This is a genomic window from Pseudomonas sp. Leaf15 (assembly GCF_001421425.1).
Taxonomy (GTDB): domain Bacteria; phylum Pseudomonadota; class Gammaproteobacteria; order Pseudomonadales; family Pseudomonadaceae; genus Aquipseudomonas; species Aquipseudomonas salomonii.
In genome coordinates, this window is record NZ_LMKI01000012.1 from 346029 (window position 1) to 403699 (window position 57671).

A 57671-nucleotide genomic window follows, 5' to 3' on the forward strand; every position below is an offset into this window, starting at 1 on the left:
GAACGCACGGGTCGACGTCGACCATGAAAGCCCGTCCGCCGTGGCCGCAGATTTCCTGCGCCAACATCCGATCAACTAAGAGGAGAAGACATGGAATTCCTGAACGCCTTTTCCCATCTTGATTGGGCCCAAGTCCTGCACCTGACCTGGCAGCACATCACGCTGGTAGGCATTGCGGTCATCCTGGCAATCGTCGTGGGTGTGCCCCTCGGCGTGCTGATGACGCGCTTCCCGACCCTGGCCGGCCCACTGCAAGCCAGCGCCACGGTGCTGCTGACCGTGCCGTCCATCGCGCTGTTCGGCCTGCTGCTGCCGTTCTACTCCAAGTTCGGCCAGGGCCTGGGGCCGATGCCGGCGATCACCGCCGTGTTCCTCTACTCGCTGCTGCCGATCATGCGTAACACCTACCTGGCATTGACCGGCGTTGAGCCGGGCATTCGCGAAGCCGCCAAAGGCATCGGTATGACCTTCGGCCAGCGCCTGCGCATGGTCGAACTGCCGATCGCCGTGCCGGTGATCCTCGCCGGTGTGCGCACCGCCGTGGTGATGAACATTGGCGTCATGACCATCGCCGCCACCATCGGCGCCGGTGGCCTGGGTGTACTTATTCTGGCTTCCATCAGCCGCAGCGACATGTCGATGCTGATCGTTGGCGCCGTACTGGTCAGTCTCCTGGCCATCTTCGCCGACCTGCTTCTGCAATGGCTGCAACGCTCGCTGACTCCAAAAGGACTGCTCAAATGATCGAACTTCAAAACCTGACCAAGACTTTTCAAAGCAACGGCAAAACCGTATCTGCCGTGAACGACGTAAGCCTGACCGTCAACGAAGGCGAGATTTGCGTATTCCTCGGCCCGTCGGGCTGCGGCAAGAGCACCACGCTGAAAATGATCAACCGCTTGATCAAGCCCACTTCGGGCAAGATTTTGATCAATGGCGAAGACACCACCGACCTCGACGAAGTGACCCTGCGCCGCAACATCGGCTATGTGATCCAGCAGATCGGCTTGTTCCCGAACATGACCATCGAAGAAAACATCGTGGTGGTGCCCAAGCTGCTGGGCTGGGACAAGCAGAAATGCCATGACCGTGCTCGCGAATTGATGAGCATGATCAAGCTCGAACCCAAGCAGTACCTGCATCGCTACCCGCGCGAATTGTCGGGCGGCCAGCAGCAGCGCATCGGCGTGATCCGCGCGCTGGCGGCGGATGCGCCGCTGCTGCTGATGGACGAGCCGTTCGGCGCGGTCGACCCGATCAACCGCGAAATGATCCAGAACGAGTTTTTCGAGATGCAACGGGCGCTGAACAAGACCGTGATCATGGTCAGCCACGACATCGACGAAGCCATCAAGCTGGGCGACAAGATTGCAATCTTCCGCGCCGGCAAGCTGCTGCAGATCGACCACCCGGACACGCTGCTGGCGCACCCGGCTGACGAGTTCGTGAGTAACTTTGTCGGCCAGGACAGCACCCTCAAGCGCCTGCTCCTGGTGAAAGCCGAAGACGCGGCGGACAACGCCCCGTCGGTAAGCCCGGAAACCCCGGTGGCCGAAGCGCTGGAGTTGATGGACGAGACGGACCGCCGTTATGTGGTGGTCACCTGCGCCGAGAACAAGGCACTGGGGTATGTACGACGCCGCGACCTGCACCGTCAGACCGGTACGTGCGGCCAGTACCTGCGCGAGTTCAACGCCACGGCGGCGTACGACGAGCATTTGCGCATTTTGCTGTCGCGTATGTATGAGTTCAACCGTTCGTGGTTGCCGGTGATGGACGCTGAGCGGGTGTTCCTCGGTGAAGTGACCCAGGAATCGATTGCCGAGTATCTGAGTTCCGGTAAGTCGCGTGGGGGCAAGACCAGTATTGTGTCGCCTGCTGAAACAGCCTTGGCTTGATGCGCGATGTCGCCGCCGTTTGACACTCGGCGGCGACAATTTACAACCTACGTATTTTTACTGTTTGGGTTGCACTTATTATCCCCTTGCAGCTTCATGATTACATCATGGGCGACATACGGACGACGCGGTTCCAGACTCCAGGTCGGCTTATTCTGAGCGATGTCCGGAGAATCGAGATGGCAGGCCAATTGGCGACGCATACTGCTGCCCAAATGGTCAAAGTTCCACTCCTTGCTCATATCATTAGCCGCCAGATTGGCCAATTCTGCATACACCACGTCGGTTTTGCCCACCCCCGCTTTCCTGCCGCAGTCAGTAGGTGTCACCTTGAGTGATGAAATAGTCCCCAGGACGGGTTCCTGATAGTTGTCAGTCCATTCGACCTTTTCGATGTACTTTTCGCAAGATCGTTGGTCGACCGGCTCCAGCGCATCAGCGGCCTGATCATTTTTGATATAGGTGAAGATGGCGTCTTCCCCGGTGTTTCGAGGCAACTCCATATGAATCACCGGCTTCCAGGTATTGCCTTGTTTGAGCCACCGGCTTTGATCATCCTGAGCCAGGTCTCGCGCACGAAAAACCCGGTCATCCGAGTGAATGACGCCCACGTTACTGACATAGACAAATGCCATTATAGGCAGCTGTTTATAGGTTTTTTTCACCTCCAGTGACGGGTCCAGCGGTGCATCAAACTGCGGCCTAGGTGCATTCCAATCCCTGTTCCAGTACTTATTATCCGGCCAAGTCAACAGGCGTAGCTCCGTTTGGGTGATTTGTGCGTCTACTTTGTCGGCAGGGTCACTGGCCAACAACTTTCTAGCCTCAACAAATGTATTAAACGCATCGGCCTTATTGTAAGTACCAAAGTAATCAGCGGTCGTGTCAAAGCCACACTCAAACTTATGTGATTTCAAGCCAGGATTAGTCGGCTGACGATGAAAATGATCCAACCACGCCTTGGCATTGCTGACACTCAATTTCTGGCAATAATCTTCAGTCACGCCGAGAGTATTATTATTTTCCAGATAATCGCCACACCCTTTGTTATTGCGATTCCCCGTCCATGAGTCAATTGGAAAGGCACACAGCACCGTTATCTTGAACTGTGTCTGATTGTCGATGAGGTCATTGGGTGTCAGGGCGAATCCGTTGAATTTGTTCAAGCCAAGCCCGTCGTAGCTGGTGTCGGTCCTGAGATAGGACACCGATGTGCCGCCATTGGACTGCGCTGGGGTACCGCCAGCTTCCAGAGTGTGCGAATAGGGGCTGGGATCCCATGGCAAGTAACTTTGTTTACTGTCAATGCCACGTAAAATGATACCGGAGCAGTCAGAAGCCAACCGCCCGCTACCGCAATCACGCGCTGTAAAATTATACAAATACTTCATCATTGTCGCCGCATCCGTGCCCGGACTCGCGTACAGCCCCATCGAACTAAATGCCCCTCCCAAGACTACCAACACCTTCAGAGCCTTCTTTGTATTTTTCGTATACATGAGCGATCCCTCACCATCTGTCAGTTGTAATATCCACCGCAAAACACTTGAACTACCAACCTCACGCGCAAGGCATCGCCCCACCGATAAAACGGCAGCTCTCACACTTCAGGCCATTCATGACTGCGGAGTTTTATATGTACAAAGCAACACTAAAATTATTTATCAACTGCTGCAGACTGACTACTGTCATAAATTACAGGTCAGGATATATTTTTATATTTTTTGTGCATAACCAGCGCCGCCTGGTGCGCCTAGAATGGCTAACGAATTTCAGGGCCGAGCAGGCCCATTGGCGGGCAACATTGCGAACGGTCTCGCCATCAGCCGAAAAACGAGGGGGAACATCTGCCTGTCACGCAGGTCGGTTAAAACGTACCTCAGCACCGCGCCACGACGAACGCGTGCAAAAACGCGACATTTTTAGTTGATCTATGGCCCCTCACGTCCTAAAGTTCGCGCCGAACGTCCATGCTGGAAACGATCCATCCGGCTCAAGTACTGACGACGAGACAGCAAGGCCAAGGGAAGCGGGTATTCCCATGGCCTTTTTGCTTTCGGCGACATGCCTTGGGAAGTAGGCGAACCAAAGTGGGGATACGGAGGACGTTCAGTTGCACCCATTGATTACTACAGTTTGCCCTTAGGAGTCCCCAGCATGTCGATCAACGTCGAAGATTATTTCGCGCGCGCCACTTTTGACAAAATGAAGGCGTTCGCCGACAAGCAAGAAACCCCGTTCGTGGTGATCGACACCGCGATGATCAGCCAGGCCTACGATGACCTGCGCGCCGGTTTCGAATTCGCCAAAGTCTATTACGCGGTCAAGGCCAACCCGGCCGTCGAGATCATCGACCTGTTGAAAGACAAGGGTTCGAGCTTCGACATCGCGTCTATCTACGAGCTGGATAAAGTGATGGACCGTGGCGTCAGCCCGGACCGTATCAGCTACGGCAACACCATCAAGAAATCCAAGGACATTCGTTACTTCTTTGATAAGGGCGTGCGTCTGTTCTCCACCGACTCCGAAGCCGACCTGCGCAACATCGCCAAGGCCGCACCGGGTTCGAAAGTGTATGTGCGTATCCTCACCGAAGGCTCGACCACGGCCGACTGGCCGTTGTCGCGCAAATTCGGCTGCCAGACCGACATGGCCATGGACCTGCTGATCCTCGCCCGTGACCTGGGCCTGGTGCCTTACGGCATCTCCTTCCACGTCGGCTCGCAACAGCGCGACATCAGCGTGTGGGACGCGGCAATCGCCAAGGTCAAAGTGATCTTCGAGCGCCTGAAGGAAGAAGACGGCATTCATCTCAAGCTGATCAACATGGGCGGCGGCTTCCCGGCCAACTACATCACCCGCACCAACAGCCTGGAAACCTACGCCGAAGAAATCATCCGCTTCCTCAAGGAAGATTTCGGCGACGACCTGCCGGAAATCATCCTGGAGCCAGGCCGTTCGTTGATCGCCAACGCCGGTATCCTGGTCAGCGAAGTGGTATTGGTTGCACGTAAATCGCGCACCGCCGTCGAGCGTTGGGTGTACACGGATGTGGGCAAGTTCTCCGGCCTGATCGAAACCATGGACGAAGCCATCAAGTTCCCGATCTGGACCGAGAAGAAAGGCGAGATGGAAGAAGTGGTCATCGCCGGCCCAACCTGCGACAGCGCCGACATCATGTACGAAAACTACAAGTACGGCCTGCCGCTGAACCTGGCGATTGGTGATCGTTTGTACTGGCTGTCGACTGGTGCATACACCACCAGCTACAGCGCGGTTGAGTTCAACGGCTTTCCGCCGCTGAAGTCTTTCTACGTGTAAGAACTGCGCACACAAAAAACCCATGACATGTCATGGGTTTTTTTATGGGGGCTACGTTGATGATCATTCCCACGCAGAGCGCGGGAATGATCATAAGGTCGCGGCGCGCTCTTGGTAGGCGTCGGCCATGGCGCGAATCTGTGGGTCGTTGGCCGCTGCCAGTGCCTTGTGCGCCGTACACAAAAACTTGAGATTCCCGCCTGCCAGCGCCTGACGCAGCCAACCCAGCGCCTCCTCGATCTGGCCCCTATCAGCCAGCACCGCCGCATAGCTGAACTGCCCGCGAAAATCCCCGCCTTCGGCTGAGCGCCGATACCACGCTACGGCCGCCTCCAGATCCTGAGGGCAATACTGGCCGTCTTCCAGATACCGCCCCAGCAGGTTCATCGACTTGGCATGGCCCTGCTCTGCGGCCAGCCGGTAAAACGCCAGCGCTTGCGGCCGGTCTTCAACAACACCTCGGCCGGTGGCCAGCAGATTCGCGTAGTTGTACTGGCCCCAATCCAGCCCAGCGTCTGCCGCCAGACGATAATTGCGCGCCGCCGCTGCTTCATCGACGGCGCAACCCCAGCCATGCTCCAGGCAACGCCCGGCCATATTGCGCGCCATCGTATGCCCGGCATGGGCCGCGATCTGGAACCAGCGCAGTGCCAGCGCTTCATCGCGTGCAATGCCGCGCCCTTCCAGCAGGATCTGCCCGAGCAATGCTTGAGCGTCGACCACGCCTTCCTTGGCCGCCATCAAAATCGCCTGGGCGGCGCGCACCGGGGAGTCGTCGAGCATGCTTTGCAGTTGCTCGACGTTGAGCACTTCTTCGCGGCGCAATAAAAAACCCATGCTCACACCTCAACCCAGCGGCGCAGCAGGTTGTGGTAGGTGCCGGTGAGCTGGATCAGCGCCGGGTGGTCGGGCACGTCACGGGTCAATTGCTGGATAGCGCCGTCCATCTCGAACAGCAACGTGCGCTGGCTGTCTTCGCGCACCAGGCTTTGGGTCCAGAAGAATGAAGCGTAGCGCGCGCCGCGAGTCACGGCGTTGACTTTGTGCAGGCTGGAACCGGGGTACAAGACCATATCGCCCGCCGGCAGTTTTACCCGTTGCAGACCGAAGGTGTCCTGAATCTCCAGCTCACCGCCGTCGTATTCCTCGGGGTCGCTGAAGAACAGCGTGGACGACAAATCCGTGCGCACCCGCTCATGACTGCCGCGCGCCTGGCGCACGGCGTTGTCGATATGGAAGTCAAAACTGCCACCGGCCGTGTAGCAGTTGAGCAACGGCGGGAAGACTTTGTGCGGTAATGCCGCCGACATAAACAACGGGTTGTTCCACAAACGCTCGAGCATCGCCGCGCCGATTTCCTTGGCCAGCGGGTGGCCTTCGGGCAACTGCAGGTTGTGCTTGGCCTTGGCGGATTGGTGCCCGGCGGTGATTTTACCGTCGGCCCACTCAGTGTTTTCCAGGGCTTGGCGAATGCGCAGCACCTCCTCGCGAGAGAACAGGCCGGGAATATGCAGCAACATGAGGCAATACCTGAAAACAGAGAGGCGCTAATGGTATTGATTCTTATCCGCCCTGTAAAACGCGGTGGACGAATGAGTGAGTAAAAACCGTAAGGCAAAAGTGTAAAGAATGTAAATTCAGTGCGAATAGTAATGTATCGCAATTGATAGAAAGTCTTGTTGACCCTATATTCCGCGGCCTCACCTCCTTGGGGAAAGGACTTGTTATGTCGCGCACTACGCAAAAAACATCTGCCAGTTCACCGCGCATGCTGGCTTCGGCCATCGGCGTTGCACTCAGTGCCAGCTCTGCCGCCCAACTGGCGCAAGCGGCCGAAAGCACCGAACCAAAAGGCGAGCGCAACAGCATCTCCCTCGGCGCCACCAGCATTACCGGCCAGGAACAGGACAACACCTCCTACCAGGTCGAAAAAGCCTCGTCGCAAAAGTACACCGCGCCACTGGTGGACACCCCGCGCTCGGTCACCGTGGTGCCGCAGCAAGTGCTCAAAGACACCGCCGCCACCTCGCTGCAGGATGCCTTGCGCACCGTGCCGGGCATCACCTTTGGCGCCGGCGAAGGCGGCAACCCCCAGGGCGATCGCCCGTTCATCCGTGGCTTTGACGCCCAGGGCGACACCTACCTGGATGGCGTGCGCGACACTGGCGGCCAGAGCCGCGAGATCTTCGACATCGAATCGATCGAAGTCAGCAAAGGCCCCAACTCCTCGTTCGGCGGTCGTGGCTCGGCCGGCGGCAGCATCAACCTGGTGAGCAAGACGCCACAGGCGCGTGACTTCACCAACGGCGGTTTCACTTACGGCTCCGACCAGACCCGCCGCTACGTACTCGACGTGAACCGTCAGTTCCTCGACAACGCCGCGTTCCGTTTGAACCTGATGAGCCACGAGCAGAATGTGGCCGGCCGCGACACCATCAACTACGACCGCTGGGGCGTGGCACCGTCGCTGACTTTCGGCCTGGGCACATCGACCCGCGTCAACTTCAGCTACTACCACATGGAAAGCAACGACCTCCCGGACTCGGGCATTCCGTATGGCTACAGCTCGCCGACCGCCACTGCCCACGGGCATGACAAGCCCACCGACGGCGGCGACAGCAACAACTTCTACGGCTTGAAAGATCGCGATTTCCGCAAGACCCGCGCCGATATCAGCACGTTCTCCATCGAGCACGACCTGAACGACAACATGACGCTGAAAAACACCCTGCGCCATGGCAGCACCGGCCAGGACTACGTACTCACTCAGCCGGATGACAGCCAGCGCAACGTCAGCCGTTTCGGCACCGTATGGCGCCGCGCCAACACCCGCGTGTCGACCACCGACACCACCACCAACCAGACCGATCTATTCGGCAACTTCCAACTGGCGGGCATGAAGCACTCGTACTCCACCGGCCTGGAACTCACCGGTGAAGAAACCCGCGTCAGCGGCTACACCGTCAGCCCGAACAGCAACCCGACCTGCACCGTGGCCAAAGGCAGCCTCGGCGGCCAATGCACCTCGCTGAGCAACCCGACACCGGATGACGCCTGGACCGGCAGCGTAGCCCGCAACTACCTGGGCACCAACACCAAGGCCACCAGCCGCGCCGCCTATGTGTTCGACACCATCGAGCTGGACCCCAAATGGCTGCTGAACGTCGGCTTGCGTTACGACACCTTTGATACAGAAGCCAACACCAACGCCGCTGCTGGCCGCAGCAAGCTCAAGGACGACAGCCAATTCTTCAACTGGCAGGCGGGTCTGGTCTGGAAGCCACTGGAAAACGGCAGCATCTACACCTCCTATGCCACCTCGGCACAGCCGGTCGGCGGCCTGGTGGGTGAAGGGCAAGAAACCAATGGCTTCGTCACCGGCATCAACACCAGCGACCTGAAACCCGAAGAAACCGTCAACTACGAGCTGGGCACCAAGTGGGACCTGTTCCACAACCGCCTGTCGTTGACGGCAGCCGTGTTCCGTACCGAGAAGAAAAACACGCGAATCCTGGTGGACTCCAACACCTTCGAAAACGGCGGCGAATCCCGTGTTGATGGCCTGGAATTGTCGGCCAGCGGCAAGCTCACCGATCAATGGCAAGTGTTTGCCGGCTACAGCTACCTGAAAAGCGAACTGGTCGACCCAGGCAAGATCGGCAACCGTCAAAACGTAGTGTCTGCCGGCTCCAACAAAGGCAACCAAATGCCCAACACGCCGAAGAACACCTTCAGCCTGTGGACCACTTACGACATCACGCCAAAACTGACCATCGGCGGCGGCGCGTTCTACGTCGATCAGGTGTACGGCGACCCGGCCAACACCGTCTACGTACCGGCGTACACCCGCTACGACGCGATGGCCAGCTACAAGCTGACCAAGAACGTCGACCTGCAATTGAACGTGCAAAACCTGACCGACAAGACCTACTACGACAAAGCCTACGCGGCGCACTTTGCCAACCAGGCCGCCGGGCGTACGGCGCTGTTGACCACCAGTTTCCACTTCTAAACCCGGTCAACGTTCAGCCAAAAGCCCCACGCATCGGATGCGTGGGGCTTTTGCGTGTAAAACAGAATTTTTCTCGTTAACCCACGGCATAATGCGCGCCGTGGCAACGACATCCAGATGAGCGAGGCGGTCCGACGTGTTGAAAAAAACCCTGTTCCAATTGCACTGGTTCTTCGGCATCACTGCCGGGCTGGTGCTGGCGTTGATGGGGATGACCGGGGCTGCGGTCTCGTTTCAGGATGAAATCCTGCGGGCGCTGAACCCCACAGTCTTGAAGGTCGAAAAACGCGAAGCCGGTGTGCTGCCGCCTGCCGAACTGGTGCGCAAACTTGAGGCCACCGAAGGCAAGACCGTGTCGATGCTGTGGGTGGAAAGCGACAGCGGCAACGCCGCGCGCGTGTTCTTCACCGCCCCGCCGGGCGAACGGCGTGGCCTGATGCGCTACTTCGACCCCTACACCGGCGACTACAGGGGCGACGCCGTCGGCCAGGATGTGCTGGGCTTTATCTTGCAGTTGCACCGCTTCCTCGCCATGGGTGAAACCGGGCGAAACATCACCGGCGCCTGCACCCTGCTCCTGGTGTTCTTCTGCCTCTCGGGCCTGTACCTGCGCTGGCCGCGCCAGGTGGCGAGCTGGCGCGCCTGGCTGACGCTGGACTGGCGCAAGAAAGGCCGCAGTTTCAACTGGGACCTGCACTCGGTATTCGGCACCTGGTGCCTGCTGTTCTACCTGTTCTCGGCGCTCACCGGCCTGTATTGGTCCTATGACTGGTACAGCCAGGGCCTGAACAAACTGCTGTCCGACGCACCGCAAAACGAGCGCCTGCGCAAACGCGGCCCGCCGCCCGAAGGCGCGGCGCCGGTGGCCAACTACGACGCCATATGGAGCAGCATCTACGCCAACGCCGGCCCCGGTTTGATCGCCTACAACATTCGCATGCCGGCCGTCGCCGGGCAGCCGGCCATCGTGTATTACCTGCTCAACTCATCGCCCCACGACCGCGCGCTGAACCAGATCAACCTGGACCCGGGCACCGGCGAGGTCAAATCCCACGACCAATACGCCAGCAAGACGCTCAAGTCCCAATTGCTCACCAGCATTTATGCACTGCACACCGGCAGCTATTTCGGCTGGACCGGGCGGATCATCCTCACCCTCAGCTCGCTGATGATGCCGTTGTTCTTTATTACCGGCTGGCTGCTGTACCTGGACCGTCGCCGCAAAAAACGCCAGGTGCGCGACGCCCGCAAAGGCCTCGGCGCCAACCACAGCGACGCGCCGGCCTGGCTGATCGGCTTTGCCAGCCAGAGCGGTTTCGCCGAACAGTTGGCCTGGCAAACCGCCGGGCAATTGCAGGCCGCCGGTTTGCCGGTGAAGGTGCAGCCGCTGGGCAGTGTCAGTCAGGACGACTTGAGCCAATCACAGCACGCGCTGTTCGTGGTCAGCACCTTCGGCGATGGCGAAGCGCCTGACAGTGCGCGGGGGTTTGAGCGCAGCGTGCTGGGCCAGAACTTGTCGCTCAAAGGCCTCAACTACTCGGTGCTGGCCCTGGGTGATCGCCAATATGAACACTTCTGCGGCTTTGCCCGGCGCCTGCATTTCTGGCTGACCCACCAGGGCGGCACGCCGTTGTTCGCGCCGGTGGAAGTCGACAGCGGCGACAGCGAAGCACTGCTGATATGGCAACAGCAACTGGGCCAACTCACCGGCCACGCACCGGCAGCGGCCTGGCAGGCGCCTCAGTTTGAAAACTGGACCCTTAGCCATCGCACCCTGCTTAACCGTGACAGCGCAGGCTCAGACATCTACCTGCTGGGCCTCACACCGCCTGCGCCGCAAAGCTGGCTGGCCGGTGACCTGGTGGAAGTGCTGCCGCGCAATTGCCCGTGGGCCATCGAGCATTTCCTCGCCGGCCTGGGCCTGGTCGGCAGCGATGGTGTGTTGATCGACGGCCTGGCGCAAACCCTCAACCAGGCTTTGGCCACCCGCCAACTGCCGGACAACCGCGCGCACCTGGTCGGCCTGCACGCACAAGCGCTGGTCAACGCACTGGTGCCCTTGGGCATGCGCGAATACTCCATCGCCTCGATCGCCAGCGACGGCGTGCTGGAGTTGATCGTACGCCAGGAACGCCACCCCGACGGCAGCCTGGGCCTGGGCTCCGGCTGGCTGACCGAATACGCCGCCATCGGCTCCGGCATCAGCCTGCGCCTGCGCCGCAACAGTGGCTTCCACTTGCCCGAAGCGCCGGTGCCGCTGATCCTGCTGGGCAACGGCACCGGCCTGGCCGGCCTGCGCAGTTTGCTTAAAGCGCGCATCGCCGATGGCCAGCAGCGCAACTGGCTGCTGTTCGGCGAACGCAATATCGCCCACGACTACCTCTGCCAGGACGAGCTGCAAGGCTGGCTGGCCAGCGGAGACCTGGCCCTGCTGGACCTGGCGTTTTCCCGCGACCAGACAGAGAAAATCTACGTACAGGACCGCCTGCGCGAATCGGCAGACGTATTGCGTCGATGGCTGGCCGAAGGCGCCGCGATTTATGTGTGCGGCAGCTTGCAGGGCATGGCCACGGGTGTGGATCAAGTGCTGCACGAGGTGCTGGGCAGCGAAGCGGTGGAGCGCTTGATTGAGCAGGGCCGCTATCGTCGGGATGTGTACTAAGCCCTCATACCGATCGTTCCCACGCTCTGCGTGGGAATGCATCCTGTGACGCTCCGCGTCACCGCCCTAAAAGCGGACGCGGAGCGTCCATGGCGGCGTTCCCACGCAGAGCGTGGGAACGATCGTCCTCAAGCGGGCTGCAGCTTTTGCTCGAACACCGAGACCCCATCCAAGTCGCGCAGGATCACGGTCAACTCCGCCGTCTGCCCATCAATCTGCACCTCACCAAAAAACTGAAAGCCGGCAAACGGCGAGGTGTTCTGCGCATGCGGAGCCTTCTGGAACACCACCTCCGGCCCGAAGGTTTTATCCAGCTGATTAGGCCCGAAGCTCCCCGCATTCAGCGGCCCCGCCACAAACTCCCAGAACGGCTCGAAATCCTGAAACGCCGCGCGGTCCGGGTGGTAATGATGCGCCGCGCAGTAATGCACATCCGCCGTCAGCCACACATGGTTGCGCACCTGCTGCACGCGTAAAAAACCCAACAGCTCGGCAATCTCCAACTCACGCCCCTGGGCCGGGCCTGGGTCGCCGTTGGCGATGGCTTCCCAACGTGGCACGCCGGGGCTGACTTCACCGTCGGGCACGCCGAGGCCGATTGGCATGTCGGCGGCGATGACTTTCCACTGCGCCTGGGAGGCCTTGAGTTCGCGCTTGAGCCAGTCCAGTTGCTCACGGCCCATAAAGGGCTTTTCGCCGCCCAGGTTGTCGTCGTTAGGCCCGCGATAGCTGCGCATGTCCAGCACAAACACATCCAGCAACGGCCCGTAGCTGAGCTTGCGATAAATGCGCCCACCGCCATCGGCGCTCTGGCGGCGCATCGGCGAATACTCCAGCCAGGCCTGGCGTGCGCGGCCGACCAAGGTGTTGATGTCCCTGGTCTGATAACGCTCATCGAGCACCTTGCTCGGCGACCAGTTGTTGATCACTTCGTGGTCGTCCCACTGCCAGATCTGCGGCACTTCAGCATTGAAGCGGCGCACGTTTTCATCCAGCAGGTTGTAGCGGTAATTGCCGCGATATTCGTCGAGGGTTTCGGCGACTTTGCTTTTGGCTTCGGTGGTGATGTTGCGCCAGATGCGCCCGTCTTCAACGGTCAGCTGCGCCGGCACCGGGCCGTCGGCGTAGATGGTGTCGCCGCTGTGGATAAAAAAGTCCGGCAGGCGCAGGCGCATGGCTTCATAAATGCGCATGCCGCCGATGTCCGGGTTGATGCCGAAGCCCTGGCCGACAGTGTCGCCGCTCCACACAAAACGGATGTCGCGACGCTGCTGCGGCACGCTGCGCAAGTGGCCGAACCACGGCTCGCTGGCGACGCCGGTCTGGGCGTCTTCAAAGTGCACACGGTAGAAAATCGCCTGATCGACCGGCAGCCCGGTGAGTTCGACGCGGGCGGTAAAGTCGGTGCGGCTGTCGGCCAGCGGCGAGATGAATTTGCGCGGGTTGCTGAACACGCTGCGGGTGTCCCACTCCACCACCATCTTCGCCGGGCGGTCGCTGCGGCTCCAGATCATCGCGCGGTCGCCCAGCAAGTCGCCGGACTGCACGCCATCGGTGAGTTGCGGGCGGTCCTTGACCGAGGCGATCACCGCCGGCGCCAGCCCTGGCAGCAACAAACCGGCGCCAACGGCTTGCATCACGCGGCGACGGCCGAGATCGAAGTGGCTCATGCAGGTGCCCTCTTGAGTATCAAAAGGGCAACTTAAACACGGGAGCATGAAGCGGATGTGACACCGCCAGAAAGAACACTGGAGATCAACTGTGGGAGCTGGCTTGCCTGCGATAGCGGTGAATCAGCCACTGAAAGGGTGACTGACAGAAAGCAATCGCAGGCAAGCCAGCTCCCACATTTTGAACAGTGTCAGGCCTTGGCTGAAGTGACCGACAGCTCCGCCGCCTCCGGACGCTTGATCAGCGCATACACCAACCCGGTCACCAGGCTGCCCGCCACAATCGCCAGCAAATACAGGAGTGCATGGTTCATCGCATTCGGAATCACCAACACAAACAAACCGCCATGGGGCGCGGCGAGTTTGCAGCCGAAATACATCGACAGCGCGCCGGTCAAGGCGCCACCGGCGATGCTGGCCGGGATCACCCGCAGCGGGTCTTTGGCGGCAAATGGAATCGCGCCTTCAGAGATAAAGCACAGGCCCAGGATCATCGCGGCCTTGCCCGCCTCGCGTTCGGTCTGGGCGAACTTGCGCCGCGCCAGGAAGGTGGCGATGCCCATGCCGATCGGCGGCACCATGCCAGCGGCCATGGTCGCCGCCATTGGTGCACCGCTGGACGCGGCCAGCAGGCCGACCGAAAACGCATACGCTGCCTTGTTGATCGGCCCGCCCAAATCCACGCACATCATGCCGCCCAACAAAATGCCCAGCAGCACCGCATTGGTGGTGCCCATGGTGCTGAGAAAATCCGTCAGCCCCGTGAGCAACCGCGCCACCGGCGGACCGACCAGGTAAATCATCGCCAGGCCGGTGAACAGGCTCGCCAGCAGCGGGATGATCAGGATCGGCTTGAGCGCCTCCAGGCTTTGCGGCAACTGCACCGCGCGGGTGATCAGTTTGACGCAGTAACCAGCCAGAAAACCGGCCAGGATGCCGCCGATAAACCCGGCGCCCAAGGTGCCCGCCAGCAAGCCGCCGATCATGCCCGGCGCCAGGCCCGGACGGTCGGCAATCGAATAAGCGATGTAGCCCGCCAGTAACGGCACCATCAGCATAAAGGCCTGGTCGCCGACGGTTTTGAGGGCGGCGGCCAAGGTGCCTTTTTCTTCAAAAGCATGGATGCCGAACACAAATGACAAAGCGATCAACAGCCCGCCCGCCACCACCATCGGCAACATGAACGACACGCCGGTGAGCAGGTGTTTGTACACGCCGGTTTTTTCTTTTTTGGCGACCGCACCGCTGCCGGCGTTTTCTACCGCGCCTTCGGCCAGCGCCTTATTGAGCGTGGCCTCGGACTGCTTGAGGGCGATGCCGGTGCCGCAGCGGTAAATCTTCTTGCCGGCGAAACGCTCGGTGGCGACTTCGATATCCGCCGCCAGCAACACCACATCGGCATCGGCGATGGCCTGCGCGCTCAACGGCGTGCGTGCGCCCACCGAACCCTGGGTCTCGACCTGCAAGTCATAACCCAAGCGCTTGGCCGTTTGCTGCAAGGCTTCGGCGGCCATGAAGGTGTGGGCCACGCCGGTCGGGCAGGCGGTGATCGCGACGATGCGCGGGGCATTCTTCGCCGCCACCGGGGCTTGGCTGGCGACGTATTCCTGGGCTTCTTCGGCGCCACGGCGCAGCACCGCGTCGACATCTGCCAGCGCCTGGGCCGGCGTGCTCTGGAATACACGCTTGCCGACAAACCGCTGCATATCCACCGGCGTGCTGCTGACCAGCAACACCCACTCGGCCGCGTCGATAGTCGCTTGGGACAAGGCCCGTTCCGGGCGCTGCACATCCACGACTTCGGTGCTGGTGCTCCAGCCCTGGCGCTGCGCGGCGGCGTCCAACAAGCGGGCGCACAGCACACTGGTGACCATGCCGTTCGGGCAGGCGGTAACAATGGCTAACTTCATCACAAACCCTCTTATTGTTCTGTCAGCGTGCGCACATGGACGCCGCTTTCGAGGCGCGCCAACTGCGCGTCATCGCTGATGCCGAAACCGATCTGCGTGACCGCCATGGCGGCAATTGCCGTGGCCCGGCGCAAGGTGACTTCGGGCAGATCACAGCTGAGCAAACCGTGCAGCATCCCGGCCAGCAACGAATCGCCTGCACCCACGGTGCTGGCGACGCTGACCTTGGGCGGCGTGGCCTGCAACGCGGTGCCCGGGCTGAACCAGTTCACACCGTCGGCGCCGTGGGAGACCACCACATGCTCCACGCCTTGAGCATGCAAACGCTCGGCGGCCTGGGCCTGCTGTGCGATGGCGTCGGTGGCGCAATCGAGGGCTTCGGCGAGTTCTTCGGTGTTGGGTTTGATCAACCACGGGCCGGCCTTGATGCCTTCGCGCAAGGCTTCGCCGCTGGTGTCGAGGGCGACTTTCAAACCAAGGTCTTTCAACGCATGTATCAGCTCCTGAAACCACTGTGCGCTGACGCCACGCGGCAAACTGCCGGCGACCACCACCGCATCGAATTCAGGGCCGATGATCGCGACCATTTTGAGCAGTTGTTTTTGCGCCTGCTCACTCACCAACGGCCCCGGCGCATTGATGTCGGTGACCCGACCATCCTGCTCGGCAATCTTGATGTTGCTACGGGTTTCGCCCGGCACGCGGATGAACGCGTCACCAAACCCGCGACTGGCGATCAGTGCCTCGAAAGCCTCAGGGTTTGAAGCGCCGAGAAAACCGCCCACGCTCACGTCATGCCCGAGGTCCGCCAGCACCTGGGCGACATTCACGCCCTTGCCGGCAGCATGGGTCAGCAGGGTTTCGCTGCGGTTGACGGCACCCGGTTCCAGGTGTGCCAGACGTACCGTGAGGTCCAACGCCGGGTTCAGCGTCAGGGTCAGAATTTTCGCCATTTACACGGCCTCCACTAGGGCTCGTACTTCGGCGGGCGAGCCCACCACGAGCGCTTTTTGCGCCAGGCCCTGGGCCTCGCTCAGACTGAATTCACGCACCCGCGCCTTCACTTCGGGAATGCTGCGGGCCGACACACTCAACTCATCCACACCCAGGCCGACCAGCACCGGCACCGCCAGCGGGTCCGCCGCCAGTTCGCCGCATACACCGACCCATTTGCCATGGGCATGGGCGGCGCGCACGGTGATGTCGATCAGTTGCAACACGGCCGGGTGCAGGCCATCGGCCTGAGCCGACAGGGTTGGGTGGCCACGGTCGATGGCCAGGGTGTACTGGGTGAGGTCGTTGGTGCCGACGCTGAAAAAGTCGACTTCCTTGGCGAGTACCGGCGCGAGCAAGGCGGCGGACGGCACTTCGATCATGATGCCCAGTTGCAAGTCGGCCACCGGGATTTCCAGGCGCAGGCGCTCGGTCATATCGCGGGCGGCACGCCATTCATCGACGCTGCCGACCATGGGAAACATGATGCGCAGCGGGCGGTTGTCCGCCGAGCGCAACAGCGCACGCAGTTGCGCTTCCATAATCTGCGGGCGCTGCAAGGTCAGGCGAATGCCGCGCACACCGAGGAAGGGGTTTTCTTCCTCGGCAATCGGCCAATACGGCAGCGGTTTGTCGCCGCCCACATCCAGGGTGCGCACCACCAGCGGGCGACCGCCAAGGCCGTCGAGCACACGGCGGTATTCGGCTTCCTGGGTGGCTTCATCCGGTGCTTGCGGGTGGGCCATAAAAATCAGTTCGGTGCGCAACAGCCCGATGCCTTCGGCGCCCTGCTCCACCGCCGCCGCAACGCCGGCGCTTTCACCGATATTGGCGAACACTTCCACGGCATGGCCGTCGCGGGTCATGGCCGGTTCGTGACGCTGGGCCGAGGCCGCTTGCAGGCGCTGTTCGCGGGTGTCGCGTTCGACCGTGGCGCGTTGCAGCGTGGCCGCGTCGGGGTCGACATGCAGGCGGCCGCGCTGGCCGTCGAGCAATAGCTGCGTGCCCGCAGCCAGCAGCAATACCGCCGCGCCGGCACCGACCAACGCGGGAATGCCCAGGGCACGCGCAACGATGGCACTGTGGGCCGTAGCGCCGCCACGGGCGGTGAGGATGCCGGCGACTCGAGCTGGGTCCAGGCGTGCAACGTCAGAGGGGCCGACTTCATCCATCACCAGGATGTAAGGTTCGCTCGGCTCCTGGGCGGTTTCAAGGCCGCACAATTGCGCCAGCACTCGGCGGCCAATATCACGCAGGTCGGCGGCGCGCTCGGCGAGCAAGGCGTCCTGCAGCGACTCCTGCTGCTTGGCGGCGGCTTCGATCACGCTCATCCACGCCGCTTGCGCGCTCTCGCCTTGCTTGAGGCGCGTGTCGACTTCGTCGGTCAGCTCCGGGTCGTCGAGCATTTCCTGGTGGGTGATGAAAATCTCGCGGATCGCCTTGGATTGGCTGCGCTCGATCAAACCCTGGATATCAGCGCGCACCTCGGTGAGCGCGGCGTGCAGGCGCTGGCGTTCAATCGCCGCAGACTCGCCGCGCAGCGGGTAATCGAAAACCTGTTGGGTCTGGATATGCGCCGGGCCAATGGCAATGCCAGGCGCGGCGGCGATAGCCTGGACCTGGCTGCCGGACACGGGCGCGCTGATCGCGGGTTCAATATCAAGGATGGCGGGTTGGGCACTGACGGTCGGCAGCGGCTCGACTTCTTCGCCAAGCCCTTGCTCCACCGCTGCCAACAGCGCGGGCAATGCATCACCAGCAATCGCAGGTTCGGCGACAAACTCCAGCACCTGGCCGCGACGGGCGCCGAGGCTCAGCAATTTGCTCAGGCTTTTTACCGACACCGCGCCCACCGGGCCGTCGACGATGCGCACGCGGATATCGCCGTCAAAACTTTTCGCCAACTGCGCGAGGATCTTCGCCGGGCGCGCATGCAAACCATGGGCATTGGCCAGGGTGATGCGCGTACTCGGCCAGTCCGGTGGCAACTCGCCGCCAAGCACTTCAAGCACTGCACGGCTGCTGGTCGCACGGCCCAATTCCTGGCCGCGCCCTTCAATCAACAAGGCGCACAGGCGTTCGAGCAAGGTCTGATGGGCTTCCCCAAGGCTGGCCAGGCAGAACAGGCCATTGAGGGGTTGGCCGAGGTAACGCATCGGTTTGTCCGGCGTCACGAACGCAAGGCCGGGGCGTTTCACCGTCTGCTCACTGTGCAGCCACCACAGGCCATCGCCCAACGGCAGCGCATCGACCTGCTGCAACACCGCGGCGAAACCATTACTCACACAATCGGCCTGACGCAACAGGCGTGCGCCGCGCCAGACCAGCTCTTCAAAATCGTCGGCCGACACGCCCAGGCTGATCATCTGCGCGTCCAGCGCCAGTTCCTGCGGTGCGCCTTGCAGCAGTTTCAGCAAGGCTTCGGCCGAGCCGGCACGGCGCAGCGCCTGGCCCAGGTCGGTTTCACCGAGGGCGCGGGTGAGCAGTTGCAGCAGGCGCAGGTGTTCATCGGATTTGGCCGCGATGCCAATCGCCAGATAGACGATCTGCCCGTCGCCCCAATCCACCCCTTCGGGGAATTGCAGCAGGCGCACGCCCGTGGAAAACACTTGGTCGCGGGTTTCCGGCGTACCGTGGGGGATGGCGATACCCTGGCCGAGAAAGGTCGAGCCTTGGGCTTCACGGGCTTGCAAGCCGCTCAGATAACCCTCGGCGACCAGGCCGTCGGCCACCAGTTTGTCCGCGAGCAGGTGCAAGGCAGCAGATTTATCCACAGCCACCTGGCCCATGGAAATCTGCTCTACAGTGAGCTCAAGCATGCCGTTCTCCTAGTTAGTGCAATGTGGGCACTAGGTATTGTTTTGAATAAATCAGCGCAGGCGCGTTCAAAAATAGCTGACCGAGTGGTCAATTGGCAGTAGCCACTCAGCGGCGAACATCGTAAAAATACGCTTGCTGAAACGTTTAATCTAGAATTTATGGCAGATTATGCGCTAATTATGCAAGCTTGAAGGACCACTCGGCACTTGAGCTCAGACAATAGTCGTGTGCAGGAATCGGTTACGATTGGACAAAATGTCGGGGCAAGCTCTAAAAAACAAGGAAATCCCGGTTTGAAACTCAGTGATATTGCACGTCTGGCCGGTGTGTCCGTCACCACCGCCAGCTATGTCATCAACGGCAAAGCCGAGCAGCAACGCATCAGCAACGCCACTGTCGAGCGGGTGCGTGCCGTGGTCGAAGCCCATGGCTTTACGCCCAACCCTCAGGCCGCCGGGCTGCGCAGTCGGCATACGCGCACCTTGGGTTTTATCTTGCCCGACCTGGAAAACCCCAGTTACGCACGCATCGCCAAACTGCTGGAACAAGGCGCGCGGGCGCGCGGCTACCAACTGCTGATCGCCAGCTCCGATGATGAAGCCGACAGCGAACGCCAACTGCTGCAACTGTTCCGCGCGCGGCGCTGCGATGCGCTGTTCGTGGCCAGTTGTTTGCCGGCCAGCGATGACAGTTACCGGGAGCTGCAAGCCAAGGGCCTGCCGGTGATCGCCATCGACCGGGTGATGGAACCCGGGCACTTCTGCTCGGTAGTCAGCGACGACCGCCAGGCCTGCCAGCAACTCACCAGCAGCCTGTTGCAGCCGCTGCCCAAGCAGATCGCGCTGATCGGTGCGCACCCGGAACTGAGCATCAGCCAGGAGCGCGCCGCGGGTTTCCGTGAAGCCTTGCGCGACTTCAAGGGCGAGGTGCTGATCGAACACGGTGAAGCCTTCAGCCGTGACTGTGGCCGCCAGTTGATGGAAGAACTCCTGCAACGCCTGGGGCATTTGCCTGACGCGCTGGTGACTACGTCCTACGTGCTGCTGCAAGGTGTGTTCGATGCGTTGCATGACTTCCCGCTCAAATCCCGGCCGTTGCGCCTGGGCACGTTCGGCGACACCCAACTGCTCGACTTCCTGCCCTTGCCGGTCAACGCCATGGCCCAGCAACATCAACTGATCGCCGACACCGCCCTGCGCCTGGCCCTGGCGGCCATCGAAGAAGAACAGTATGAGCCCGGCGTACATGCCATCGGCCGAACCTTCAAGCAGCGCATTCACGAGGCTTGAGCGTGGAGCTGATCGACACCCACACCCACCTGGACTTCCCGGATTTCGACACCGATCGCCGGGAAGTCCTCGCCCACAGCCGCCAACTCGGCGTGCAGCGCATGGTGGTGCTGGGTGTGTATCAGCAGAACTGGCAACGGCTGTGGGATCTGGTCCAGGACGATGAAGGTTTATTCGCCGCCTTCGGCCTGCACCCGGTGTATCTGGATGAGCATCGCCCCGCCGACCTGATCGAGTTGGGTGATTGGCTGACCCGCCTGCACGGCCATCGGCAACTGTGCGCCGTCGGTGAGATCGGCCTGGATTACTTCCTCCAACAGCTGGACCGCGAACGCCAGCAAAGCCTGTTTGAAGCGCAGTTGAAACTCGCCGTGGACTTCCAGCTCCCGGCCCTGCTGCACGTACGCCGCAGCCACGCGGCGGTGATCGCCACCCTCAAACGCATCCGCCTGCCACGGGGCGGCATCATTCATGCGTTTGCCGGCAGCGTTGAAGAGGCCCGCGAGTACATCAAACTCGGTTTCAAACTGGGCCTGGGCGGCGCGGCCACCTGGCCCCAGGCGCTGCGCATGCACAAGGTGCTGACCCAGCTGCCGCTTGAGGCGCTGGTGCTGGAAACAGATGCGCCGGACATGGCACCCGCCATGTACCCCGGCCAGCGCAACAGCCCGCACCACTTGCCGGACATCTGCAACGCCTTGGCCGAACGCATGGGCATCAGCCCTTCAGTGCTGGCCGAAACGAGCACACGCAACGCGTACGAGCTCTTCAACTGGTAGGCCATTGACCGCCTGCAGTTCCAAGGTCAGCCGCTGCCGGTGGCGCACATAGCGCAACATCAGAAAGTGGATCAGCACCACCAGCAATGAAACGTTGAGCTGCCCGACCATGCTGATCAGGCCCAGCCACTCGGCCACCATCGCCACGATCAACACCACGCTGGTCAATACCATCAAGCTTGGGTGCACCATGGCCCAGTGGTCCAGGGATTTGAACTGGCGCAATTGCCTGGGGCAATTCAATTCCAGGACCCACTGACAATACGGGCAATCAAACGGCTCACGGATGGCAATCGCGTTCAATTGCCAGGGCTTGAGTTCGAAGGTGATGTCGCAATGGGCGCAGTGCCCTTTGATGCCGATAACCGCCGTCATCGCGTTGCCTCCCGAGACCCCTGAGTGGGTGAAACAAATTCTCACCCAATCACGGCCTCAAAACAGGCACAGCGAAAAATCAGGACAGGCACCACAAACTATCGAGTCTATTCCTACGCGCAGGTCTTACACGCGAAACGCCCCGATCAAGTGCTTCAACTCAATGACCTGCAATGACAGCTGCCGGCTGGCGGCCTCGGTCTGCTGCGCGCCCTGGGCCGCATGTTCGCCGGCTCGATTGATTTCGACGATGTTCTGGTCGATATCGTGCGCGACGGCGGTTTGCTGCTCGACGGCGGCGGCGATCTGCTGGTTCTGGTCGACGATCATGCCCACTGCGCCAAGGATATTTTCCAGGGCCTGCTGGACCTTTTCCGACTGAGCCACGGTGCCGTTTGCCATGGTATGGCTGGTGCCCATGGCCTTCACCGCCGCACCGACACCGCTGTGCAAACGGCTGATCATCTGTTCGATTTCTTCAGTGGAATGCTGGGTGCGTCGGGCCAGGGTGCGCACCTCATCGGCCACCACCGCAAAACCACGCCCTTGCTCACCGGCACGCGCCGCCTCGATCGCCGCATTGAGCGCCAGCAGGTTGGTTTGCTCGGCGATGCTTTTGATCACTTCCAATACGCTGCTGATGGACTGACTGTCGGTGGCCAACTGGTTGATCACCCGCACCGACTCATCAATCTCCGAGGCCAGGCGCGCAATGCTGCCTTGCTGGGATTGCACCAGGCCACGGCCGGTGACGGTTTCGTCGTTGACGCTTAGGGCGCTGTTGACCGCCGTCGCCGCGCTGCGTGCCACTTCCTGGGCGGTGGAAGACATCTGGTTCATCGCCGTCGCCACCTGTTCAATCTGGCTGCGCTGGCCGGACACCGCCTGATTGCTTTGCGAAGACACGGCCTGCACCTGGCCGGCTTGCAGCTCGACCTGGCTGACGGTGTGCCCCACGCGTTCGATCAAGTCGTGGATCTTGGCCACAGTGCCGTTGAACACTTGGCCCAGGTCGCCCAGTTCATCGCGACTGTGGGCCTCAAACGTGACGGTCATGTCGCCGGCCGCCACTTTGTCCATCATCGCGCCCAGGCGGCGCAAGGTGGTGCGCGTGGAGGCATAGAAGCCTGCATACAAATAGAAGATCAGCAGGAACACCGCCACCAGGGCGCACACCAGCACCACCATGTGCGTACGGTTTTGCGCCAGGCGCTGCTGCAGTTGCTGCTCAAGGAACGTCAGGGTGGCGTCATTGAGCTGGTAGGTCTGGGCCATCAGTCGGCTGACATCGTCGTAGAACCCCTGCCACGGCGCGTCGAGGGTTTGCGCCATGACCACCTGCTCTTCAAACAACTCGCTGCCTTGCTTGAGGCTGGCACTGCTGGCCTGGGCCTGGCTGTCGAGCGCCGTGTGCGCGGCGGTACTGGCGCCCAGTGCATCCTGCAGCTTCAAGGCGTATTCAGCCTGGAGTTTTTCCAACTGTTGCAACAGTTCGTCAAAGCGCGTGCTGGACGACGAATTGAGAAAGCCCTGGCCGAGGGAGTACGCGCCCATGGCCCGCCCCTCGCCGAGGGTTTGGGTGACTTGCGCGGTGACGCTGGTGAGCAGCTCGCTGAGCTGGCGCAAATCACTCTGGGGGTCACGGCTCAAGCCGGACTGGCTGGCAATGATCTGGCTGAGCATCTGCGCCTTGTTGAGTAATTTGCCGATCAGCGCGCTTTTGCTCAGCAGCGAGGTTTCCTGCTGCTGGGCCTTGAAGGCGGCGATTAACTCGTCGCGTTTGCCCTCGAAGGCGCTGGCTTGCTCGGGGTCGGCGGTCATGGCGTTGAGACTTTGCAGACGGCTCAGCACGCCCTGCTCCAGGGCACTGATCTTGCCTTCAAGATCGCCGGCCTTGCCTGATTGCCCCAGCACCGCGTTGATCTGCACCTGATTGTTCAGGGTTTCCAGGTCACGCCGCAACGCCAGGCTGCTGCCGAGCAAATCGAGGCTTTGCAGTTCGATGCGGGTGCCCTGGAATTGCGACCAGGAGTCGCGCACCAGAAAATAATTGGTCGCCAGCATCGGCAGCAGGAACAGCACGCTGATCAGGCTGAACTTCATGCCGAAACTCAGGCGGTTCATCAGGGCGACAGCGGGATAGAGCAAGCGCTTCACGGGTGAGCTCCCTTTCTTATTTTTATTGAGGCGCAGGGCGGCGGCAGATAGCCACTATTTGGCGCTCTGACTGTATAGCTCAATTTGAAAGGGAGTTTTGTAACGTAAGGTTAACGGCTTGAAAAATCACCACAGACCGGGTGTGGGAGCTGGCCTGTGTGGGAGCCGGGCTTGCCCGCGATACAGGCACCGCGGCTTTTCAGTCATGCCGAGGTGATGCTATCGCAGGCAAGCCAGCTCCCACATTTTGACCGTACGGAGCTAAGGCAACACCGTCCAAATCGCAAACCCCGCATACCACAACACAGCGGCCCGCAGCAGCAGTTCCCACAACCGATCCAAACTGTTGATGCCATCGGCCCCCACCACCGGCGGTGGAATTTCAGCCGCCACCAGCCCGACCTTTTCCATCAGTTGCGCGGCGCTGATGTCCCAGTTCAACAGCTCATGCAGCATCACCCGGCTGACCGCGACAAAATTACCCACCAGGGCAAAGCTGGCGGCCAGCAGACGCACCGGCAGCCAATCAAATGCATGACGCAATTGCCCGGCGCGCTCGGCGACCAACGGGTTCTGGCTGTTCTCACTGGCCAATGCCAACAAGCGATAAGCCAGGGCCGCGACCGGGCCGAGCAGGAAATACCAGAAAATCACCGCAAAAAAGCTTTGGTAAGCCTGCCACAGCAAATGGCCTTGAACCCGCTCCAGCAGTTGCTCGCCACTGTCGGCGGCCACCTTCAGGTCGCGCTCGGCCACGTGCTCGGCAGCTTGCAGGTCACCGCGCCGCCAGGCGTCGCGAAACGGCCCAAGCTCGCCCAGCAAGTCGCCGCGCCCCAGGCTGTAAATCACCACCAGCAAATGCACCGGCAACGCCAACAGACCATAAGCCACGGGCTCCAGCACCAACAGCAACAACCCCAGCAAGGCCACCGGCAACAACACCAGCAGTACCAGGATCAGCCAAGGCTGCTTGCCCATGCGCGAGCTCGTTTCCAGCTTGGCCAGTTCGCGCAGCCATCCGCCATCACGTTGCAACCGCCGACGCAGGGCCGAGAACTTCTCGATCCACACCGCCAGCACCAATACCAGGAAACTCATCGTGCGTGTCCTCCATCCTGCAGGGCGCTGCGAAAGCGCGTCCAATCAAAAGCCGGGCCCGGATCGGTCTTGCGTCCCGGTGCGATATCACTGTGGCCACAAATACGCTGCGGGGTAATGCCTGGGTAGGCCGCCAACAGCTGTCGTGTCAGGTCGAGCAGCGACACATATTGCGCATCGGTAAACGGCAGCTCGTCCGTGCCTTCCAGTTCGATCCCGAGGGAGAAGTCATTGCACACTTCACGCCCCTCGAAGCTGGAAATACCAGCATGCCAGGCACGGTCCAGGCACGACACAAATTGTGTCACCGCGCCGTCACGTTCAATCAGAAAATGCGCAGACACACGTAGGTCGACAATACCTTCAAAGTAAGGATGTTCCATGGCATCCAGACGATTCCGGAAAAACTCATGCACCTTGCCAGTGGCAAACTGCCCAGGCGGCAGGCTGATGTTATGCACCACCAACAGTGAGATCTCGCCGGAGGGACGCTCGTTGAAGTTGGGCGACGGGCAATGACGGATGCCCTGGCACCAACCGCTGGTGGGGTCCAACTGCATACGGGTTCCTTGAATAAGTCGAGGTGTTACCAGTATGCCGCGTTCAGCCCTGCGGTTGCGATCACTTGCCGCGATTGAGTTGACGCAGGGTGCCAATCACCGAAGCCAGCGCACGGTCGAACAGCAGCCCCTCGTCAAGGTGGCGCAGCGTGCCCTGCTTGAGGGCCATGGCCAATTGGCCAGCACTTTTATCGAGGACTTTGAGCCCCGTGCGGCTGACAAAAATATAGCGATTGGTCGGTGCCATGATGGCCTTCAGCTTGCAACGCAGCCGGCTGCCATCGCCTTGCTGGAACTCAAACCAGTTGCCAATGCGCAACTGCTGGACCTTGAGCAACGCCGGATCATCACTGGGCAGGCTCGGGGTGAGGTCAGGCACGTGGCTACTGAGCGAGAACGGTTCACGCACCTCGATCAGTGTGTCCAGGCGCTCGCCTTCGAACGACTGCAGGTGCATGGCCTGCAAACGTACAAAAAATTCGCGGGTGCTGAAGGGGTCGAACGCTGCACTGGTCAACCCATCACGCAAGGCTTTGAGCAGGCCGGGCAGTTGCTCGAGCAAGTGCCGGCCGGCCTCGGTGTCTTTTTGCAGGCTGACGCTCCAGATCAATTCGTCCAGGGTGCGCACGGCGGCCTGCCATTGCACTGACTGCTCGCCCTGCTTGAGGCTGGCCAGCAACAGCACCTGGCTCCAGGCCTGCTGAATAAATTGCACCACGGCCTGGGGCAACACTCGGCCCACCAGTCGTCGATTGAGCACCTCGGCCACCCGCTGGCGTGCAGCGTCTGTGCGCACCCGGCCTTCTTCGGCCTCGCACGTATGCTGTTCGAGCAATTCGCTGCGCTGGCGCTCGTCTGCGGTAAAGGCGCTGAACTGCGCCAGCACCTGAGGAAAAATGCCCAGGTCTTCGACGAACTCATTCAACAGCCGCTGTACCACCTGCTCGGTGCGCAGGTACAGGCTGTCACGCTGATAGTCATCGCGCGGGCTCCATGTCATGGCCGCGCCGGCGATTTCATTGAGCAAGCGTCGCGCCGGGTGGCTGGGGCGACTGAAAAAACTCTTGTCCAGCACTGCCACTTTCAACAGCGGAATCTGCAAACGTGCGATCAAGGCCTTGAATACGTCAGGCACGCAGTGGTCAGTGAGGATGAACTCGAACAACAGCGCGACCAGGTTGATCACATCCTCATCTGCGTTTTCCACCACACGGGATTTACCGCTCTTGACGCTCACGCGGGTCAACAACTGCTCAAGCTGGTTACGCAGGTCGAAGTCGTCTTCGGCCTCGGGCTCCGGCACATATTGCTGCAGGTGGGAGAGCAGACGCAGCAAATCGCGGGTGGCGATGGGCTGGGGTTCGGCGCTGGCTTCCAGGGTGGGCGCGACGCTGCCACGCACGGCAGCGAGCAACTTCTGCAACGCAGCGAAGGCTTGCTGGCCGTTTTCATCCATGGGCGGGTCGACAATCGGGAGGTTGCCTTCAGGCTGCTGTTCACGCGCCGCACGCCCACCGGGGCGGCGCGACGGCACAGCCTTGAGCTGCGGCAAGACGCCAGTGGCGACCAACAGTTGGTTGGCCTCGGCGTACAGTTGGTCGGCGTCACTGAGCACATACTTTTCGAACAGCTTGAGCATGATCAGCTTGACGCGAATCTCCACCCCCAGGCTGCGCCCCGCACGCAGGAAGAACTCGCACAGCAGTGCCGGGCCCAGCGGGTTATCGCGCTCATCCAGGGGGTTGCCGAGCAACGCACCCAGGCGCGCGGTCAATTGCCCCAGCGCCAGGCCATCGCGATGGCGCACCCGGCCGAGCATGGCCTCCAGCGCGACGGCTTTTTCCAGCTCATCACTGGACGTACCCGGCGCCGCCTCATAGGACACCACCGGCACCAGGTGAAACTCACCGCGCTCGGCCTGGCCCAGGTCGATAAATGCGGCGAACAATTGCTCCATGAACACGCGCTCGAAATTCTTGCGCTTGAGGCGCAGGTCACGCATGGCTTCAAAGAAAATATGGTGGTCGACATTGCTGCGGGCCTTGTCGGCCATTTCAAACAAGGTGTCGTCAGCGTTATCGAACAGCTCCTGCAAACCCTGCTGCAACTGCTGTGCAGCCTTGTCGCGAACCTGCAGCAACACCACCGGCAGGCGCGCGAGCGGCGATGGCGTGGTCTGTGCCCGATTGATGGGCACCACCTTTCCGTCAATGTGCATCCTGGCCTCCTGAAACGGCGGTGTTGAGTTGGGGAAAAATCGGCTACAGGCCCCATCGGGCGGTAAACACCGGTTATCTCCAGGACGTCAAAGCTATGACGCCAATCGCAAGGCGCGAGATTATCTTGCAAATGGGGGCTGTTGCGCCAGTGAACTCTGCCAATGCGCTGTAAATGAGTGGCGAGTATGGGTTCGGCGGCGCGCTGCCCCTATAATCGAGACACTTTGTTTGTGGAGCCTGTTATGCCGAATCTCCGTCTTGCCGACCTCACCGCCGAAATCGAAGCCAACGTGCGCCGCGCACTGCTGGAAGACATCGGCAGCGGCGACATCACTGCGCAACTGATCCCGGCCGAACGGCTGGCCAAGGCCACCATCATTACCCGCGATGCGGCCGTTATCGCCGGCACGGCCTGGGTGGACGCGGTGTTCCGTCAGCTCGACCCACGGGTTGCAGTGCACTGGCAGGTGGCCGACGGTGAGCGTGTGAGCCCCAATCAAGTGCTGTTCCACCTCGAAGGCCCGGCACGCTCACTGCTGAGCGGCGAAAGGTGTGCACTGAATTTTCTGCAGATGTTGTCAGGCGTCGCCACGCGCGCGCAGTACTTGGCGGACTTTGTCGCCAGCACCCAGGTCAAGTTGCTGGACACCCGCAAAACCCTGCCGGGCCTGCGCCTGGCGCAGAAGTACGCCGTGACCTGCGGCGGTTGCCACAACCATCGCATCGGGTTGTATGACGCGTTCCTGATCAAGGAAAACCATATCGCCGCCTGTGGTGGGATTGCCGAGGCGATTACCGCCGCCCACAAGATCGCGCCGGGCAAGCCGGTGGAAATCGAAGTGGAAAGCCTGGAGGAGCTGCGTGAAGCACTGGCGGCGGGCGCCGATATCATCATGCTCGACGAATTGAGCCTGGATGACATGCGTGAGGCCGTGCGCCTGAATGCCGGCAAGGCCAAGCTGGAAGCCAGCGGCGGGATCAATGAAACCACCTTGCTGCCTATCGCGCAGACCGGGGTGGATTACATTTCCATCGGTGCGATGACCAAGGATGTGAAGGCGGTGGATTTGTCGATGCGACTGAGCCTCTGAGCAAGCAACGTCCGAGCAAAAGGAGCGAGGTTGCTCGCTCCTTCAATTTCGCGCTCAGATCGCGAGATTATTCATCCCGCAATACTCGTTCCAGTCGACGCCCAGTACCTCGGCGGCCTCCTTGTGCAAGGCCAGGCGCGCCGCTTCGAACTCTTGCGGCGTCGAGGTGTACTTGAGGGTCAGTTCCCATGGCTGCAGGCCCTGGGCCTCGGCCTCATCCTCGAAGGCCCACTGGATCTGGTCCTTTTGATCATCGGCGCTCAGGTCCTTGATCTCGTCGAGCAGTTCCGGGGATTCCGCGACGTATTTTTTGAGGGCTGCTTCGTGCCGCTGTTCCTGGGTCATTTTTTGTGTGGTCATGTTGTTCTCTTAGATCATGGAATGGGGATGCATCTGGGTCATCAAGGTTGCGCAGATACAAAAGAGTGGGCACGAATGCCGCCTCGTCTGGCCTTCAGAACCATTCTGGGATCATCTGAAAACGTTGCCTTTGAAACAGTGTCGCCGTTGAAACAGTGTTGCCTTGTGCCCGAGACAGGAGTCGAACCTGCGACCTTCGCGTTACGAGTGCGCTGCTCTACCAACTGAGCTACACGGGCGGTGGGCTAAAGCTAGCACCGCATTGGGCAGGCGGCAACAAACTCGCTGACCGCCCGGCAGGCATTACGCCCCGTCGGCGCCGCAACCCTTGGCGGCGTACTGCGCCTCGACCGTGGTGGCACAGGCCCAACCCTGGGTGGCGCTGCGCGTCAAGGTAATGGTCTTGCCCAGTACCGGCGCCGGCGCGTCGAGGATTTCGCAGGTGATGGAACCGGCGCCCGTGGCCACTTCACCGGCTAGGGTAATCGCGCAATTGGCAGTCGGGCTGGTGCCACCGATCAGGTCCAGCTTCGGAACGGTGCCCTGGTTAAGGGTGTCTTCAAAACCCGCCTTCAACGCCGCAATTTCAGCCAGCCCCGCCGTGAACTTGGCCTTGGCCTGGTGCTTGGTGTACATGGGCAGACCGATGGTGGCCAAAATGCCGATGATTGCCACGACGATCAACAACTCGATCAAGGTAAAGCCTTTCTGACGCATCACATTCACTCTCCAGAATAAAAACCTTATCAAGGCGCGTCCTGCGCCCCGCAGTGTGCAGCGGCGCCAGTGTACTCATCCGTGAGCGCCCAATTGTGGGTAAGACGCACATTCTGACATTTTATCGTGCGCCAACGAGCGGTCCGAATCCGTCACCTGACTAAGCTATAAATCTACGACGACCTGTGTGCGGACCTGTGCCATGAATGACGCTTCAACGATCTACGCCTGGGAAGGCACCAACCGCAAAGGCCGCCGGGTGTCCGGGCAAGCCACCGGGCATAACCTGGCACTGATCAAGGCACAGCTGCGCCAGCAGGGGATTTACCCCGGACGCGTGCGCAAAAAGGCTTCGCACCGGCCATATTTTGCCGCGCCGATAAAACCCGCCGACATCGCGCTGTTCACGCGCCAATTGGCGACCCTGTTAAAGGCCGGCATTGCGCTGTTGCAGGCGTTCGACATCATCTGCGAAGGCTTCGAAAACCGGCAGATGCGCACCCTGATAAAAGCCTTGAAACAGGAGATAGCCGCCGGTAATAGCCTGGCAGCAGCGCTGCGCAAACAGCCGCGTCACTTTGATGACTTGTATTGCAACCTGATTGCCGCAGGCGAACAGGCAGGCGCCCTGGAAACATTGCTCGAACGGGTGGCGATTCACCTGGAAAAAAGCCAGCAGCTCAAGGCGCGAATCAAAAAAGCCATGACCTACCCTATCGCCGTGATCGTCGTCGCCTGCCTGGTCAGTGCAGTGTTGCTTATCCACGTGGTGCCGCAGTTCCAGAACCTCTTCGCCGGGGTAAACGGCCAACTGCCAGGCTTCACCTTGCTGGTGATTGCGCTGTCCAACTTCCTGCAGCACGCCTGGTGGATGCTTGCCTTGGGGCTGGGAATGGCAATAGCCGCGCTGCGCCATGCCTATCGGGCTTACCCGCGGTGTCGGGACGGGCTGGATGCCGCTTTGTTGAACGCGCCCCTGGCGGGCACACTGCTGAGGCGCTCAGCCATCGCCCGCTACGCCCGCACACTTTCAACCACCTTTGCCGCGGGCGTGCCATTGGTGCAGGCTCTGGACTCCGTGGCAGGCGCGACAGGCAATGGAGTGTTCACAAAGGCGATCGAACATATGCGGCACGATGTATCCACAGGTGTGCCGTTGAACCAATCCATGGCCCACAGCGGGCTGTTCCCCGGCATGGCCATCCAGATGACGGCCATCGGTGAAGAGTCGGGCACCCTGGACCTCATGCTGGAAAAAGTCGCCAACCACTATGAAGCCGATGTGGAGAACCTGGTCGATAACCTCACCAGCCTGATGGAGCCGCTGATCATGGTGGTGCTGGGGGGCATTGTCGGCGCATTGGTGATTGCCATGTACCTGCCGGTGTTCCAGTTGGGGTCGGCGTTTTGAGCCTGCTGCTGAGTGAACACCCCTGGGTCTTTGTCGGGATGGCGTGGGTACTCGGCCTGATCGTTGGCAGCTTTCTCAACGTGCTGGTGTGGCGCCTGCCGAAGATGCTCGTGCGCGAATGGCGCGCCCAGGCCCAGGAAATACTCGGTCTGCCAGCCGACCCTGTCGGCCCGGCCTACAACCTGATGCATCCCAACTCGCGCTGCCCGCATTGCAGCCAGCCGATTCGCCCCTGGGAAAATATCCCGGTACTCAGCTACCTGATGCTCAAAGGCCGTTGCGCCCGCTGCCGCGAATCGATCAGCGCCCTCTACCCCTTTACCGAACTGGCCTGTGCGCTGCTCTCGGCCATAGTCGCCTGGCATTTTGGCTTCGGCTGGCAAGCTGGCGCAGTGATGCTACTGAGTTGGGGGCTGCTGGCCATGAGCCTGATCGACGTCGATCATCAACTGCTGCCGGATGTACTGGTGTTGCCACTGCTGTGGCTGGGGCTGATCCTCAACAGCGGCGGCTTGCTGGCGACGCTGCCCGATGCGCTGTGGGGCGCAGTCATAGGCTACATAAGCCTGTGGACGGTGTTCTGGGTGTTCAAAGTGATCACCGGCAAGGACGGCATGGGTTATGGCGACTTCAAGCTACTGGCCCTGCTCGGCGCCTGGGGCGGATGGCAGATCCTGCCGATGACGCTGCTGATAGCGTCGCTGCTGGGCGTGTTCGCGGGTCTTGTCCTGATGCGTTTGCGCAAGTCCCCGGCATCGTTGCCGATGCCATTTGGCCCGTGCCTGGCAATTGCCGGCTGGATTGCATTGCTCTGGGGTGGTCAAATAACCGACTTCTATTTGCAGTCTGTCGGTTTCAGATGACCACTTGTGTCGCAACACCCTGGATTCTAGGCCTCACCGGCGGCATCGGCAGCGGTAAAAGCGCGGCCGCCCAGCACTTTATCGACCTGGGCATTGACCTGGTCGATGCCGACCATGCCGCGCGCTGGGTGGTCGAGCCCGGCCGGCCGGCACTCGCACGCATTGCCGAGCATTTTGGTGCGGGCGTGTTGCAGCCGGACGGCCAGTTGGACCGCGCCGCCCTGCGCAAGCTGATCTTTGAAGTCCCCGAAGAACGTCGCTGGCTGGAAGCCCTGCTGCACCCGTTGATTGGCGAAGAAATTCGCAGCCATCTGGCGCGTGCGCAATCGCCTTACGCGATCCTGGTGTCGCCGCTGCTGATCGAGTCCGGCCAGTACAGCATGACCCAACGCATCCTGGTGATCGACGTGCCGCAATCGCTGCAGATTCAGCGTACCCTGCAGCGCGACGGCATCAGCGAACAGCAGGTGCAGGCGATCCTCAAGGCTCAGTCCAGCCGTGAAGACCGTCTGAACCATGCCGATGACGTGCTGGTCAACGACAAGGACCTCGCCTGGCTGCACAGCGAGGTCGAGCGACTGCACCACTTTTACCTTACTTTGCGTGGAGGCCGAACATGAGCCAACCCTTGACCGTCGACTGCCCAACCTGCGGCGCACCCGTGGAATGGAAACCCGACAACCTCAACCGGCCGTTCTGCTCGGACCGTTGCAAGCTTATCGACCTTGGCGCCTGGGCCGCGGAAGAACACAAGATTCCGGTGAGCCCGGATGCCGAGGACGAGCTGTTCTCTGAAGACCTGCCGCCGCGCCATTAAGGCCGCATAAAGGCGTATTCCTGCTGGTCGTCGAGGTTTTCTGCAAGGTATTGCAGCTCGTCGGCCAGGTCTTCAAAGCTGCGCACCCCCTTGCTCTGCTGCACCACCGCACTGAGCATGGCGCGCAGCGTGAGGCCTGGGTCAAAGCCGATTTCCTGTGCCGCGTCCTGGCTTCTGCGCAACTCTTGCCGCGCCCATTCGTACACACTCATAGTCTGTACCCCACCCTGCTCAGTAAAATTTCGCAGAGCATGGGCCTGCGCGGCCGTCTGGGATTTGATCTGGATCAACGCCGCGAATCGTCGTCCTTCCACGGCGCCGACAGGTAGCGCGTGCGGTTGAAGGTCTCCAGCCATTCCGGGCAGAACACCACCAGGGCACTGATGACCATGCCGTTGATAAACGCCTCGGGGAAGATGATCAGCCACAGGTAACCGACGAAGTCCTCCAGCCACTCCGGCATGGCAAAACGGCCGTCAAACCACAGCAGCCCCAACGCCGCCAACAGGCACAGCAGTGCTGACAGCGCCGCGGCGAAAAAACCGGAACAGAAGATATACACAAAGGGGTTTCGCGGTTGCGCCCGCTCAACCAGCAGCGCGCAGGTCTCGGTGACCAGCACCGGCAAGCCGATAAGCAGCAGGCCATTGACCCCGACGGTTGCAAGATCTTGACGCCCGAGCAACACCAGCCCCATCTGCGCAGCTAACCCGCCGACGATAGCCAAAGGCCAATCCAGCAGCAGCGTCACGGCAGTCATGCCGATAAAGTGGTAAGACACGCCCGTGTCGAAATCCCGCCGTACCAGCCAGAGCATAAACAGGGCAAACACGGTGCCGAAGAGCAGATGCTGGCGCCGCCGGTCGGTAAACAACTCGACCCACGGCGCTCTCAGGGTCGCCCAAATAACCAGCGGCGCATACAACAGCCAGCCGGTGCTGAGGGTTTCCGGCGCCAGCACTGCGGCACTGATCACGGCTTCAGCAGCCTGAACGTTTCGGTGCCGCTAATGGGCACGACGGTATTGATATCGAGCATGACCCAGCCTCATTCCCAGAGTCCCTATAGGGCGACAGTCTACATCGCCACACCTTCCGCCGCGCAGGGCTCCACTGCCAGCCGACTAAGCGAAAAGAGAACAGCACGTCGCGGGTAATAGCCAATAGAGAAACTAATACTGGCTATAGCATTACTGCATTGCAGTCGATGCCGCCTTCAAATAAAACCTTGGGGCTGTTTAAACTAAACCAAGGAGCAGGAAAACAAGTTTCTTGTTAGTACTGGGCGCATTGATGACAAACACAACTACTTACCCGCTGACCACCAAGCCAAATACTTCTACCGGTGACAGGGGCGCACCAAAACTGGACGCTGATCTCAAAAAACAATTGATGAAAAGGACGCCTGTACGCACAACGATAATTTATGCCAACGCCGTTTTAATCATCGCACTCGGGATGACAGCGCTGCTGCTCGACGACCGTGGGACTATTGACTTGTCGTGGTATGCAAAGGGCCTGACGGTCATCATGCTCGGACTAATCTATGCTCACTTCACCGAGCTTCAACATGAACTCTTGCATGGGCACGCCTTTAAATCTCAACGACTTAATCGCGTGTTGGGATTCTTATGCGGCTTGTTCATGCTCAATTCGTTTTCGCACTATAAGTACCATCACCTTCGCCATCATCGACACCTTGGCACGGCACTTAACAGTGAGTTTTTCAACTATCCAGAAAAAGGCATAAACAGCCCACTCAAACTATTAAGCGCCGCCCTCAACCCCGGCAGGTTTATTCGCGTGGGCGCCCTTATGATTAAGAGCCTGCTCGGAACTACGCTGAAGGACATACAAGATAACAAGGCGCACACACACGCCAGGCAGGAGTATTGCCTTTACTTTGTTATTCTTTCCGCGGCCATCGCCTTTACCCTGGTGACCGGTTCAATGTTTTTTATAGTCGCCTGGTTCATCCCGATGGTGCTTATCGCGGAGCCGGCTCACTACCTGATAGAGCTGCCAGAACATTTCGGCCTTGATGCCTACAGCGAACCGAATTTCAACAGGAACACGAGAAGCATCGAAGCGTCGTGGGTTGCACGCTGGTATACGAATGGAAACAACCTGCACACTGCACACCATAGCCTGGCCAGTGTGCCGATGGGCCATTGCCAAGCCTTGCATGATTGCTCCCGCGCGCACATGGAAGTCATCGAACAGGACTACTGGACCTTCTATCGAAAGGTTATGTCGGGTGAGCTCAAGCCGTTCAATCGAAAAAGTGAGTGATGCCTGCCCACGTCATTTCCGAAATCCGAAGACATAAATCATTCCAGCGCTGGCCAGTATCACGCCAGCCACCTCAATCGGGCTGGGGACCTCCGACAGCACGAGGATACCCAGCACACTGGCAATGCAAGGCACCAGGCCACCAAAGATCGAACCACGCGTTGCGCCCAGGATCGTTACCGCCTTCGTATAAAACAACAAACCCAGAATGGCGGCAAACACGCCCTGAAACAGCGATTGAAATACGATTTCGGACAGGGGAGCGGCCAGAATACCCGGCGTTCCCCAGACGAAATACAGCGGCAGATAAAGCAGCATGGAAACCACGGATACCAGCGCCGTAGCCTGGAAGGCGTCTACATCCCATGCGCGCGAGGCAAGGGTATAGACCCCCCACAATGCGCCAGCACCAATGAACAACAGGTCTCCCAGCCAGACTTGCCCACCGCTGTCCGTCAGGCTTCGCCACCCCGAAAGGGTGGCCCCTGCCAACACCACTAAAACGCCAATCAGCACTGCCTTTTGCGGCCGGTCACGCAGCAAGAACCATCCCCCAACCGTGGAAACCGCAATCATCGCACTGGGGATAAGCACACCGGCATGCCCCGCCGGGGCATAGGCCAACCCGATGATGCCCAACAGTACGTGGGGAATGCCCTGGCCCAGTGTAAGGACCAGGGTTTTTGGCAAGCCCAGCGTTCCCGTGCCTTTTTTTAAAACGAACGGAAGCAAGATCAACCCCGCCACCATGAAGCGCAACGCCGCGATGTCATACGGCGACAGGGTTTTTTGTACGCCGAAACGCGAAAGCACAGGCCATGCGCCCCATATAAGCGCAGAGAGAAGCCCGAAGAACACGGCAACGGAAAGTGCTTTTCTGTCGATTAAAGGTACGCTGGTCATGGCCTGTCCTTTTCACTCATGCTGACTTTATGGGGCGGTCTTGAACGGTGTTTTCAACAACATGAAGGCGATGCGTGAAGTTGGAGAACAGATAAGGGTTCATCGGGTCATCACACCCCGCCTCAATCAGGATGCGCTGCCCCAGCCCCAGTTTCTCTGCCTGCTCAATCAAGACTTCGGTCATGATCTGATCGGCCAGTGAAACACCGGTGCTGTCGAAAATAGTCAGCTTGCTCTGATATTCAATATAGTCCTGCGGCGCTTTGACGATTTTGTGCAGCTCAGGGCCAATACAACCGTGCTCGTCTTCACTTAATTGCTGGCATTCACCCTCGTTCAACGCTTGTTCCAGATAATCCGGAACCAGGAACGAACTTTTGAGTAACTGCGTTGATAATTCATATTTACGTGGCGTATCAGCGCCCACCGCATTGATATGCACGTGGGGTTTCATCCCACCGGCGTGAAGCACCGGGCCTGCATCAAGACCAATGGAGGTCGCTACGCAAATGATGTCGGACTCGGCCAGCACCCTCTCCTTGGAAGCAATGGTTGGCGTAATGCCCAAGGCGGCGACTCGCTTGGCGAACGTTCTTTCCACCGCGGGATCGATGTCGTGGACCAACACCGTGTCAAAGTCAAAGATGCGACTGAGGGCATGGGCCTGGGTGACGGCCATTGCACCGGCGCCAATCAGCCCAAGGGTTTTGCTGCCAGGATGAGCCAGCAATTTCGACGCGACCGCCGAAGACGCGCCAGTGCGTACCGCGGTTGCAAATACACCATCGACCACCGCAATAAGGTGGCCATCCCTGACGTCGTAGAGGGAGTTAGTGGCCATGACCGTCGGCATACCCCGATTGAACGGATTGCCAGGATGGTAGCCAACGACTTTGAGTGCGACGTTCTTATCGCGTCGGTAAGCCGGCATGAACTCAATCAGCCCCATTTCCGGCGTTTCATAGACAAAGCCGGTGCGGGGCTGGATTTCAACCTCACCGTTACCGAACACAGCCAAAGCTTCACGCAACTTTACGATCGTTTCATCCATTAAAGTGTCGAGACCGACTGCTGCAGCAATTTCACCGATGTTTTCCTCAGAGAGGATAATGGTTGCTCGTTGTGCCACGGTGTCACTCCTATACTTGCGCTGGGTGATTGAAGTCAGGTTTATGTAGGCGCCGCGTATTGCCCATGGGAGCTACGCGGTAGTTGCGCTGCGTACGAGAGACTGCCGAAAACGCCATAAACAGCGTGACACCTCGCGCCGAAACTAAAAAGTCCAGTTCAGGCATCGCGCAATTACTTGAAACGATTAGGAGGGTAAGTCGTTGACTTATCGTATCTTCCTGATATGCCACAGGCCTATCTTAAAAATACGAGACTCCTGGGACAGAGTCGATGGAGTATTTCTTCAGCGGGTATTAGTTTTTCTAAACCCTTCAGCCTGACAGCGCCGACATGAAAAGCGTCGGCGCGCCTGAATTAACGTTATACGCTGCTTAACGAACAGGCCAGTGAATCAACTAACCAGTCTTCGAATTTCTGCAACGCCTGTGTCTTCTGAGAGTATTCAGGCTTGAAAAAAGTGTAGCAGTTGTCACCTGAAAAACTCGAACCCAAGACCTTTTCCAACTGGCCACTGCGCAGTTCATGATCGACCAGAATTGACTCTATCAATGCCAAGCCCTGACCATGAATAGCAGCAGTCAACGCCATATGCCCTTCAGTAAAAACAACACTTGCCTTGCTCGGGCTGAGGGGTAAACCCAGCTCACTGAATACGCCCTGCCAGCTTTTATGCAGTTTTCTGTGACTCTCGGTTTTCGACTCATAACTGATCAACTTATGCCCGCAAAGGTCGGCACTCGCATTGATCGCAGGGGCATTTCGAATATAGGCGGGGCTGGCAACTATGATGATATCCGAACACCCCAGCACTTTACTATTTAACGGCAGATCGGCGCCTTTGCCGAAGCGAATTGAAGCGTCAATGCCATCATTTCGAAAACTTCTTACCTCACAGGACGCATCAATAATGATATTGAGGTCCGTGTGCGTTTCGTAAAACTTATTCAGGTTGGGAATAAGCCACTTTACTGCGAACGAAGGCGGCGCAGAGATCGACAACGTGGTTCTTTGGGTGCCGATGATTTCCTCGGCAACAGCGGCCAGTTCGCCCAATGCTTTCTGGGCTACGCCCGCCAGGCGCTGACCGGCTTTGGTGAGCGTCAGCCCCTTGGCGTCTCTGATGAACAGCGGGCAGTTCACATAGTTTTCCAGGTTCTTGATTTGCTGGCTGGTTGCCCCTTGTGTCACGCATAACTCGGCGGCGGCCTTAGTTACACTCAGGTGCCTGGAGACGGCTTCGAACGCTTTTACAGCATTGAGGGGCGGTGTTTTCATGGCTCGCTTCTTTATCTATCCATAGAAAAATTCACTGCCTGGACTCTACTCCATGCAACTTATATTTCCTAGGCATGCTCCCGTGCACTTATGTGCACGCCCAGCGCACCCGGCGAGCCTATAACCAGCGTAGACTTTCTAATAACTTTTAAATATTTATCGGGTAACTTTTCGCACCATTAAAGCGCACTGAAGCCCCGTAAGGGTGCTTATGCAACTCATCAAGTTGCAACTACCGGGCAAGCCCTCCACCCGGCGCAACCACAGCAGGACTTCCTACGGTCATCGTTTGAACGCTAAGCTAGCCCTATGGATGACTCAGATTATTTGCGCCTGCTTACCGTAGCAGCCGAACAAGCCAACGCGTTCCTGTCCAATGCCCGCAAATGGGAGCGTGAGCGTTGGGTCTGCCAGCGCCTGCTGCAAGGCCTCAACGTGCCCTACCGTGCCGAAGAATTTCACCCCGCCGGGCAAGAGCCTCCGGACGTGTTGTTTCGCGACGCCAGTTTCGAAGTGTTTTTCGTGCTGGATGAAGGTCGGCGCCTGAACGACGAATGGCGCGATGAGTTGCTGCGCAGGCGCAGTGCGTTTTCCTTGAGCCAGTTGGTGCGGCGCGAAGCCAAGCCACGGCGTATCCCCGCGCACGAGTTCCTGTTGCGCCTGGCGCCGACGTTGCGCAAAAAAGCGCATAACTACAAAGAACGCGGCATGGACCTGGGCGAGCTGGACCTGATTGCCTTCACCAGCCTCAAACGTGAAGTACTGGACCTCAACAGCCATTTCCCACCGCCTACCGAATACCTGCGCCAGGGCTGGCGCTCGCTGTCGCTGGTAGGCCCGACCTTTGCGCGCGTGCTGTTTGCCCACCCGGACGCCCCGGACTTCTTGCGCAACAACCTGGGGCGCAGCATAGTATTCGACGTGGGCATCAGCCTGTGACACGGGTACAGGCTACGCTTGTGGCGAGACCGCCAACCTCCTGACTGTAACGTGGCGCCCTTTTGCAACGTCTACCTGACGAGGCCTTTATGACCAGCCGCCTGAAACCCGATGACCAACAGCATGTCGAAGAGTACCTGCAACTCTCCCAAAACCGAGTCGAGCGCAAGCCTTTCAGGCCGTGGCTGCTCTTGGGTGTGGTGCTGCTGGTGGTGATCGGGCTCGGTCTGCTGAGCCGCCTTTTGAGTTACCTGACGCTATGAGCTGCGTGGCGCTCGCGAGGGTAACTGCTCCGATTTCTTTTAGCCTTGCGAGATACCCCTATGACCCATCGTATTATTATCGTCGGCGGCGGCGCCGGCGGCCTGGAGTTGGCTACCCGCCTGGGTAAGACTCTGGGCAAGCGCGGCACCGCCAGCATCACGCTGGTGGACGCCAACCTCACCCATATCTGGAAACCGCTGCTGCACGAAGTGGCCGCCGGTTCGCTGAACTCTTCGGAAGACGAGCTCAATTATGTCGCCCAGGCTAAATGGAACCACTTCGAGTTCCAACTGGGGCGCATGAGCGGGCTTGACCGCGAACAGAAAAAAATCCAACTGGCCGCTACCCTCGATGAAGAAGGCCGTGAGCTGGTGCCCGCACGCGTACTGAGTTATGACAGCCTGGTGATCGCGGTCGGCAGCACCACCAACGACTTCGGCACCGAGGGCGCGGCGCAGCACTGCCTGTTCCTCGACACCCGCAAACAGGCCGAGCGCTTCCATCAACAATTACTCAACCACTATCTGCGCGCCCATGCGGGCCAGACCGACGTGGAAGAGAACATCAGCGTCGCCATCGTCGGCGCGGGTGCGACGGGCGTCGAGTTGGCCGCCGAGCTGCATAACGCCGCCCATGAACTGGCCGCCTATGGCCTGGACCGCATCAAACCGGAAAACATGCACATCACCCTGATCGAAGCCGGCCCACGGGTATTGCCCGCGCTGCCGGAGCGGATCGGCGGGCCTGTGCACAAAACCCTGGAGAAGCTTGGGGTGACGGTGCTGACCAACTCGGCGGTCAGCGAAGTGACGGCGGATGCCTTGATCACCAGCAGTGGCCAGGTCATTCCAGCGAGCCTGAAGGTGTGGGCTGCGGGTATCCGCGCACCAGCCTTCCTCAAGGACATTGACGGGCTGGAAACCAACCGCATCAATCAACTGCAGGTGTTGCCGACACTGCAAACCACTCGCGACGAAAATATCTTCGCCTTTGGCGACTGCGCCGCCTGCCCGCAACCAGGCACCGACCGCAATGTGCCGCCACGCGCCCAGGCCGCTCACCAGCAGGCTTCACTGTTGGCCAAGTCGCTGAAACTGCGGATCGAAGGCAAGGACCTGCCGAGCTACAAGTACACCGACTACGGTTCGCTGATTTCGCTGTCGCGTTTTTCGGCAGTGGGTAACTTGATGGGCAACCTGACAGGCAGCGTGATGCTCGAAGGCTGGCTGGCGCGGATGTTCTATGTGTCGCTGTACCGCATGCACCAGATGGCGCTGTACGGGTTCTTTCGCACGGCGATGCTGATGCTGGGCAGCAAGATTGGGCGCGGGACTGAGCCGCGGCTCAAGCTCCATTAACAGCACAAACTAATGTGGGAGCGGGCTTGCCCGCGATGGCGATCGATCAGCACAAGATGCACAGGCTGATACACCGCTATCGCAGGCAAGCCAGCTCCCACATTTGTTTTGTGGTGAGCCCAAGATATGCGCGCGCAAAAAAAATCCCCGTATCTTTCGATACGAGGATTTTTAATATGGTCGGGGTAAGGGGATTCGAACTCCTGACATCCTGCTCCCAAAGCAGGCGCGCTACCGGACTGCGCTATACCCCGGTAAAAAAAAGGCGACCTTTCAGTCGCCTTCTTCGATCAGTGCTTTTGGCCTCTGATCTTAAGATTCGATTCCAGCGTTAACTGGTTTCAAAAATGGTGGGTCGTGTGGGATTCGAACCTACGACCAATTGGTTAAAAGCCAACTGCTCTACCAACTGAGCTAACGACCCAAAAATGGTCGGGGTAAGGGGATTCGAACTCCTGACATCCTGCTCCCAAAGCAGGCGCGCTACCGGACTGCGCTATACCCCGGTTTTGAAATTGGCTCCGTGACCAGGACTCGAACCTGGGACCCAATGATTAACAGTCATTTGCTCTACCGACTGAGCTATCACGGAACTACATATTTCAAATTTACAACTTCTAATGCTTTACAACCTTCTCATCGGCTTGTCCGTATCGCTACGTTCACGTCTCTGAGGCGCGCTATTCTACAATCTTAAAAACCCCTGTCAACCCTTTAAATTGCTTTTAAGACAATGATTTGCGCTTGTTTCTGATTTCTTCTTGGGGAGAAGAAACCCGTGGGCTGACGTTGCTGCGGGGCGCACTTTACAAGCCTTTGCCTTACAGTTCAACGCCCTATCGAAAAAAAAGGCCCCGCAATGCAGGGCCTCCTCTTATCGCCATACAGGCCGGGCTTAGTGGAAGACGATTTCGTCGTTTTCCACCGTGGCCGCCACGCTGGTCCCCGGCATGAAGCTGCCCGACAGGATCAACTGCGCCAACGGGTTCTCGATCCAGCGCTGAATCGCACGTTTCAGAGGCCGTGCGCCATACACCGGGTCGTAGCCCACCGCGATCAGCTTGTCCAACGCCTCGCTGCTCAGCTCCAGGTCAAGCTCGCGCTCGGCCAGGCGGCTACGCAGGCGGCCCAGCTGGATCTCGGTAATACCCGCGATCTGATCCCGCGCCAGCGGCTCGAAGATCACCACTTCATCGACCCGGTTGATAAATTCCGGGCGGAAGTGCGAGGTCAGCGCATCCATCACGGCAGCGCGCTGGGCCTCACGATCACCGACCAGCTCCTGGATCTGCGCCGAGCCGAGGTTGGAGGTCATCACGATCACCGTATTGCGGAAGTCCACCGTACGCCCGTGGCTGTCCGTCAATCGGCCATCTTCCAGCACCTGCAGCAAGATGTTGAACACATCCGGGTGGGCTTTCTCGACCTCATCCAGCAGGATCACCGAGTAAGGCTTGCGACGCACGGCTTCGGTCAGGTAACCGCCTTCTTCATAGCCCACATAGCCTGGTGGGGCACCGATCAAGCGCGCCACCGAATGTTTCTCCATGAATTCGGACATATCGATGCGCACCATGGCCTCTTCAGTATCAAAGAGGAACTCGGCCAGCGCCTTGCACAGCTCGGTCTTACCCACGCCGGTTGGGCCGAGGAACATGAACGAGCCGCTCGGGCGATTAGGGTCGGACAAACCCGCCCGCGAACGCCTTACCGCGTTGGAGACCGCCACCACGGCCTCTTCCTGGCCAATCACACGCTGGTGCAGCAGGCTTTCCATCTTCAGCAGCTTGTCGCGCTCGCCTTCAAGCATTTTCGACACAGGAATGCCGGTCCACTTGGAGACGACTTCGGCAATTTCCTCCTCGGTCACCTTGCTGCGCAGCAGCTGGTTCTCGGGCTTGCCGTGCTGGTCGACCATTTGCAGGCTGCGCTCCAGGTCCGGGATCACCCCGTACTGCAACTCGGCCATGCGGTTAAGGTCGCCTTTACGACGTGCCGCTTCCAGCTCCTGGCGGGACTGCTCGATCTTTTGCTGGATCTGCGCAGAACCCTGCACTTCGGCTTTTTCCGAGGTCCAGATTTCTTCGAGGTCCGAATACTCGCGCTCCAGGCGCAGGATTTCTTCCTGAAGTTTTTCCAGGCGTTTCTTCGCGGCTTCGTCCTCTTCTTTCTTAAGCGCCTGGGATTCAACTTTCAGTTGAATCAGACGCCGATCCAGACGGTCGAGCACTTCCGGCTTGGAGTCGATCTCCATGCGAATGCGGCTGGCCGCTTCGTCGATCAGGTCGATGGCCTTGTCCGGCAACTGACGGTCGGTGATATAGCGATGGCTAAGTTTGGCCGCCGCAATGATCGCGCCGTCGGTAATCGCCACCTTGTGGTGCACCTCATACCGCTCTTTGAGGCCACGCAGGATGGCGATGGTGTCTTCTTCGCTGGGTTCTTCCACCAATACTTTCTGGAAGCGCCGCTCAAGAGCCGCATCCTTTTCAATGTACTGGCGGTATTCGTTGAGCGTGGTCGCACCCACACAATGCAACTCACCGCGCGCCAACGCCGGCTTGAGCATGTTGCCGGCATCCATCGAGCCTTCGCCTTTGCCGGCGCCGACCATGGTGTGCAGTTCGTCGATAAACAGAATGATCTGCCCTTCCTGCTTCGACAGTTCATTAAGCAGGGACTTCAGGCGCTCTTCGAACTCGCCACGGAACTTGGCACCGGCGATCAGCGAACCCATGTCCAGGGACAACAGGCGCTTGCCTTTGAGGCCGTCCGGCACTTCACCATTGATGATGCGCTGAGCCAGGCCCTCGGCAATCGCGGTCTTACCCACGCCAGGTTCACCGATCAATACCGGGTTGTTCTTGGTGCGACGTTGCAGCACCTGGATGGTGCGACGAATTTCGTCGTCACGGCCAATCACCGGGTCCAGCTTGCCTTCTTCGGCGCGCTTGGTCAGGTCGACGGTGTATTTGTCCAGGGCCTGGCGCGACTCCTCATGGTTGGGGTCATTCACCGCCTCGCCGCCACGCAGGTTATTAATGGCGTTTTCCAGGGCTTTTTTGCTCACGCCCTGGCCCAGCAACAATTTGCCAAGCTTGCTGTTGTCGTCCATCGCGGCGAGCAGCACCAGTTCGCTGGAGATGAACTGGTCACCTTTCTGCTGGGCCAGACGATCGGCCTGGTTAAGCAGGCGCGCCAAATCCTGCGACATATTCACGTCGCCGGTCGGGTTTTGGATTTTCGGCAGTTGGTCGAGCTCTTTGCTCAACTCTTTGCGCAGGCTGTTGACGTCAAAGCCCACCTGCATCAACAAGGGCTTGATAGAACCACCTTGCTGTTCCAGAAGCGCCTGCATCAAGTGCGCAGGCTCAATCGCCGGGTGGTCGAGGCCGACCGCCAGGGATTGGGAGTCCGAGAGTGCCAACTGCAATTTGCTGGTTAAACGATCAATACGCATTAGTCACCTTCCTTTTGAGCAGGCCGGAGCTAGAAATACACATCCTGAATGAAGAAACCTGCCAGATACCCTTATAGATGGGGTGGATTCTGCAAGATTCAAGCAGCTGATCGTTGATGTGGATCAGCATTGATCCAAGTCAGGAGAGTCTAGCGCTCAAGCCAGATAAGGGAGGCGAACCGACCGGTGCGCGGGCTGCGCCGGTAGGAAAAGAAGCGTGGGTCGGTGACGGTGCATAAACCGCCACCATATACAGCAGTGACACCGCGCGCGGCCAGGCGCAGGCGCGCCAGCTGGTAGATATCAGCCATGTACTTGCCGGGGTTATGGCTGGGTACAAAGGCCTCGGCCGTGGCTGGCAGTTGCTGCATGAAGACTTCACGCACTTCGGGGCCGACCTCGAAGGCTTGCGGGCCAATGGCCGGGCCCAGCCAGACGAGTACGTCGTCGGGTTCGGCATTCAAGCTTTCAAAGGCTGCTTCCAATACACCGGCCGCCAGCCCGCGCCAACCGGCATGGGCAGCCGCCACGCGGGTACCGGCGCGGTTGCAGAACAACGCGGGCAGGCAATCGGCGGTCATTGAGGTGCAGGCGACGCCGGGAGCGCTGGTCCAACTGGCATCGGCTTCAGCGATACGCGAAGGGTCAGCCTCCACCACTGTTATCCCATGAACCTGGCGTAACCAGGCAGGCTGGATAGAGAAAGCATCGGTAAGGCGGCGGCGATTCTCAAGGACAGCCTCGAGACTGTCCTCAACATGATCACCCAGATTAAGGCTGTCGAACGGCGCCAGACTGACGCCGCCCGCACGGGTGGTGACGCAAGCTTTGACTCCCGACGGCGCGGGCCAGTCAGGAATCAGCCAGTCATTCACCCGACAAACGCCTCGCGATCCTGCTTGAGCAACGACAACAGCCAGACCAGATCGTCCGGCAGAGGCGATTCCCAGCTCATCCGCTTACCGCTCGTCGGATGATCCAGTTCCAGGAAACGTGCATGCAGTGCCTGGCGCGGGAAGGTTTTCAGCGATTCAACCATGGTTTGGCTGGCCGCTGGCGGAATACGGAAGCGACCACCGTAGGCAGGATCTCCGACCAACGGGAAGTTGATGTGCGCCATATGCACGCGAATCTGGTGCGTGCGGCCGGTTTCCAGCTTCACCCGCACATGCGTGTGGGAGCGAAAACGTTCGAGCACACGGTAGTGGCTGACGGCCGGCTTGCCGCCTTCCATCACCGCCATACGCTGGCGCTGCTGGCCGTGGCGGCCGATCGGGGCGTTGATCTTGCCACCCGCCACCACCACGCCGATCACGATGCATTCGTAGATCCGGCTGACACTGCGGGCCTGCAATTGTGTGACCAACTGCGTCTGCGCCTGAATGGTCTTTGCCACCACCATCAAGCCGGTGGTGTCCTTGTCCAGGCGGTGCACGATGCCGCAGCGCGGCACGTTGATGATGTCCGGCACGTGGTGCAACAAGGCATTAAGCAAAGTGCCATCAGCGTGCCCGACCGCCGGGTGAACCACCAGGCCTGCAGGTTTGTTGATGACCAGGATGTCATCGTCTTCATAGACGATATCCAGCTCGATGTCTTGGGCGACCCATTCTCCCTGGGCTTCCTGCTCGGCAGTCAGCTCAAGAATCGCACCGCCATGGACTATGTCTCGCGGGCGGATAACCGCTCCATCCACAGTCAGGCGGCCGTCTTTGATCCAGGCGGAAAGGCGCGAGCGCGAGTGCTCAGCGAATAATTGTGCGGCGACTTGATCGAGGCGTTGGCCGCCCAATTCGGACGGCACCTCTGCGCGAAGTTCAATTTTATCGGACATGCTCAGACTAGGCGTGGCACAGCCTTTGGTTTCGGCTGCGCGCTTGTGGTTAAATACGGCGTCTTTTGCCCCGAGGCTTTCAACGGGGCGCTCATCATAACAGGACGGCCCCGCCCAAGACAGCGGCCGTCATAGGGACGCAAGCCGCCATGCAAGTGAAACACCTGCTGCTGATCGCCATCCTCGCCATGACTGCTGCTTGCTCGTCAACAAAGGAAGTCGTCGACGAAAACCTGAGCGAAGTCGAGCTGTATCAATTAGCTCAAAAAGACTTGGACAATAATAGCTACACCAGCGCCACAGCCAAGCTGAAGGCCCTGGAGTCGCGCTATCCGTTCGGGCGCTACGCCGACCAGGCACAGCTTGAGCTGATCTACGCCAACTACAAGAACGCGGAGCCGGAAGCTGCCAAGTCCGCCGCCGAGCGTTTTATCCGGCTGCACCCGCAGCACCCGAACGTGGACTACGCCTACTACATGAAGGGCCTGACCTCGTTCGACCAGGACGTTGGCCTGCTGGCGCGCTTCCTGCCGCTGGACATGACCAAGCGTGACCCTGGTGCTGCCCGCGACTCCTTCAACGAGTTCGCCCAGCTCACCAGCCGCTACCCCAACAGCCGCTACTCGCCGGACGCCAAGCAGCGCATGATCTACCTGCGCAACCTGCTGGCGTCCTACGAGATTCACGTGGCCGACTACTACCTGACCCGTCAGGCGTATGTAGCTGCCGCCAACCGTGGCCGTTATGTAGTTGAGAACTTCCAGGAAACCCCATCCGTGGGTGATGGCCTGGCGGTGATGACCCAGGCTTACCAGGCATTGCACCTGGATGCATTGGCAACCACCAGCCTGGAAACCCTGAAGCTCAACTACCCGGATTCCCCAAGTCTGAAAGACGGCCAGTTCGTGCCTCGGGTAGCTGAAGCAGACAACCGTTCCTGGTTGAGCAAATACACCCTGGGCCTGATCAGTTCCCGTCCACCGCTGCCGCCGGGCGAAACCCGCGCCAACCAGGACGTGATGAAGCAGTTCCAGGACGCCAAGGAAGCCATTCCTTCGGAGCTCAAGCCGCATGACGCCAATGGCGACGTGATCGAAGAAGAAGCACCGCAGGCCCTGGGCAACAATGAAGACCGTTCGTGGTTCAGCTACATGACCTTCGGCGTGTTCGACTGATTGCACACAGAGTCATCAAGAAGGAGCCTCTCGAGGCTCCTTTTTTGTGGGCGCCTTGTTATTGCGCTGTGCGCTTGCCACGCGCTTGGCTAAACTGGCGCATTCCCTGTCGAGAAACTGCCCATCATGCTTCGTCTACTGTTCTGGATTGCCGTCATTGCTGCCGCGGTATGGTTCTGGCGCAAATTCAAAAGCCCGGCGGCTAAACAGCAACGCTCCGCCGAGCCGGGCGCGGCCTTGATGGTGCGCTGCGCCCACTGCGGCGTGCACCTGCCGCAGGACCGCGCACTCAGTTCAGGGCAGGCGTGGTACTGCACCCAGGCGCACCTGGAGCAAGGGCCGAAGTCTATCCAGCGTTGATCCGACCGGCGGGCGCATACGGCGCCGGGTCGATGATCGGGGTACGGCCCAGCAGCAAGTCAGCAAACAGTTGGCAGGATGCCGGCGCGAGCACCAGCCCATTGCGATAATGCCCGCAGTTGAGCCAAAGCCCTTTGAAACCGGGTACTTCACCGATGTAAGGGATACCTTCCGGTGAACCGGGGCGCAAACCGGCCCAGTGGCCTACGACCTCGGCGTCTGCCAGCGCGGGAATCAATTCCACCGCCGACGCCTTCAGGCTTTCCAGGGCCGAGTCGGTCGGGGTCTTGTCGAACCCTTCGTGCTCCAGCGTGCTGCCGATCAGAATGTGCCCGTCACGCCGTGGGATCGCATAACGCCCCTTGGCCAGCACCATGCTCGACAAAAAATCCGACGCGCATTTGTACAAAATCATTTGGCCTTTGACCGGTTCCACCGGCAGCGACAGGCCCAGCTTGCCGAGTATTTCGCCGCTCCAGGCACCCGCCGCCAGCACCACCTGGTCGCCCAGGATCGGCCCCGCCGAGGTGTTCACACCCACGACGTTGCCACCTTCAATAACGAACCCATCCACTTCGCACTGCTCATGAAGGGTAACGCCCGGTAACGCCAGCAACGCAGCCTTGAGGGATTTGACCAGACGTGGGTTACGTACGTTGGCCACGTCCGCCATGTAGATCGCCTGGGAATACCCACCCCCCAGTACCGGCACGGCATCGTGGGCGGCCGACACATCCACCTTGCTCAACGGCCGGCCTTCGCGGGCAGCCCAGGCCAACGCCTGGGCCTCATCTTCCAGGTCCAGCCAGTAAAGGCCTGTGGTGTGAACCTCTGGATCAACCCCGGTGGCCGCAAACAGTCGCTGTGCCAACTGCGGGTAAAAATCCTGCGACCAATGGGCCAGTGCGGTGACCGCCGGGCTGTAGCGCCATGGGTACAGCGGCGAAACGATACCGCCACCCGCCCAGGAAGACTCCTGCCCCAGCCTGGAGCGCTCCAGCAGCACCACGGACTGCCCCTCGGTGGCGAGGTTGAACGCGGTCAACAAGCCGATAACACCGCCACCGACAATCACCACTTGCTGTTGCTTAGCCATCATTTGATCCAGCCGATAAAAAGGGAAAAGCGCACCCAGCGCCCATTCATCCAGCACTCTCATCATTGCCCCCAGCACGCATGGCGCGACATTTCAGGTATCGCGCCCGGGTTGCTGCGCACACCGGTGCTGGACAAGCTGAATTCACCGCAAGGGTCATTCGCCATGATGGCGCCCACTGCAGGCGAGGCGACCAGGGTAAATGCCTCGGGGCTCAACGCAGTGCTGATTCTATAGTGATCATTGCCGGCACTGGCGCCGCCTGCATCAATAAAAGTGCCGTGGCGCGTGTAAAAACGCTCGAGGTGCTGCGCCTGCTCAGTCAACAGTGCAACGATCTGCGCGCGGTAGGCTTTCTTCACCTGCCCGGTATACGCGGGGTAAGCAATCCCGGCCAAAAACGCGATGATGGCGACCGTGCCCAGTAACTCGATCAGGGTAAAACCTTGGCAATCCTTGCCCATTGATATGCTCCTTACTATTGAAGTTGTCGCCATAGAACTCGATGAACGTTCAGGCCTCCCTCTGCCTGTGCATAGACCGCCTCCAGCACCGTGCGCACCTGGCCACTGCTCCCAACTGCGGTCGCGCGGTACAACGCGGCCGGTGTTCCGGCAGGCAAACCCGCCAGCTCCACGCCCACTCCCAGGGATTGCACGCCATACAAGCCGCCTTTCAGGGCAACCCACGTGACCGCCGAAACAGGGTGTGTGCCAGCCGCTACCACCCGCGCCGACTCCGCCGGCGGTGCACAGGTGCTGATAGCCCCGCACACCGGCAGTGTCGCGCCGGCCCGTCGGATCACCGACTCACCCAACCGCAGGCCACTTTCGGCGCTTTGGAATGACTGGTTTCGATGCCAAACGCTGCCGGTAATCTTTTGCTGGGACACCGCCCCTTGCATCGATGCCAGGCTAATCAGTGACAGCACCAGCAGAAACACCAGGCTGATCAGCAACACCATGCCGGTTTGCCGCGCAAAAACATCGTGATGATTGAACATGCCGCCCTACCCCAGCCGGTTTCGCAAGGCTGCTACCACGCTGTAGGCCTGATCTTTCACACGCCCGGTCGGGTCTTGCAGCGTCATGCGCAGGCGTACGCTGCGGACCAGCGATTCATCCGCCGGGCGGGCGTCATAGCGCGCTACCTGAGGCGAACCTGGTTTGCCTGCCACGCCGAAACTGATGTCGAAGGCCTGCACGTTGTCCAACAGCACCGCCTTGGCCGGCGCCGCAGGGGTACTGACCTTCAGTTGCCCGGTTTCAAAGGTGTAGGTGAGTTGGCGCAGCGCAAAGCGGAGCTGCCCCGGCATCGGTGGCGGTGAATTCCCCGCGTAGGCCTGGGCCGTGCCGAGGCAATCAGAGAGCACCGTCCAGTCTGGCGTGCCGCCCTCGCCTGCAACCTCGGCGGTTACCAGCGTCAGCGACCAGGCGTTGCCTGCAGAATCCCAGACAAGAGGTCGATCAAAGGCTGGCGGTGCGTTGTCGATAGAGGCTGTCGCCAGGCAGCCGAACATGCCTGTCTGGCGGATATCCTGGATCATCCTGCCCAGCACAAACCGCGCATCATCCTGCAGCACCATGGCGGCCTGTTGGCTGGCGTGAGTCGCGCGAGCGCTGATCGCCACCTGGCTGACACCCAGTACCAGCAGCAACCCGACCGCCAGTGCGAGCAACAACTCCACCAGGCTGAAACCACGCACAGAGCGTCTCATTGAGGCGCCTGCGGTTCGCCGGCAATGCGGCTGGTGAGGGTGAAGGTTTCCCGCGCCCCACGAGTATTTGCCCCACGGGAATCATTCCAACTGATGCTCACGGTTACCTCGCCACCGCTGATCACCACCGAGCCTTTAGCGTCCTCGCCGCCGAAGCCGATGATATTGGCTTCGAAGTCATGCAGGTCCAGGTCCCGCACGCTGGCCGTCGGGCTATTGGCGGGAGCGCTTTGCATGAGTGCCCATGCGTAGTCGGCGCCGGAGTTGGCGCGGATTCGATCGAGCATATCGTAGGCAATGAAACTGGCCTGGCTGGTCATCCTTGCACTGTCGGTGTACTTGAGTGCATTGAGCTGGGTCACTGCCGCGCCCAGCAACCCGACGGCGAGAATCAACACCGCCACCAGCACTTCGATCAAGGTCATGCCGGTTTGCTGTCGAGGTAATGCGCAGGGGAAAAGTCTGTTCGGGCAGGCAAGCATTACCGTCGTCATCCGTGTCGAAGGCCAAAAAAAGCAGCGCAGCGCTGCTGTACGAGCCAAGACTAGCGCCGGTTTTTGCCCCGCGCCGTAATCGGAACAAAGGGAAATACTTTGGACATAAAGGCCATCATCCAGCCCCGCCGCCGGGCGCTATACCTAGGTCTCCAAACCCATTTTTACCCTTGCCCACGGAGGGACAGACTATGCAACAACGCGGTTTCACCCTGATCGAACTTCTGTTCGGCCTGTTACTAGGTGGCATCCTGGTGACCGTGGCAGTGCCGGCCTTCAAGGGTTTGCTTGCGTCGCAGCAGCAACGCAGCGCGGCACACTCGCTTGCCGAAGGCCTGCGGTTGGCGCGCACTGAGGCAATCACCCGCAATCGCCCAGTGATCATTCAGGCACTGGAGAACGATTGGAGCCGAGGATGGCAAGTCATCGTGGATACAAGCGGGCGCGGTGAGCCGGGTACCGATAACCCGATACTGCTGGAACGGCAAGGCAATGGGCGCGTGCTGATGGCGGGCAATGGGCCAGTCAAGAACCAGGTACGCTTCAGCGGGCTGGGTGAGCCGGTGTTTGCGGGGGGTGGCTTCCGTGCCGGTACGGTGCACATCTGCGGCACCGACCCGGTACAGAGCCACTATCAAGTGGTGCTGGCACCCAGCGGGCGCATCAGCCTGCGCAGTGAGGCCACCGAACAGGCGCTGTGCGGCTCCGGCACCGTGGCACTCAGAGCAGCGAGCGAACCCGCAGCTCTTTGGGCATCGAGAACGTGATGTTCTCTTCGCGACCGGCCAATTCATCCGCGCCAGTTGCACCCCAGGCCTGCAATTGCTGGATCACGCCACGCACCAATACTTCTGGAGCCGAAGCACCCGCGGTGATGCCGATACGCTCAACGCCATCGAACCAACTGCGCTGCATGTCTTCGGCGCCGTCGATCAGGTAGGCCGGCGTGGCCATGCGTTCCGCCAGTTCGCGCAAGCGGTTGGAGTTGGAACTGTTGGGGCTGCCCACCACCAGGACCACATCGCACTCGTCGGCCAATTGCTTGACCGCGTCCTGGCGGTTTTGCGTGGCGTAGCAGATGTCGTCCTTGCGGGGGCCGCCAATCGCCGGGAAGCGTGTGCGCAGGGCATCGATCACACGGCTGGTGTCGTCCATCGACAGCGTGGTTTGGGTTACGAAGGCCAGGCGATCAGGGTTTTGAACCTGCAACTCGGCGACGTCTTTTTCGTCTTCCACCAGGTAGATAGCACCGCCATTGCTGGCGTCGTACTGGCCCATGGTGCCTTCGACTTCCGGGTGACCGGCGTGGCCGATCAGGATGCATTCACGGCCGTCGCGGCTGTAGCGCGCGACTTCGATATGCACCTTGGTCACCAGCGGGCAGGTGGCGTCGAACACCTTGAGGCCACGGCCGGCCGCTTCGGTGCGCACTGCCTGGGACACGCCGTGGGCACTGAAGATGACGATAACGTCGTCCGGCACCTGCTCGAGTTCTTCGACAAAGATAGCCCCGCGTGCGCGCAGGTCTTCAACCACGAATTTGTTGTGGACGACTTCATGGCGCACGTAAATCGGCGGCCCGAACACTTCCAGGGCGCGATTGACGATTTCGATCGCCCGGTCCACACCGGCGCAGAAGCCACGGGGGTTGGCGAGTTTGATTTGCATGCTGTGCCTCGTGTCTTGCAGGGCAAGAAATTGGATCAACTCAACTCTACAGGAGTAAGCCCCTGTGGGAGCCGGGCTTGCCCGCGATGCAGACGACCGGGTGTATCAGGTACACCAAGGTGATGCTATCGCAGGCAAGCCAGCTCCCACACAAGCCGGCCCCATAAGCGCCGGTTTCGTCAGTCAGGGCGCTTTAACGTCGATGATTTCAACGTCAAACGTCAAGGTTTTACCGGCCAACGGGTGATTGAAGTCGATGGTCACTTGCGCGTCATCGAAGGTTTTAACCACGCCGGGCAGCTCGGTGTTCGCCGCATCGTTGAAGATCACCAACAGGCCTTCCGACAGGTCCATGTCCTGGAACTGCGAGCGCGGAATGATCTGCACGTTTTGCGGGTTGGGCTGGCCAAAGGCGTTTTCCGGCAGGATCTGCAGAGTGCGCTTGTCGCCGGCCTTGAAACCGAACAGTGCCGCTTCAAAACCCGGCAGCAGGTTGCCGTCACCGACCTTGAAGGTCGCCGGGGCTTTGTCGAACGTACTGTCGACCGTGTCGCCATTCTCCAGGCGCAATGCGAAATGCAAAGTGACTTCCGTGTTCTGGCCGATGCGTTGCTCAGCCAATACCTGATCAGTCATTGACGGTCTCTCCGGTTTTCTTGCTTTTGAACATATCCAACGCCAGCATGATTGCACCGACGGTGATGGCGCTGTCGGCAAAGTTGAACGCCGGGAAGTACCAGCGGTTCTGCCAATGCACCAGAATAAAGTCGATCACATGGCCCAGGGCAATGCGGTCGTACAGGTTGCCCAGCGCGCCGCCCAGCACCAGGGCCAGGGCGATTGCCAGCCAGGTGTCATCGCGGCCCAGGCGCTTGAGCCAAACGACGAGCACAGCACTGACGACTACGGCGATCAGGGCAAACAGCCAGCGCTGCCAGCCGCCGCTGTCAGCCAGGAAGCTGAAGGCGGCGCCGGTGTTGTAGGCCAGGGTCCAGCTGAAGTAGTCAGGAATGACCACGATCTGCTGGAACATCTGCAGGGAGCCTTCGAAGTGAGCCTTGCTGACCTGGTCAATGACCAGGACCAGCACGCTCAGCACGAGCCAACCCAGACGTCCGAAACGGCTGGTTTTAGGCATAGTGGCGAACCTCGCCAGCACCGCTGATGTTGTCCACGCAACGACCGCAGATTTCCGGATGCTCCGGGTTCACGCCGACGTCTTCACGGCAGTGCCAGCAACGGGCGCACTTGGGGAAGGCCGACTTGACCACTTTGAGCTTGAGGCCCGGTACTTCGGTGGCCACTGCGTCCGCAGGGGCCTGGGCAAACGGTGCCAGGCTTGCAGTGGAGGTGATCAGTACGAAGCGCAGTTCGTTGCTCAGCTTGGCCAGGTCGGCGGTCAGGCCTTCCTCGGCAAACAGGGTGACTTCGGCTTGCAGGTTGCCACCGACGGCCTTGGCCGCGCGCTGAACTTCCAGCTCCTTGTTCACCGCAACCTTGACGGCCATTACGCCTTCCCAGTACTCGCGGCCCAGTTCGAAGTTGGCCGGCAATTCGGTCAGGCCTTCGTACCAGGTGTTGAGCATCACCGATTCGTTACGCTCGCCCGGCAGGTATTCCCACAGTTCGTCGGCGGTGAAGGCCAGGATCGGTGCGATCCAGCGCACCAGCGCTTCAGAGATGTGGTACAGCGCGGTCTGCGCCGAGCGGCGCGCCTTGCTGTTGGCGCCGGTGGTGTACTGGCGGTCCTTGATGATATCGAGGTAGAAACCACCCAGCTCCTGCACGCAGAAGTTGTGGATCTTCGAGTAGACGTTCCAGAAGCGGTATTCGCCGTAGTGTTCCTGCAGCTCGCGCTGCAGCAACAGGGTACGGTCCACGGCCCAACGGTCCAGGGCGAGCATGTCCTCGGCCGGCAGGATGTCGGTGGCCGGGTTGAAACCGGTCAGGTTCGACAGCAGGAAGCGTGCGGTATTACGGATACGGCGGTAGGCATCGGCGCTGCGGGCCAGGATCTGGTCCGACACGGCGATTTCGCCCGAGTAATCGGTCGAGGCGACCCACAGACGCATGATGTCGGCGCCCAGGGTGTCATTGATCTTTTTCGGCTCGATCACGTTTTTCAGCGACTTGGACATCTTGCGGCCCGTCTCGTCGACGGTGAAGCCGTGGGTCAGCAGTTCGCGGTACGGCGCGTGGTTGTCGATGGCGCAACCGGTCAGCAGCGACGAGTGGAACCAGCCACGATGCTGGTCCGAGCCTTCCAGGTACAGGTCGGCACGCGGGCCGGTGGCGTGGCCCATCGGGTGCGAACCGCGCAGCACGTGCCAGTGGGTGGTGCCGGAGTCGAACCACACGTCGAGGGTGTCGCTGATCTTGTCGTACAGCGGCGCCTCGTCGCCCAACAGCTCGGCAGCGTCCAGCTTGAACCAGGCTTCGATGCCTTCCTGTTCAACGCGCAGTGCCACTGCTTCCATCAGCTCGACGGTGCGTGGGTGCAGCTCGCCGCTTTCCTTGTTCAGGAAGAACGGGATCGGCACGCCCCAGTTGCGCTGGCGAGAGATGCACCAGTCCGGGCGGTTGGCGATCATCGAGTGCAGGCGCGCCTGGCCCCAGGCCGGGACGAACTTGGTCTCTTCGATGGCTTTGAGCGACCGCACACGCAGGGTGTCGCCGCTGGTCGGCTCTTTGTCCATGCCGATAAACCACTGCGCGGTGGCGCGGTAGATCAGCGGGGTCTTGTGACGCCAGCAGTGCATGTAGCTGTGCTTGATGGTGTCGGATTTCACCAACGCACCGACTTCGCTCAGCTTGTCGATGATCGCCTGATCGGCCTTGAAGATGAACTGGCCGCCGAAGAATTCCAGCGACGGCACGTATACGCCGTTGCTCTGCACCGGGTTGATGATGTCGTCATTCACCATGCCGTACTTCTTGCAGATGACGAAGTCATCCACGCCGTAGGCTGGCGAGCAGTGAACAATGCCAGTACCCGAACCCAGTTCGACGTAGTCCGCCAGGTAAACCGGCGACAGACGGTCGTAGAACGGGTGACGGAAGTTGATCAGTTCCAGCGCGGTGCCGGTGGTGGTGGCGATGACCGAACCTTGCAGCTCGTAGCGTGCCAGGCAGGCCTCGACCATTTCTTCAGCCAGCACCAGCAGGCGATCACCAACGTCCACCAGAGCGTAGGTGAACTCCGGGTGCACGTTCAGCGCCTGGTTGGCCGGGATGGTCCACGGGGTGGTGGTCCAGATCACGATGGCTGCAGGCTTTGGCAGGCTCGACAGGCCAAAGGCTTGGGCCAGCTTGGCGTCGTCGGCGATCGGGAAGGCCACGTCGATGGTCGAGGACTTCTTGTCTTCGTACTCGACTTCCGCTTCAGCCAGGGCCGAACCGCAGTCGAAGCACCAGTTCACTGGCTTGAGGCCCTTGAACACGAAACCGCCTTTGACGATCTCGGCCAAGGCACGGATTTCACCGGCCTCGTTCTTGAAGTTCATGGTTTTGTAAGGGTTGTCCCACTCGCCCAGCACGCCCAGGCGGATGAACTCGGACTTCTGCCCTTCGATCTGCTCGGTGGCGTAGGCACGGCACAGTTCGCGGGTTTTATCCGCACCCAGGTTCTTGCCGTAGGTCACTTCGACTTTGTGCTCGATCGGCAGGCCGTGGCAGTCCCAGCCCGGAACATAAGGCGCGTCGAAGCCCGACAGGGTTTTCGAACGCAGGATCATGTCCTTGAGAATTTTGTTCAGCGCATGACCGATGTGAATCGTGCCGTTGGCATAAGGAGGGCCGTCGTGCAGGACGAACTTCGGACGATCCTTGCCAATTTCGCGCAACTTTCCGTACAGGCCAATACTGTCCCAGCGCTGCAGGATCTGCGGTTCGCGCTGTGGCAGGCCGGCCTTCATTGGGAAGGCGGTGTCCGGAAGGTTTAGCGTGGCTTTATAGTCGGTCATTTAAGGCTCTTCGGTTAGCGATGGGCGCTAGGTGCGGCTAGTGCACGGGCGGCGGCGACATCCGCATTGATCGCCGTTTTCAACGCCTCAAGGGAGGCGAAACGCTGCTCTTCACGCAGCTTCTGGTGGAAAACCACCGTTAAACGCCGGTCATACAAATCACCGGCAAAATCCAAAAGGTGAACTTCCAGGTGGGCCTTGCCATCACCTGCAACCGTGGGCCTGACGCCTATGTTGGCGACTCCCGGCCACGATTGGCCGTCGATGTCGACACTCACCAGGTAAACCCCGGTGAGCGGCACACGACGACGTTTGAGCTGCACGTTGGCGGTTGGCGTGCCCAGTTGGCGCGCCAACTTCTGGCCGTGCAATACCCGCCCGGCAATGCGGAACGGGCGACCGAGCAAACGCTCGGCCAAGGCGAAGTCGGCAGCCGCCAGGGCGTTACGCACCTGGGTGCTGCTCACGCGCAGGCCGTCCAGTTCGACGGTTTGCGCGGCTTCGACGGTAAAACCTTGATTCACACCGGCGTGTTGCAGGAAGTCGAAATCGCCGACGCGGTCGCAGCCGAAACGGAAGTCGTCGCCGACCTCCAGGTGCTGCACGCCCAGGCCGTCCACCAGGATGCGGTCGACGAACTCGGCGGCGCTGAGGCTTTGCAAGCGCTGGTTGAAAGCCAGGCACAGCACACGGTCCACGCCCTCTTCAGCCAGCAGTTGCAG

General features: G+C 60.1%; 52 protein-coding genes, 5 tRNA genes and 1 pseudogene (2 of these 58 cut by a window edge). 20 read left to right on the top strand and 38 right to left on the bottom strand.

What is annotated here, in order from left to right:
• The 3 genes in view from ASE80_RS11915 to ASE80_RS11925 are tightly spaced (at most 11 nt apart) and all read left to right on the top strand, a layout consistent with a single transcriptional unit that may run on beyond the window.
• Nucleotides 1–79, top strand: partial view of a glycine betaine ABC transporter substrate-binding protein gene (locus ASE80_RS11915; RefSeq protein WP_056859064.1) — the end only. It extends 815 nt beyond the left edge of the window; only the last 79 of its 894 coding nucleotides appear in the window; its start codon lies off the left edge, out of view; the stop codon is at nt 77–79.
• A gap of 11 nt (nt 80–90) precedes the next feature.
• Complete coding sequence (locus tag ASE80_RS11920; protein ID WP_027604864.1) at nt 91–744, top strand: ABC transporter permease; 654 nt, start codon at nt 91–93, stop codon at nt 742–744.
• The gene (locus ASE80_RS11925) at nt 741–1898 is read left to right on the top strand and encodes an osmoprotectant ABC transporter ATP-binding protein OsmV (RefSeq protein WP_053131666.1); all 1158 of its coding nucleotides are present in this window, start codon (nt 741–743) and stop codon (nt 1896–1898) included. The genes ASE80_RS11920 and ASE80_RS11925 overlap by 4 nt, the downstream gene beginning before the upstream one ends.
• Before the next feature lie 47 nt (nt 1899–1945).
• On the opposite strand, the gene ASE80_RS11930 is transcribed toward ASE80_RS11925, so the two are convergent.
• Entirely contained in the window at nt 1946–3397 is a 1452-nt protein-coding gene (locus ASE80_RS11930; RefSeq protein WP_082463602.1) for a DUF2599 domain-containing protein, read from the bottom strand.
• A gap of 658 nt (nt 3398–4055) precedes the next feature.
• Here ASE80_RS11930 and ASE80_RS11935 point away from each other — a divergent pair.
• The gene (locus ASE80_RS11935) at nt 4056–5219 is read left to right on the top strand and encodes a type III PLP-dependent enzyme (protein WP_056859065.1); all 1164 of its coding nucleotides are present in this window, start codon (nt 4056–4058) and stop codon (nt 5217–5219) included.
• A 90-nt stretch (nt 5220–5309) separates the two neighbouring features.
• On the opposite strand, the gene ASE80_RS11940 is transcribed toward ASE80_RS11935, so the two are convergent.
• Together ASE80_RS11940 and ASE80_RS11945 are read right to left on the bottom strand one after the other, a co-directional pair.
• The gene (locus tag ASE80_RS11940; RefSeq protein WP_056859066.1) at nt 5310–6056 is read right to left on the bottom strand and encodes a tetratricopeptide repeat protein; all 747 of its coding nucleotides are present in this window, start codon (nt 6054–6056) and stop codon (nt 5310–5312) included.
• Between the two features lie 2 nt (nt 6057–6058).
• Entirely contained in the window at nt 6059–6739 is a 681-nt protein-coding gene (locus ASE80_RS11945; protein WP_056859067.1) for a Fe2+-dependent dioxygenase, read from the bottom strand.
• A 206-nt stretch (nt 6740–6945) separates the two neighbouring features.
• Between ASE80_RS11945 and ASE80_RS11950 the strand changes: the two genes are divergently transcribed.
• Complete coding sequence (locus tag ASE80_RS11950) at nt 6946–9231, top strand: TonB-dependent receptor (RefSeq protein ID WP_056859068.1); 2286 nt, start codon at nt 6946–6948, stop codon at nt 9229–9231.
• A 136-nt stretch (nt 9232–9367) separates the two neighbouring features.
• Complete coding sequence (locus ASE80_RS11955) at nt 9368–11893, top strand: PepSY domain-containing protein (protein ID WP_056859069.1); 2526 nt, start codon at nt 9368–9370, stop codon at nt 11891–11893.
• 128 nt (nt 11894–12021) lie between these two features.
• Here ASE80_RS11955 and ASE80_RS11960 read toward each other — a convergent pair whose 3' ends face one another.
• The 4 genes from ASE80_RS11960 to ptsP all read right to left on the bottom strand — a co-directional run bounded on the left by ASE80_RS11960 (nt 12022) and on the right by ptsP (nt 19285).
• Nucleotides 12022–13563: an alkaline phosphatase D family protein gene (locus tag ASE80_RS11960; protein ID WP_056859070.1), complete on the bottom strand. Its 1542-nt coding sequence runs from the start codon at nt 13561–13563 to the stop codon at nt 12022–12024.
• Between the two features lie 191 nt (nt 13564–13754).
• Nucleotides 13755–15473, bottom strand: coding sequence for a PTS fructose-like transporter subunit IIB (locus ASE80_RS11965; RefSeq protein ID WP_056859071.1), 1719 nt, complete (start codon nt 15471–15473; stop codon nt 13755–13757).
• Between the two features lie 11 nt (nt 15474–15484).
• Nucleotides 15485–16426 carry a 1-phosphofructokinase gene (gene pfkB / locus ASE80_RS11970; RefSeq protein ID WP_056859072.1) on the bottom strand — a complete coding sequence of 314 codons (942 nt, stop codon included), beginning with the start codon at nt 16424–16426 and terminating at the stop codon, nt 15485–15487.
• Nucleotides 16427–19285 (bottom strand): phosphoenolpyruvate--protein phosphotransferase, encoded by a 2859-nt coding sequence (gene ptsP, locus ASE80_RS11975; protein ID WP_056859073.1) that lies wholly within the window; start codon nt 19283–19285, stop codon nt 16427–16429.
• A 294-nt stretch (nt 19286–19579) separates the two neighbouring features.
• Between ptsP and cra the strand changes: the two genes are divergently transcribed.
• Nucleotides 19580–20575, top strand: a complete 996-nt coding sequence (gene cra, locus ASE80_RS11980; RefSeq protein WP_056859074.1) for a catabolite repressor/activator — start codon at nt 19580–19582, stop codon at nt 20573–20575.
• Nucleotides 20576–20577: 2 nt separating this feature from the next.
• Entirely contained in the window at nt 20578–21354 is a 777-nt protein-coding gene (locus ASE80_RS11985; RefSeq protein WP_056859075.1) for a TatD family hydrolase, read from the top strand.
• Here ASE80_RS11985 and ASE80_RS11990 read toward each other — a convergent pair.
• The 6 genes and pseudogenes from ASE80_RS11990 to ASE80_RS12010 form a co-directional block, all read right to left on the bottom strand.
• Nucleotides 21301–21729, bottom strand: a complete 429-nt coding sequence (locus tag ASE80_RS11990; RefSeq protein ID WP_056859076.1) for a hypothetical protein — start codon at nt 21727–21729, stop codon at nt 21301–21303. The two genes, ASE80_RS11985 and ASE80_RS11990, sit on opposite strands and share 54 nt — an antisense overlap.
• A 126-nt stretch (nt 21730–21855) precedes the next feature.
• Entirely contained in the window at nt 21856–22569 is a 714-nt protein-coding gene (locus ASE80_RS31815) for a methyl-accepting chemotaxis protein (protein ID WP_371920494.1), read from the bottom strand.
• 144 nt (nt 22570–22713) lie between these two features.
• Nucleotides 22714–23853, bottom strand: a pseudogene (locus tag ASE80_RS31820) (HAMP domain-containing protein); the annotation flags it as partial.
• A gap of 294 nt (nt 23854–24147) precedes the next feature.
• Entirely contained in the window at nt 24148–24984 is an 837-nt protein-coding gene (gene ampE, locus ASE80_RS12000; protein ID WP_056859078.1) for a regulatory signaling modulator protein AmpE, read from the bottom strand.
• Nucleotides 24981–25544 carry a 1,6-anhydro-N-acetylmuramyl-L-alanine amidase AmpD gene (gene ampD / locus ASE80_RS12005; RefSeq protein ID WP_056859079.1) on the bottom strand — a complete coding sequence of 188 codons (564 nt, stop codon included), beginning with the start codon at nt 25542–25544 and terminating at the stop codon, nt 24981–24983. Before ampD ends, ampE begins: the two co-directional genes overlap by 4 nt.
• Nucleotides 25545–25605: 61 nt before the next feature.
• Nucleotides 25606–27762, bottom strand: coding sequence for a DUF1631 domain-containing protein (locus ASE80_RS12010; protein ID WP_056859080.1), 2157 nt, complete (start codon nt 27760–27762; stop codon nt 25606–25608).
• Nucleotides 27763–28005: 243 nt separating this feature from the next.
• Between ASE80_RS12010 and nadC the strand changes: the two genes are divergently transcribed.
• Complete coding sequence (gene nadC, locus ASE80_RS12015; RefSeq protein WP_056859081.1) at nt 28006–28854, top strand: carboxylating nicotinate-nucleotide diphosphorylase; 849 nt, start codon at nt 28006–28008, stop codon at nt 28852–28854.
• Between the two features lie 54 nt (nt 28855–28908).
• On the opposite strand, the gene ASE80_RS12020 is transcribed toward nadC, so the two are convergent.
• The 3 genes from ASE80_RS12020 to ASE80_RS12030 all read right to left on the bottom strand — a co-directional run bounded on the left by ASE80_RS12020 (nt 28909) and on the right by ASE80_RS12030 (nt 29931).
• Nucleotides 28909–29214: a DUF6388 family protein gene (locus tag ASE80_RS12020; protein WP_056859082.1), complete on the bottom strand. Its 306-nt coding sequence runs from the start codon at nt 29212–29214 to the stop codon at nt 28909–28911.
• 166 nt (nt 29215–29380) lie between these two features.
• Nucleotides 29381–29453 (bottom strand) — tRNA-Thr (locus ASE80_RS12025).
• 64 nt (nt 29454–29517) lie between these two features.
• Nucleotides 29518–29931, bottom strand: coding sequence for a pilin (locus ASE80_RS12030; protein WP_056859083.1), 414 nt, complete (start codon nt 29929–29931; stop codon nt 29518–29520).
• Nucleotides 29932–30133: 202 nt separating this feature from the next.
• On the opposite strand from ASE80_RS12030, the gene ASE80_RS12035 reads away from it, so the two are divergent.
• From ASE80_RS12035 to yacG, 4 genes are read left to right on the top strand one after another with little or no spacing between them, the layout of a single operon-like run.
• Nucleotides 30134–31342: a type II secretion system F family protein gene (locus ASE80_RS12035; protein WP_056859084.1), complete on the top strand. Its 1209-nt coding sequence runs from the start codon at nt 30134–30136 to the stop codon at nt 31340–31342.
• The gene (locus tag ASE80_RS12040) at nt 31339–32205 is read left to right on the top strand and encodes a prepilin peptidase (RefSeq protein WP_056859085.1); all 867 of its coding nucleotides are present in this window, start codon (nt 31339–31341) and stop codon (nt 32203–32205) included. Before ASE80_RS12035 ends, ASE80_RS12040 begins: the two co-directional genes overlap by 4 nt.
• Nucleotides 32202–32825, top strand: coding sequence for a dephospho-CoA kinase (gene coaE / locus ASE80_RS12045; RefSeq protein ID WP_056859086.1), 624 nt, complete (start codon nt 32202–32204; stop codon nt 32823–32825). Before ASE80_RS12040 ends, coaE begins: the two co-directional genes overlap by 4 nt.
• Nucleotides 32822–33022, top strand: coding sequence for a DNA gyrase inhibitor YacG (yacG, locus tag ASE80_RS12050; protein ID WP_017134507.1), 201 nt, complete (start codon nt 32822–32824; stop codon nt 33020–33022). The genes coaE and yacG overlap by 4 nt, the downstream gene beginning before the upstream one ends.
• Here yacG and ASE80_RS12055 read toward each other — a convergent pair.
• Together ASE80_RS12055 and ASE80_RS12060 are read right to left on the bottom strand one after the other, a co-directional pair.
• A complete protein-coding gene (locus ASE80_RS12055) occupies nt 33019–33234 on the bottom strand; it encodes a hypothetical protein (RefSeq protein WP_003171680.1) in 216 nt (71 codons plus the stop codon). The two genes, yacG and ASE80_RS12055, sit on opposite strands and share 4 nt — an antisense overlap.
• Nucleotides 33235–33308: 74 nt before the next feature.
• Entirely contained in the window at nt 33309–33998 is a 690-nt protein-coding gene (locus ASE80_RS12060) for an energy-coupling factor ABC transporter permease (RefSeq protein WP_056859087.1), read from the bottom strand.
• A gap of 295 nt (nt 33999–34293) precedes the next feature.
• Here ASE80_RS12060 and ASE80_RS12065 point away from each other — a divergent pair, with 295 nt between their 5' ends.
• Nucleotides 34294–35313 carry a fatty acid desaturase family protein gene (locus ASE80_RS12065; protein ID WP_133257301.1) on the top strand — a complete coding sequence of 340 codons (1020 nt, stop codon included), beginning with the start codon at nt 34294–34296 and terminating at the stop codon, nt 35311–35313.
• Between the two features lie 12 nt (nt 35314–35325).
• On the opposite strand, the gene ASE80_RS12070 is transcribed toward ASE80_RS12065, so the two are convergent.
• The 3 genes from ASE80_RS12070 to ASE80_RS12080 form a co-directional block, all read right to left on the bottom strand.
• Nucleotides 35326–36216, bottom strand: a complete 891-nt coding sequence (locus tag ASE80_RS12070; RefSeq protein WP_056859089.1) for a DMT family transporter — start codon at nt 36214–36216, stop codon at nt 35326–35328.
• Nucleotides 36217–36232: 16 nt separating this feature from the next.
• Nucleotides 36233–37345 (bottom strand): ornithine cyclodeaminase family protein, encoded by a 1113-nt coding sequence (locus ASE80_RS12075; RefSeq protein ID WP_056859090.1) that lies wholly within the window; start codon nt 37343–37345, stop codon nt 36233–36235.
• A gap of 362 nt (nt 37346–37707) precedes the next feature.
• A complete protein-coding gene (locus tag ASE80_RS12080) occupies nt 37708–38622 on the bottom strand; it encodes a LysR substrate-binding domain-containing protein (protein ID WP_056859091.1) in 915 nt (304 codons plus the stop codon).
• 309 nt (nt 38623–38931) lie between these two features.
• On the opposite strand from ASE80_RS12080, the gene ASE80_RS12085 reads away from it, so the two are divergent.
• From ASE80_RS12085 to ASE80_RS12095, 3 genes are all read left to right on the top strand, one after another.
• Complete coding sequence (locus ASE80_RS12085) at nt 38932–39561, top strand: DUF1780 domain-containing protein (RefSeq protein WP_053254334.1); 630 nt, start codon at nt 38932–38934, stop codon at nt 39559–39561.
• Between the two features lie 89 nt (nt 39562–39650).
• Nucleotides 39651–39824: a DUF3094 family protein gene (locus ASE80_RS12090; protein ID WP_056859092.1), complete on the top strand. Its 174-nt coding sequence runs from the start codon at nt 39651–39653 to the stop codon at nt 39822–39824.
• A gap of 60 nt (nt 39825–39884) precedes the next feature.
• Nucleotides 39885–41183, top strand: coding sequence for an NAD(P)/FAD-dependent oxidoreductase (locus ASE80_RS12095; protein WP_056859093.1), 1299 nt, complete (start codon nt 39885–39887; stop codon nt 41181–41183).
• 177 nt (nt 41184–41360) lie between these two features.
• Here the strand turns inward: ASE80_RS12095 and ASE80_RS12100 are convergent.
• The 7 genes from ASE80_RS12100 to rluD form a co-directional block, all read right to left on the bottom strand.
• Nucleotides 41361–41437, bottom strand: a tRNA-Pro gene (locus ASE80_RS12100).
• A gap of 94 nt (nt 41438–41531) precedes the next feature.
• Nucleotides 41532–41607 (bottom strand) — tRNA-Lys (locus ASE80_RS12105).
• Between the two features lie 5 nt (nt 41608–41612).
• Nucleotides 41613–41689, bottom strand: a tRNA-Pro gene (locus tag ASE80_RS12110).
• Between the two features lie 10 nt (nt 41690–41699).
• Nucleotides 41700–41775: transfer RNA gene (locus ASE80_RS12115), tRNA-Asn, on the bottom strand.
• 303 nt (nt 41776–42078) lie between these two features.
• Nucleotides 42079–44643 carry an ATP-dependent chaperone ClpB gene (gene clpB / locus ASE80_RS12120; protein ID WP_056859094.1) on the bottom strand — a complete coding sequence of 855 codons (2565 nt, stop codon included), beginning with the start codon at nt 44641–44643 and terminating at the stop codon, nt 42079–42081.
• A 149-nt stretch (nt 44644–44792) separates the two neighbouring features.
• On the bottom strand, nt 44793–45518 hold the full coding sequence (pgeF, locus tag ASE80_RS12125) for a peptidoglycan editing factor PgeF (RefSeq protein ID WP_056859095.1): 726 nt from the start codon (nt 45516–45518) through the stop codon (nt 44793–44795).
• Nucleotides 45515–46477 (bottom strand): 23S rRNA pseudouridine(1911/1915/1917) synthase RluD, encoded by a 963-nt coding sequence (rluD, locus tag ASE80_RS12130; RefSeq protein ID WP_056859096.1) that lies wholly within the window; start codon nt 46475–46477, stop codon nt 45515–45517. Before rluD ends, pgeF begins: the two co-directional genes overlap by 4 nt.
• Nucleotides 46478–46626: 149 nt before the next feature.
• Here rluD and ASE80_RS12135 point away from each other — a divergent pair, with 149 nt between their 5' ends.
• Both ASE80_RS12135 and ASE80_RS12140 read left to right on the top strand, forming a co-directional pair.
• Nucleotides 46627–47652: an outer membrane protein assembly factor BamD gene (locus ASE80_RS12135; RefSeq protein ID WP_017137597.1), complete on the top strand. Its 1026-nt coding sequence runs from the start codon at nt 46627–46629 to the stop codon at nt 47650–47652.
• Nucleotides 47653–47778: 126 nt separating this feature from the next.
• Nucleotides 47779–48012, top strand: coding sequence for a PP0621 family protein (locus ASE80_RS12140; protein WP_056859097.1), 234 nt, complete (start codon nt 47779–47781; stop codon nt 48010–48012).
• On the opposite strand, the gene thiO is transcribed toward ASE80_RS12140, so the two are convergent.
• The 5 genes from thiO to pilV all read right to left on the bottom strand — a co-directional run bounded on the left by thiO (nt 47999) and on the right by pilV (nt 51307).
• Nucleotides 47999–49108 (bottom strand): glycine oxidase ThiO, encoded by a 1110-nt coding sequence (gene thiO / locus ASE80_RS12145; protein ID WP_056859207.1) that lies wholly within the window; start codon nt 49106–49108, stop codon nt 47999–48001. The genes ASE80_RS12140 and thiO overlap by 14 nt on opposite strands.
• A gap of 62 nt (nt 49109–49170) precedes the next feature.
• Nucleotides 49171–49572, bottom strand: a complete 402-nt coding sequence (locus tag ASE80_RS12150) for a type IV pilin protein (protein ID WP_056859098.1) — start codon at nt 49570–49572, stop codon at nt 49171–49173.
• 14 nt (nt 49573–49586) lie between these two features.
• A complete protein-coding gene (locus ASE80_RS12155) occupies nt 49587–50111 on the bottom strand; it encodes a pilus assembly PilX family protein (RefSeq protein WP_056859099.1) in 525 nt (174 codons plus the stop codon).
• 6 nt (nt 50112–50117) lie between these two features.
• A complete protein-coding gene (locus ASE80_RS12160; protein ID WP_056859100.1) occupies nt 50118–50825 on the bottom strand; it encodes a prepilin-type N-terminal cleavage/methylation domain-containing protein in 708 nt (235 codons plus the stop codon).
• On the bottom strand, nt 50822–51307 hold the full coding sequence (gene pilV / locus ASE80_RS12165) for a type IV pilus modification protein PilV (RefSeq protein ID WP_056859101.1): 486 nt from the start codon (nt 51305–51307) through the stop codon (nt 50822–50824). Before pilV ends, ASE80_RS12160 begins: the two co-directional genes overlap by 4 nt.
• A 203-nt stretch (nt 51308–51510) precedes the next feature.
• Between pilV and ASE80_RS12170 the strand changes: the two genes are divergently transcribed.
• Complete coding sequence (locus ASE80_RS12170) at nt 51511–52086, top strand: GspH/FimT family pseudopilin (RefSeq protein WP_056859102.1); 576 nt, start codon at nt 51511–51513, stop codon at nt 52084–52086.
• Here ASE80_RS12170 and ispH read toward each other — a convergent pair.
• From ispH to ribF, 5 genes are all read right to left on the bottom strand, one after another.
• Complete coding sequence (gene ispH, locus ASE80_RS12175) at nt 52040–52987, bottom strand: 4-hydroxy-3-methylbut-2-enyl diphosphate reductase (RefSeq protein WP_056859103.1); 948 nt, start codon at nt 52985–52987, stop codon at nt 52040–52042. The genes ASE80_RS12170 and ispH overlap by 47 nt on opposite strands.
• 183 nt (nt 52988–53170) lie before the next feature.
• Entirely contained in the window at nt 53171–53608 is a 438-nt protein-coding gene (gene fkpB, locus ASE80_RS12180; RefSeq protein WP_177336517.1) for an FKBP-type peptidyl-prolyl cis-trans isomerase, read from the bottom strand.
• Nucleotides 53609–53615: 7 nt separating this feature from the next.
• A complete protein-coding gene (lspA, locus tag ASE80_RS12185; RefSeq protein WP_056859105.1) occupies nt 53616–54125 on the bottom strand; it encodes a signal peptidase II in 510 nt (169 codons plus the stop codon).
• Nucleotides 54118–56949, bottom strand: a complete 2832-nt coding sequence (ileS, locus tag ASE80_RS12190) for an isoleucine--tRNA ligase (RefSeq protein WP_056859106.1) — start codon at nt 56947–56949, stop codon at nt 54118–54120. The genes lspA and ileS overlap by 8 nt, the downstream gene beginning before the upstream one ends.
• A 14-nt stretch (nt 56950–56963) precedes the next feature.
• Nucleotides 56964–57671 carry the 3' portion of a bifunctional riboflavin kinase/FAD synthetase gene (gene ribF, locus ASE80_RS12195; RefSeq protein ID WP_016971190.1) on the bottom strand. Its footprint extends 231 nt past the window's final position, so 708 of the gene's 939 nt are visible here — the last part of the coding sequence; the start codon falls outside the window, past its right edge; it ends in the stop codon at nt 56964–56966.

Coding starts and splice junctions, on each gene's coding strand:
- ASE80_RS11920 (WP_027604864.1), top strand. CDS start 91: ATGGAATTCCTGAACGCCTTTTCCCATCTTGATTGGGCCCAAGTCCTG.
- ASE80_RS11925 (WP_053131666.1), top strand. CDS start 741: ATGATCGAACTTCAAAACCTGACCAAGACTTTTCAAAGCAACGGCAAA.
- ASE80_RS11930 (WP_082463602.1), bottom strand. CDS start 3,397: ATGTATACGAAAAATACAAAGAAGGCTCTGAAGGTGTTGGTAGTCTTG.
- ASE80_RS11935 (WP_056859065.1), top strand. CDS start 4,056: ATGTCGATCAACGTCGAAGATTATTTCGCGCGCGCCACTTTTGACAAA.
- ASE80_RS11940 (WP_056859066.1), bottom strand. CDS start 6,056: ATGGGTTTTTTATTGCGCCGCGAAGAAGTGCTCAACGTCGAGCAACTG.
- ASE80_RS11945 (WP_056859067.1), bottom strand. CDS start 6,739: ATGTTGCTGCATATTCCCGGCCTGTTCTCTCGCGAGGAGGTGCTGCGC.
- ASE80_RS11950 (WP_056859068.1), top strand. CDS start 6,946: ATGTCGCGCACTACGCAAAAAACATCTGCCAGTTCACCGCGCATGCTG.
- ASE80_RS11960 (WP_056859070.1), bottom strand. CDS start 13,563: ATGAGCCACTTCGATCTCGGCCGTCGCCGCGTGATGCAAGCCGTTGGC.
- ASE80_RS11965 (WP_056859071.1), bottom strand. CDS start 15,473: ATGAAGTTAGCCATTGTTACCGCCTGCCCGAACGGCATGGTCACCAGT.
- pfkB (WP_056859072.1), bottom strand. CDS start 16,426: ATGGCGAAAATTCTGACCCTGACGCTGAACCCGGCGTTGGACCTCACG.
- ptsP (WP_056859073.1), bottom strand. CDS start 19,285: ATGCTTGAGCTCACTGTAGAGCAGATTTCCATGGGCCAGGTGGCTGTG.
- ASE80_RS11990 (WP_056859076.1), bottom strand. CDS start 21,729: ATGACGGCGGTTATCGGCATCAAAGGGCACTGCGCCCATTGCGACATC.
- ASE80_RS31815 (WP_371920494.1), bottom strand. CDS start 22,569: ATGAACCAGATGTCTTCCACCGCCCAGGAAGTGGCACGCAGCGCGGCG.
- ampE (WP_056859078.1), bottom strand. CDS start 24,984: ATGAGTTTCCTGGTATTGGTGCTGGCGGTGTGGATCGAGAAGTTCTCG.
- ampD (WP_056859079.1), bottom strand. CDS start 25,544: ATGCAGTTGGACCCCACCAGCGGTTGGTGCCAGGGCATCCGTCATTGC.
- ASE80_RS12010 (WP_056859080.1), bottom strand. CDS start 27,762: ATGCACATTGACGGAAAGGTGGTGCCCATCAATCGGGCACAGACCACG.
- nadC (WP_056859081.1), top strand. CDS start 28,006: ATGCCGAATCTCCGTCTTGCCGACCTCACCGCCGAAATCGAAGCCAAC.
- ASE80_RS12020 (WP_056859082.1), bottom strand. CDS start 29,214: ATGACCACACAAAAAATGACCCAGGAACAGCGGCACGAAGCAGCCCTC.
- ASE80_RS12030 (WP_056859083.1), bottom strand. CDS start 29,931: ATGCGTCAGAAAGGCTTTACCTTGATCGAGTTGTTGATCGTCGTGGCA.
- ASE80_RS12035 (WP_056859084.1), top strand. CDS start 30,134: ATGAATGACGCTTCAACGATCTACGCCTGGGAAGGCACCAACCGCAAA.
- coaE (WP_056859086.1), top strand. CDS start 32,202: ATGACCACTTGTGTCGCAACACCCTGGATTCTAGGCCTCACCGGCGGC.
- yacG (WP_017134507.1), top strand. CDS start 32,822: ATGAGCCAACCCTTGACCGTCGACTGCCCAACCTGCGGCGCACCCGTG.
- ASE80_RS12055 (WP_003171680.1), bottom strand. CDS start 33,234: ATGAGTGTGTACGAATGGGCGCGGCAAGAGTTGCGCAGAAGCCAGGAC.
- ASE80_RS12070 (WP_056859089.1), bottom strand. CDS start 36,216: ATGACCAGCGTACCTTTAATCGACAGAAAAGCACTTTCCGTTGCCGTG.
- ASE80_RS12080 (WP_056859091.1), bottom strand. CDS start 38,622: ATGAAAACACCGCCCCTCAATGCTGTAAAAGCGTTCGAAGCCGTCTCC.
- ASE80_RS12085 (WP_053254334.1), top strand. CDS start 38,932: ATGGATGACTCAGATTATTTGCGCCTGCTTACCGTAGCAGCCGAACAA.
- ASE80_RS12090 (WP_056859092.1), top strand. CDS start 39,651: ATGACCAGCCGCCTGAAACCCGATGACCAACAGCATGTCGAAGAGTAC.
- ASE80_RS12095 (WP_056859093.1), top strand. CDS start 39,885: ATGACCCATCGTATTATTATCGTCGGCGGCGGCGCCGGCGGCCTGGAG.
- clpB (WP_056859094.1), bottom strand. CDS start 44,643: ATGCGTATTGATCGTTTAACCAGCAAATTGCAGTTGGCACTCTCGGAC.
- rluD (WP_056859096.1), bottom strand. CDS start 46,477: ATGTCCGATAAAATTGAACTTCGCGCAGAGGTGCCGTCCGAATTGGGC.
- ASE80_RS12135 (WP_017137597.1), top strand. CDS start 46,627: ATGCAAGTGAAACACCTGCTGCTGATCGCCATCCTCGCCATGACTGCT.
- ASE80_RS12140 (WP_056859097.1), top strand. CDS start 47,779: ATGCTTCGTCTACTGTTCTGGATTGCCGTCATTGCTGCCGCGGTATGG.
- thiO (WP_056859207.1), bottom strand. CDS start 49,108: ATGGCTAAGCAACAGCAAGTGGTGATTGTCGGTGGCGGTGTTATCGGC.
- ASE80_RS12150 (WP_056859098.1), bottom strand. CDS start 49,572: ATGGGCAAGGATTGCCAAGGTTTTACCCTGATCGAGTTACTGGGCACG.
- ASE80_RS12155 (WP_056859099.1), bottom strand. CDS start 50,111: ATGTTCAATCATCACGATGTTTTTGCGCGGCAAACCGGCATGGTGTTG.
- ASE80_RS12160 (WP_056859100.1), bottom strand. CDS start 50,825: ATGAGACGCTCTGTGCGTGGTTTCAGCCTGGTGGAGTTGTTGCTCGCA.
- pilV (WP_056859101.1), bottom strand. CDS start 51,307: ATGCTTGCCTGCCCGAACAGACTTTTCCCCTGCGCATTACCTCGACAG.
- ASE80_RS12170 (WP_056859102.1), top strand. CDS start 51,511: ATGCAACAACGCGGTTTCACCCTGATCGAACTTCTGTTCGGCCTGTTA.
- ispH (WP_056859103.1), bottom strand. CDS start 52,987: ATGCAAATCAAACTCGCCAACCCCCGTGGCTTCTGCGCCGGTGTGGAC.
- lspA (WP_056859105.1), bottom strand. CDS start 54,125: ATGCCTAAAACCAGCCGTTTCGGACGTCTGGGTTGGCTCGTGCTGAGC.
- ileS (WP_056859106.1), bottom strand. CDS start 56,949: ATGACCGACTATAAAGCCACGCTAAACCTTCCGGACACCGCCTTCCCA.